General features: G+C 52.3%; 54 protein-coding genes. 17 read left to right on the top strand and 37 right to left on the bottom strand.

The annotated features are described in order from the left end of the window. The first annotated feature begins 21 nt into the window (after nucleotides 1–21). Both epmB and BMY09_RS20765 read left to right on the top strand, forming a co-directional pair. On the top strand, nucleotides 22–1032 hold the full coding sequence (gene epmB, locus BMY09_RS20770) for an EF-P beta-lysylation protein EpmB (protein WP_091362049.1): 1011 nt from the start codon (nucleotides 22–24) through the stop codon (nucleotides 1030–1032). A gap of 7 nt (nucleotides 1033–1039) precedes the next feature. Then, nucleotides 1040–1876, top strand: coding sequence for a glucosaminidase domain-containing protein (locus BMY09_RS20765; RefSeq protein ID WP_091362047.1), 837 nt, complete (start codon nucleotides 1040–1042; stop codon nucleotides 1874–1876). Nucleotides 1877–1878: 2 nt separating this feature from the next. On the opposite strand, the gene BMY09_RS20760 is transcribed toward BMY09_RS20765, so the two are convergent. Beyond that, nucleotides 1879–5211, bottom strand: a complete 3333-nt coding sequence (locus BMY09_RS20760; protein ID WP_091362046.1) for an EAL domain-containing protein — start codon at nucleotides 5209–5211, stop codon at nucleotides 1879–1881. Between the two features lie 343 nt (nucleotides 5212–5554). Here BMY09_RS20760 and BMY09_RS20755 point away from each other — a divergent pair, with 343 nt between their 5' ends. Continuing rightward, on the top strand, nucleotides 5555–5998 hold the full coding sequence (locus BMY09_RS20755) for a DUF805 domain-containing protein (RefSeq protein ID WP_091362044.1): 444 nt from the start codon (nucleotides 5555–5557) through the stop codon (nucleotides 5996–5998). An 81-nt stretch (nucleotides 5999–6079) separates the two neighbouring features. Here the strand turns inward: BMY09_RS20755 and BMY09_RS20750 are convergent, their stop codons facing one another. Continuing rightward, on the bottom strand, nucleotides 6080–6394 hold the full coding sequence (locus tag BMY09_RS20750; protein WP_091362042.1) for a DUF1820 family protein: 315 nt from the start codon (nucleotides 6392–6394) through the stop codon (nucleotides 6080–6082). A 157-nt stretch (nucleotides 6395–6551) separates the two neighbouring features. Here BMY09_RS20750 and miaB point away from each other — a divergent pair, with 157 nt between their 5' ends. The 5 genes from miaB to lnt all read left to right on the top strand — a co-directional run bounded on the left by miaB (nucleotide 6552) and on the right by lnt (nucleotide 11857). Next, nucleotides 6552–7910, top strand: coding sequence for a tRNA (N6-isopentenyl adenosine(37)-C2)-methylthiotransferase MiaB (gene miaB, locus BMY09_RS20745; protein ID WP_091362041.1), 1359 nt, complete (start codon nucleotides 6552–6554; stop codon nucleotides 7908–7910). A 72-nt stretch (nucleotides 7911–7982) separates the two neighbouring features. Beyond that, complete coding sequence (locus BMY09_RS20740) at nucleotides 7983–8996, top strand: PhoH family protein (RefSeq protein ID WP_091362060.1); 1014 nt, start codon at nucleotides 7983–7985, stop codon at nucleotides 8994–8996. Continuing rightward, nucleotides 8993–9451 carry an rRNA maturation RNase YbeY gene (ybeY, locus tag BMY09_RS20735; RefSeq protein ID WP_091362039.1) on the top strand — a complete coding sequence of 153 codons (459 nt, stop codon included), beginning with the start codon at nucleotides 8993–8995 and terminating at the stop codon, nucleotides 9449–9451. Before BMY09_RS20740 ends, ybeY begins: the two co-directional genes overlap by 4 nt. A 28-nt stretch (nucleotides 9452–9479) precedes the next feature. Further along, nucleotides 9480–10337, top strand: a complete 858-nt coding sequence (locus BMY09_RS20730) for a CorC family transporter (protein WP_091362038.1) — start codon at nucleotides 9480–9482, stop codon at nucleotides 10335–10337. Further along, the gene (lnt, locus tag BMY09_RS20725; protein ID WP_091362036.1) at nucleotides 10337–11857 is read left to right on the top strand and encodes an apolipoprotein N-acyltransferase; all 1521 of its coding nucleotides are present in this window, start codon (nucleotides 10337–10339) and stop codon (nucleotides 11855–11857) included. Before BMY09_RS20730 ends, lnt begins: the two co-directional genes overlap by 1 nt. Here the strand turns inward: lnt and BMY09_RS20720 are convergent. Beyond that, nucleotides 11804–12343, bottom strand: coding sequence for a zinc ribbon-containing protein (locus BMY09_RS20720; RefSeq protein WP_091362035.1), 540 nt, complete (start codon nucleotides 12341–12343; stop codon nucleotides 11804–11806). The two genes, lnt and BMY09_RS20720, sit on opposite strands and share 54 nt — an antisense overlap. 124 nt (nucleotides 12344–12467) lie before the next feature. On the opposite strand from BMY09_RS20720, the gene leuS reads away from it, so the two are divergent. The 4 genes from leuS to BMY09_RS22555 all read left to right on the top strand — a co-directional run bounded on the left by leuS (nucleotide 12468) and on the right by BMY09_RS22555 (nucleotide 17084). Further along, the gene (gene leuS / locus BMY09_RS20715; protein ID WP_091362033.1) at nucleotides 12468–15059 is read left to right on the top strand and encodes a leucine--tRNA ligase; all 2592 of its coding nucleotides are present in this window, start codon (nucleotides 12468–12470) and stop codon (nucleotides 15057–15059) included. A gap of 10 nt (nucleotides 15060–15069) precedes the next feature. Beyond that, nucleotides 15070–15579, top strand: coding sequence for an LPS-assembly lipoprotein LptE (locus BMY09_RS20710; RefSeq protein ID WP_175483621.1), 510 nt, complete (start codon nucleotides 15070–15072; stop codon nucleotides 15577–15579). Between the two features lie 6 nt (nucleotides 15580–15585). After that, nucleotides 15586–16605 (top strand): DNA polymerase III subunit delta, encoded by a 1020-nt coding sequence (holA, locus tag BMY09_RS20705; RefSeq protein WP_091362030.1) that lies wholly within the window; start codon nucleotides 15586–15588, stop codon nucleotides 16603–16605. A 155-nt stretch (nucleotides 16606–16760) separates the two neighbouring features. After that, the gene (locus tag BMY09_RS22555; RefSeq protein ID WP_175483620.1) at nucleotides 16761–17084 is read left to right on the top strand and encodes a c-type cytochrome; all 324 of its coding nucleotides are present in this window, start codon (nucleotides 16761–16763) and stop codon (nucleotides 17082–17084) included. Between the two features lie 69 nt (nucleotides 17085–17153). On the opposite strand, the gene BMY09_RS20695 is transcribed toward BMY09_RS22555, so the two are convergent. From BMY09_RS20695 to BMY09_RS20610, 18 genes are all read right to left on the bottom strand, one after another. Next, nucleotides 17154–17591, bottom strand: coding sequence for an OsmC family protein (locus BMY09_RS20695; protein ID WP_091362027.1), 438 nt, complete (start codon nucleotides 17589–17591; stop codon nucleotides 17154–17156). A gap of 118 nt (nucleotides 17592–17709) precedes the next feature. Next, the gene (locus BMY09_RS20690) at nucleotides 17710–18573 is read right to left on the bottom strand and encodes a phosphatase PAP2 family protein (protein WP_175483619.1); all 864 of its coding nucleotides are present in this window, start codon (nucleotides 18571–18573) and stop codon (nucleotides 17710–17712) included. Continuing rightward, the gene (locus tag BMY09_RS20685; RefSeq protein ID WP_091362024.1) at nucleotides 18548–20149 is read right to left on the bottom strand and encodes an ArnT family glycosyltransferase; all 1602 of its coding nucleotides are present in this window, start codon (nucleotides 20147–20149) and stop codon (nucleotides 18548–18550) included. Before BMY09_RS20685 ends, BMY09_RS20690 begins: the two co-directional genes overlap by 26 nt. Beyond that, nucleotides 20109–21143, bottom strand: coding sequence for a glycosyltransferase family 2 protein (locus BMY09_RS20680; protein ID WP_091362022.1), 1035 nt, complete (start codon nucleotides 21141–21143; stop codon nucleotides 20109–20111). Before BMY09_RS20680 ends, BMY09_RS20685 begins: the two co-directional genes overlap by 41 nt. Before the next feature lie 97 nt (nucleotides 21144–21240). Then, entirely contained in the window at nucleotides 21241–22176 is a 936-nt protein-coding gene (locus BMY09_RS20675; protein ID WP_091362020.1) for a lysylphosphatidylglycerol synthase domain-containing protein, read from the bottom strand. Further along, nucleotides 22176–23180 (bottom strand): lipoyl synthase, encoded by a 1005-nt coding sequence (gene lipA, locus BMY09_RS20670; RefSeq protein ID WP_091362018.1) that lies wholly within the window; start codon nucleotides 23178–23180, stop codon nucleotides 22176–22178. The genes BMY09_RS20675 and lipA overlap by 1 nt, the downstream gene beginning before the upstream one ends. Continuing rightward, nucleotides 23173–23835, bottom strand: coding sequence for a lipoyl(octanoyl) transferase LipB (lipB, locus tag BMY09_RS20665; RefSeq protein ID WP_175483618.1), 663 nt, complete (start codon nucleotides 23833–23835; stop codon nucleotides 23173–23175). The genes lipA and lipB overlap by 8 nt, the downstream gene beginning before the upstream one ends. After that, nucleotides 23835–24116 carry a YbeD family protein gene (locus BMY09_RS20660; RefSeq protein ID WP_091362057.1) on the bottom strand — a complete coding sequence of 94 codons (282 nt, stop codon included), beginning with the start codon at nucleotides 24114–24116 and terminating at the stop codon, nucleotides 23835–23837. The genes lipB and BMY09_RS20660 overlap by 1 nt, the downstream gene beginning before the upstream one ends. Before the next feature lie 17 nt (nucleotides 24117–24133). Further along, nucleotides 24134–24985 (bottom strand): aminotransferase class IV, encoded by an 852-nt coding sequence (locus BMY09_RS20655; RefSeq protein ID WP_091362017.1) that lies wholly within the window; start codon nucleotides 24983–24985, stop codon nucleotides 24134–24136. Between the two features lie 72 nt (nucleotides 24986–25057). Continuing rightward, nucleotides 25058–26227 carry a D-alanyl-D-alanine carboxypeptidase family protein gene (locus tag BMY09_RS20650; protein ID WP_091362015.1) on the bottom strand — a complete coding sequence of 390 codons (1170 nt, stop codon included), beginning with the start codon at nucleotides 26225–26227 and terminating at the stop codon, nucleotides 25058–25060. A 121-nt stretch (nucleotides 26228–26348) separates the two neighbouring features. Further along, on the bottom strand, nucleotides 26349–27194 hold the full coding sequence (locus BMY09_RS20645) for a septal ring lytic transglycosylase RlpA family protein (protein WP_091362013.1): 846 nt from the start codon (nucleotides 27192–27194) through the stop codon (nucleotides 26349–26351). A gap of 3 nt (nucleotides 27195–27197) precedes the next feature. After that, nucleotides 27198–28229 carry a lytic murein transglycosylase B gene (mltB, locus tag BMY09_RS20640; protein ID WP_091362012.1) on the bottom strand — a complete coding sequence of 344 codons (1032 nt, stop codon included), beginning with the start codon at nucleotides 28227–28229 and terminating at the stop codon, nucleotides 27198–27200. Nucleotides 28230–28373: 144 nt separating this feature from the next. After that, nucleotides 28374–29510 (bottom strand): rod shape-determining protein RodA, encoded by a 1137-nt coding sequence (gene rodA, locus BMY09_RS20635; RefSeq protein ID WP_091362010.1) that lies wholly within the window; start codon nucleotides 29508–29510, stop codon nucleotides 28374–28376. Beyond that, nucleotides 29503–31437: a penicillin-binding protein 2 gene (gene mrdA / locus BMY09_RS20630; protein ID WP_091362008.1), complete on the bottom strand. Its 1935-nt coding sequence runs from the start codon at nucleotides 31435–31437 to the stop codon at nucleotides 29503–29505. Before mrdA ends, rodA begins: the two co-directional genes overlap by 8 nt. Before the next feature lie 32 nt (nucleotides 31438–31469). Further along, a complete protein-coding gene (gene rlmH / locus BMY09_RS20625; RefSeq protein WP_091362006.1) occupies nucleotides 31470–31937 on the bottom strand; it encodes a 23S rRNA (pseudouridine(1915)-N(3))-methyltransferase RlmH in 468 nt (155 codons plus the stop codon). A gap of 84 nt (nucleotides 31938–32021) precedes the next feature. After that, nucleotides 32022–32372, bottom strand: coding sequence for a ribosome silencing factor (gene rsfS, locus BMY09_RS20620; protein WP_091362004.1), 351 nt, complete (start codon nucleotides 32370–32372; stop codon nucleotides 32022–32024). 6 nt (nucleotides 32373–32378) lie between these two features. Continuing rightward, on the bottom strand, nucleotides 32379–33044 hold the full coding sequence (gene nadD, locus BMY09_RS20615; RefSeq protein ID WP_091362002.1) for a nicotinate-nucleotide adenylyltransferase: 666 nt from the start codon (nucleotides 33042–33044) through the stop codon (nucleotides 32379–32381). A gap of 6 nt (nucleotides 33045–33050) precedes the next feature. Further along, nucleotides 33051–34307 carry a glutamate-5-semialdehyde dehydrogenase gene (locus tag BMY09_RS20610; protein ID WP_091362000.1) on the bottom strand — a complete coding sequence of 419 codons (1257 nt, stop codon included), beginning with the start codon at nucleotides 34305–34307 and terminating at the stop codon, nucleotides 33051–33053. A 156-nt stretch (nucleotides 34308–34463) separates the two neighbouring features. Here BMY09_RS20610 and BMY09_RS20605 point away from each other — a divergent pair, with 156 nt between their 5' ends. The 4 genes from BMY09_RS20605 to BMY09_RS20590 all read left to right on the top strand — a co-directional run bounded on the left by BMY09_RS20605 (nucleotide 34464) and on the right by BMY09_RS20590 (nucleotide 39405). Beyond that, nucleotides 34464–35930 carry a hypothetical protein gene (locus tag BMY09_RS20605; protein WP_091361998.1) on the top strand — a complete coding sequence of 489 codons (1467 nt, stop codon included), beginning with the start codon at nucleotides 34464–34466 and terminating at the stop codon, nucleotides 35928–35930. Nucleotides 35931–36045: 115 nt separating this feature from the next. After that, nucleotides 36046–36816 carry a sulfite exporter TauE/SafE family protein gene (locus tag BMY09_RS20600; protein WP_091361996.1) on the top strand — a complete coding sequence of 257 codons (771 nt, stop codon included), beginning with the start codon at nucleotides 36046–36048 and terminating at the stop codon, nucleotides 36814–36816. A 58-nt stretch (nucleotides 36817–36874) separates the two neighbouring features. Further along, nucleotides 36875–37498: a LysE family translocator gene (locus BMY09_RS20595; protein ID WP_091361994.1), complete on the top strand. Its 624-nt coding sequence runs from the start codon at nucleotides 36875–36877 to the stop codon at nucleotides 37496–37498. 269 nt (nucleotides 37499–37767) lie between these two features. After that, nucleotides 37768–39405: a methyl-accepting chemotaxis protein gene (locus tag BMY09_RS20590; RefSeq protein ID WP_091361991.1), complete on the top strand. Its 1638-nt coding sequence runs from the start codon at nucleotides 37768–37770 to the stop codon at nucleotides 39403–39405. A gap of 66 nt (nucleotides 39406–39471) precedes the next feature. Here the strand turns inward: BMY09_RS20590 and rpsA are convergent, their stop codons facing one another. The 8 genes from rpsA to BMY09_RS20550 all read right to left on the bottom strand — a co-directional run bounded on the left by rpsA (nucleotide 39472) and on the right by BMY09_RS20550 (nucleotide 50288). Beyond that, complete coding sequence (rpsA, locus tag BMY09_RS20585) at nucleotides 39472–41151, bottom strand: 30S ribosomal protein S1 (protein WP_091361989.1); 1680 nt, start codon at nucleotides 41149–41151, stop codon at nucleotides 39472–39474. A gap of 307 nt (nucleotides 41152–41458) precedes the next feature. After that, nucleotides 41459–43744, bottom strand: coding sequence for a DNA topoisomerase IV subunit A (parC, locus tag BMY09_RS20580; RefSeq protein WP_091361987.1), 2286 nt, complete (start codon nucleotides 43742–43744; stop codon nucleotides 41459–41461). Nucleotides 43745–43805: 61 nt separating this feature from the next. Beyond that, the gene (gene parE, locus BMY09_RS20575; protein WP_091361986.1) at nucleotides 43806–45698 is read right to left on the bottom strand and encodes a DNA topoisomerase IV subunit B; all 1893 of its coding nucleotides are present in this window, start codon (nucleotides 45696–45698) and stop codon (nucleotides 43806–43808) included. Beyond that, entirely contained in the window at nucleotides 45691–46335 is a 645-nt protein-coding gene (locus BMY09_RS20570; protein WP_091361984.1) for a YqiA/YcfP family alpha/beta fold hydrolase, read from the bottom strand. Before BMY09_RS20570 ends, parE begins: the two co-directional genes overlap by 8 nt. Before the next feature lie 86 nt (nucleotides 46336–46421). After that, nucleotides 46422–47198: a phosphodiesterase gene (locus BMY09_RS20565; RefSeq protein WP_091361982.1), complete on the bottom strand. Its 777-nt coding sequence runs from the start codon at nucleotides 47196–47198 to the stop codon at nucleotides 46422–46424. Further along, the gene (locus tag BMY09_RS20560) at nucleotides 47195–47635 is read right to left on the bottom strand and encodes a DUF1249 domain-containing protein (RefSeq protein ID WP_091361980.1); all 441 of its coding nucleotides are present in this window, start codon (nucleotides 47633–47635) and stop codon (nucleotides 47195–47197) included. The genes BMY09_RS20565 and BMY09_RS20560 overlap by 4 nt, the downstream gene beginning before the upstream one ends. Nucleotides 47636–47672: 37 nt before the next feature. Beyond that, the gene (locus BMY09_RS20555) at nucleotides 47673–48296 is read right to left on the bottom strand and encodes an NUDIX domain-containing protein (protein ID WP_091361979.1); all 624 of its coding nucleotides are present in this window, start codon (nucleotides 48294–48296) and stop codon (nucleotides 47673–47675) included. Between the two features lie 225 nt (nucleotides 48297–48521). Next, nucleotides 48522–50288, bottom strand: a complete 1767-nt coding sequence (locus tag BMY09_RS20550; RefSeq protein ID WP_091361977.1) for a GGDEF domain-containing protein — start codon at nucleotides 50286–50288, stop codon at nucleotides 48522–48524. Between the two features lie 133 nt (nucleotides 50289–50421). Between BMY09_RS20550 and BMY09_RS20545 the strand changes: the two genes are divergently transcribed. Beyond that, nucleotides 50422–51003 carry a phosphatase domain-containing putative toxin gene (locus BMY09_RS20545; RefSeq protein WP_091361976.1) on the top strand — a complete coding sequence of 194 codons (582 nt, stop codon included), beginning with the start codon at nucleotides 50422–50424 and terminating at the stop codon, nucleotides 51001–51003. A 72-nt stretch (nucleotides 51004–51075) separates the two neighbouring features. On the opposite strand, the gene BMY09_RS20540 is transcribed toward BMY09_RS20545, so the two are convergent. The 8 genes from BMY09_RS20540 to BMY09_RS20505 all read right to left on the bottom strand — a co-directional run. Next, on the bottom strand, nucleotides 51076–51348 hold the full coding sequence (locus BMY09_RS20540; RefSeq protein ID WP_091361974.1) for a hypothetical protein: 273 nt from the start codon (nucleotides 51346–51348) through the stop codon (nucleotides 51076–51078). A gap of 86 nt (nucleotides 51349–51434) precedes the next feature. Continuing rightward, entirely contained in the window at nucleotides 51435–51716 is a 282-nt protein-coding gene (locus BMY09_RS20535; protein ID WP_091361972.1) for a hypothetical protein, read from the bottom strand. Between the two features lie 39 nt (nucleotides 51717–51755). Beyond that, entirely contained in the window at nucleotides 51756–52661 is a 906-nt protein-coding gene (locus BMY09_RS20530) for a tetratricopeptide repeat protein (RefSeq protein ID WP_245756645.1), read from the bottom strand. Between the two features lie 201 nt (nucleotides 52662–52862). Then, the gene (locus tag BMY09_RS20525) at nucleotides 52863–53384 is read right to left on the bottom strand and encodes a tetratricopeptide repeat protein (protein ID WP_091361968.1); all 522 of its coding nucleotides are present in this window, start codon (nucleotides 53382–53384) and stop codon (nucleotides 52863–52865) included. A gap of 6 nt (nucleotides 53385–53390) precedes the next feature. Further along, complete coding sequence (locus BMY09_RS22255; protein WP_175483617.1) at nucleotides 53391–53555, bottom strand: hypothetical protein; 165 nt, start codon at nucleotides 53553–53555, stop codon at nucleotides 53391–53393. Nucleotides 53556–53558: 3 nt separating this feature from the next. Then, nucleotides 53559–54368, bottom strand: coding sequence for a tetratricopeptide repeat protein (locus BMY09_RS20520; protein ID WP_175483616.1), 810 nt, complete (start codon nucleotides 54366–54368; stop codon nucleotides 53559–53561). Between the two features lie 56 nt (nucleotides 54369–54424). After that, nucleotides 54425–56638 carry a phospholipase D-like domain-containing protein gene (locus BMY09_RS22090; RefSeq protein ID WP_175483615.1) on the bottom strand — a complete coding sequence of 738 codons (2214 nt, stop codon included), beginning with the start codon at nucleotides 56636–56638 and terminating at the stop codon, nucleotides 54425–54427. Next, nucleotides 56631–57671, bottom strand: a 1041-nt coding sequence (locus tag BMY09_RS20505; protein ID WP_425424965.1) for a bacteriophage T4 gp5 trimerisation domain-containing protein, incomplete at its 5' end; no start/stop codon positions are given. The genes BMY09_RS22090 and BMY09_RS20505, both read right to left, overlap by 8 nt.

Genomic DNA, 57671 nt, shown 5'->3' with positions numbered 1-57671 from the left:
TTCCAGCGAAATTATTCTACTATGCACTCACCTATTCAGTTGCCGGATACCTGGCAAACCCTACTCAGTCAGACGCTGGAAAGTCCGGAAGCGTTGTTACGCTACCTCCAGTTGCCAGATTCGCTATTGGCAGGAGCCAACCGCGCCAGCCTGGAATTCGCCATGCGGATCCCCCGCCCCTGGCTGGACCGCATTGAGAAGGGCAACCCGGATGACCCGCTGCTGCGCCAGGTTCTGCCGCTGGCTGAGGAGCTGGAAGAAGTACCTGGATTTACCCTCGACCCACTGGAGGAGAGCCACAGCAACCCGGTGGACGGGCTGATTCATAAATACAAAGGGCGGGTGCTGGTGATACTTACCGGCGCCTGTGCGATCAACTGCCGTTACTGTTTCCGGCGTCACTTTCCTTACGCCGAAAACCGTCTGGGACCGCAGCAATGGCAAAATATTCTTGACTATATTACCGCTGACCCCAGCATCACCGAGGTGATCTTCTCCGGTGGCGATCCTCTGGTTTCCAGCGATTCACGGTTAAATCAGCTGATTACTGATCTTGAGCAGATCCCTCATCTGGCCCGGCTGCGTATTCACAGTCGACTGCCAGTAGTGCTGCCACAGCGGATTACCGATTCTTTCGTCAATGTACTGAAGCAGACCCGCCTTAAGGTAGTGACCGTTATCCACAGCAACCACCCCCAGGAACTGGATAGTCATGTTGCCGCAGCGGTGCAACGGCTGACCGGGGCGGGGATTACTGTGTTGAACCAGGCCGTGCTCCTGCGGGGTATTAACGACAGCGTCACGACGCTGAAAACACTCAGTGAGCAGCTGTTCGATATCGGTGTACTACCTTACTATCTGTTTACCTTTGATCCGGTTAAAGGTGCGGCACACTTTGATCTGCCGGATGATGACGCCCGGCAACTGATGCAACAACTTCAGGACCAACTGCCGGGCTATCTGGTTCCCAGACTGGCACGCGAGATTCCGGGCAGAGGCTCTAAAACCCTGCTGTTTACGGATCAGGAGTAACCCCGCGATGAGTACAACACCACAGTCACAGATACAAACGGTATTACTGTTTATCGCCGCACTGATGTTTGGTTTTGGCGCACTGGTACAGATCGCTGATCAACGCGATCAGTCCGCGACCCCGGTAACTTACAAAGCTCTTAAAACACCTGCCGATATAGTCCATCTGACCAATCCCGTTGAAGCCGTTGCCTATACCTCCGTCGTATCGCTGGCACCACTGCCGGTCGCGGAAAAGAAACAACGCTTTATCGCTTTGCTGTTGCCGGCTATTCTGATCAGTAAGCAGCACCTGCAACAGCAAAGAACCCGGCTGGAACAGCTACTCTCCCTATCTGCTCTCAATAGCGAGGAGCAGACCTGGCTGGAGCAGCTTAAATCAACCTACAATACCGACTCTCCGGCAGAGCTGCGTCAACGTATGGTCGACCTGCCAAACAGCCTGATTCTGGCACAAGCCGCCATTGAAACTGGCTGGGGCAGTTCTCGGTTTTTCGTGCAGGCAAATAATGTGTTTGGTGTCTGGTCGTTTGACCCGAATGAAAAGCGCATCATGGCGAGACAGACGAGAGATGGTCGGGCGGTCTTTGTTAAGCGTTACGACTCTTTACTCGGCGCGATTGAGGACTATTTTCTCACCCTGGCGCGGGGCAACGCGTATATCGAGCTGCGCCAGGCAGCCCGACACACGCAGAACAGTCTCGAACTGATAAAACACCTGCACCGCTATAGTGAGCTGGGGGATGACTATGTTAAGCGACTGGAGACGATGATCGTGCAAAATCGTTTACGGCGCTACGACAGCTACCAGTTGTCAACCCGAAGCAATTCTGTAAGCCAGTGAAACTACCGATCATCATCCCCGCTTACCTGCTGTAACAGCGCATCCAGCGGCTCAGGCATCCCCAGTCCGTAACCCTGACCATAATCAACGCCGATCTCTCGCAGCATCTGACATATCTCATCATTTTCGACAAACTCCGCAATAGTGGTTTTGCCCATGACATGACCGATATCGTTGATCGACTTAACCATCGCCTGGTCCAGTTCATCATTGAGAATCCCTTTCACAAACAGACCATCAATCTTGAGATTATCCACCGGCAGGTTTTTCAGGTATGCAAAAGAGGAAAGCCCACTGCCAAAATCATCCAGCGAAAACTGACACCCATAAGCCTTCAAGGCGTTAATAAAACGCTGCGCTTCGACCAGGTTAGCGATTGCCGAGGTTTCGGTAATTTCGAATTTAACCTTGTATGGCAGCAGGGAGGAACGTTCCAGATGTTTGATAATCGCCTCTTTGATGCGCGGGTCTCCCAAACTCCCACCAGACAGGTTAATCGCACAGCAGCCAAAATACTGACTGAACTGGGTGAAGTTCCGATCCAGCCACTGAAAGGCGTTACCCACCACCCATTCATCGATACGACCGGCCAGTTGATAGCGCTCAGCTGCCGGCAAAAAAGCGCCTGGAGGCACAATATTACCCTCCCGGTCCTTCATCCTCAGCAACAGCTCTACATCCGGCTTCAGCTGAGAGTTTTGTAATGGCACAATCACCTGGCCATAGAGCATAAAGCGGTTCTCATCGAGAGCAGCATTAATCTCAGTAACCCAGTGCATCTCCCCTTCACGCCGGGCCAGCATCTCATTCTCCGGTGTATAGAGATGCACCCGGTTTCGCCCGGCATCTTTGGCGGTATAGCAGGCAGAGTCTGCCTGCTTCAGAACTTCCGTTAAACTGGCCGAGTGTTCATTAATCGCTACCACACCGATACTGACGCCGATATTGAATGCCTGCTGTTCCCAGCAAAACTTAAAGTCAGCAATAGCATCCCGGACCGTTTCCGCGACAACCTGCGCCTTTTCCAGAGGACAATTCTGCAACAGAATACCAAACTCATCCCCGCCAAGACGGGCCAGGGTGTCATTGGACCTTACCCGGCTTTGCAGCAGTAGAGAAACCTGCCGCAATAGCTCATCCCCCGCAACATGACCGCAGGTATCATTAACCACTTTAAACTGATCCAGATCGAGGAAGCAGAAAGCATGCTGACAACCCGGCTGGCGTTGAGTATTGAACAGAGCCTGCATACGTATCTCAAACTCACGCCGGTTGATCAGGCCGGTCAACTGGTCATGACTGGCATGGTAGCTGATCTGTTCAGAGATCAGTCGATTTTCGGTAATATCCTGCAGAGTGACCACATAGTTTGTCAGCACCCCATGAAAATCATAGATGGGGGCGATGTTAACCTGCGCCCAGTAGTAACCATTCGATTTTTTACGGTTAACAATCTCTCCACGCCAGTTAGGTCTGTCAACCAGCTGCGGCCAGAGATCCGCATAGGAGGTCTCTCCTGGCTGGGGAAAATGGAGCATATTTATCGGCTTTCCGATCACATCTCCGGGCACAAAGCCGGTCTCTTCGGTAAATTTAGGGCTGGAATATTCAATCTCACCATCCGGCAGGGTAATTAATACCATGTTGGGGCTGAACTCTACCGCTTTAGATACTTTAACCAGCGCCTGTTCGGCCTTGCTGCGCTCCTCCACCTCATGTTGCAACGAGGCGGTTTTTTCTCTTACCACCTGGCCGATACGCAGGGTGCGGCCAGTAAGCGACAGCAACCAGCCGCCGAGCAGGGCCGCGAATAACATCCCTCCCAGTAATACAATCCAGCTGCTCCATTGCGAAAAATGCACGAAGAAATCGGGTTTGGCGCTGTAAGTAAACTGATAAACCCGTCCCCCGACTGAATACTCTTTGCTCAGTCTCAACGGCTCATAAGGGTTATCCATGATCTCATCACCGGTGTATATCGCTTGCCGGTTATCGGTCACATCCATGACGATCACACCAACCTGTGCAGCCAGATCCTGTCGTTCCCTCAGCACGGAGTTGATAAAATCCCCTACCCGGTACACCGCCGCAACCACACCTTCGTCAGACAATCCCCGATCGACTCCGTTATGATTGACCTGCAGATAGGCCACAATGCCCTTCTGCTCTCCCGACTCCTGAATCAACCGGATCGGAGCGGTAAATGCAACACCGCTGTGTTCACGCGCCCGTTGCAGCGCCTCCTTCGCCAGCGGATTACTGATCACATTAAAACCAAAAGCCCGCTCATTTTCGACAAACGGCTCAACGTAGGTGACCGGATAATAGACCTCTCTTTGCGGGGCGCTGACCAGCTTCCCGCTATCACCCAGCTCTACGATAGGCAGGGGGATAACGGCGGAAGTTTCATACTCAGCACGGAGCCCGCCGGGTATGCGGGGAATCCACTCCAATGCCTGTATTTCAGGATAGCGTTGCAGCATATGCAGGGTAAAATTGTGAAAATCAGCCGCGCCTATGCTCGTACTGCTCTGAAACAGACTACGTAATGAGAACAGTACCTCTATACCACCATCCAGGCGCACCTTCATATTGGAGTGTAGCTGTTCCACCTCCTGTTTAAACTTCAGAGCCCGTTCCTGCTCCTCATAGTTTCTGGTGATCAGAAAAAGGATCACAATCACCATCAGCAAGCCGCTCATCGGCAACACGATGGCCCATTTACGGGTAAATAAAGTACTCCGCGGACCTGCAAAAAGTGCCAGCAACATCGGTGCAACCACAATCGCGCCGATAGTGTCGCCAATCCACCAGGTTAACCAACTGATGAAAAAGCTCTCCCAGCCAATAACACCAAATACCAGCAGGGTGATAATAGCCATCAGACTTGCCGCAAGTGACGCCAGGGGCCCGATAATCAGCAGAAACAGGGTGATCTGTTTATCATCAATCAGATCCGGCATCCGGCCAAAAAAGCGATATATCAGCCAGACCGCTCCCGCCGCTTCAAGAATAGCCGCCATACTCAGCAACAGCATCAGGCCCAGAGAGCGAAACAGCCCAGCCGTACTACCCGCATCAAGCCAACTGCCAGCATAGAACACCATAAGGGCGATAAATAAGCCGAAACAGGCACGATACCCACGCAGCAGAATAGCCGTGATCGAGACCCCCGCCGCGGGCCAGACTGCAGACGCATCGCTGGGTGGGATCGATAGCAGCCCCACCGAAACCTGCGCCAGAAAAAGATAAGCCAGACCGGGCAGTACATGCGTACAGAACAGGTCAGAAATACTACGTTGCGGCGATTTAACTCGTGGTAAATTTGACGACATACAGCGACTGCGTTCTCTATATTAATGCTAGCGTGTTTTAAACTCTGTAAACAATGTACCCTAAATCGCTCTTCATAATGAGTTTTAACTACCCAATCTGCCAAATCCGCTATACAGATTGTCTCACTCAGTCACTCATTCCGGGCCGGATGAGATATACAAACAGAACCGTGACTTTCATCAACTCAGATGACTTGATATTTAACTCTATTGCATTAATGTATGGCCGGCTATAAGACGATGTGCATATTTTCGCACCGCATCAGTTATAGCCACTATAGCCAACCGTGGCTGGCTAAGCGTTTTATCAACCGGACCACCGGATCAAAAAAAGGATTTTAAAATGAATACTGATATTTACGCCTCCCCTCAGGCGGCTTTAGACCACCCCTCCGATAGCATTACCCCACTCACGCTGAAGCAGATTCTGTTCTCATTTGAGGGACGGATTGGCCGGAAAACATTCTGGCTGGCGTCACTGGCCTCTGCGCTGGTCACATGGGCTATTACGGCAGGCCTGGTGGCTATGCTGGTCGCCGCCATAAACACTTCAAGCGATCCTGCCTCGGGCATTATCACCTATATAGCCCTTACCTTTTTACTCTGTATACCAACAGGCTGGATCGGACTGGCCCTGCAGGCAAAACGCTGGCATGACCGCAACAAGTCCGCCTGGTGGATTCTGATTATGTTTGTACCGCTTATTGGCCCGTTCTGGGTGCTGATCGAAGCGGGCTTTCTACCCGGCAGCCCAGAAGCTAATGACTATGGGGCCCCCAGCGCCTGACTAAAACAAAAAATGCGCAACGCCTGAGCAGCGTTGCGCATTTTTCAATGCCGGCGATAGTCGTAACCGACTGGTCTGCGATCAGTTTCTCGGCGGCATCACCGGAAACTGTGTCACGGTACCTTTCACTTCGGTAATTTTTGCCGGACCTTCATGTTTGACTTCATCGATGCGAATAATCGCCTGCATCGGAATATAACTGCGTTCCACATCTTCAAACTGTTTTTTAAGCTTCTCTTCAGAGGGATCAACCACCATCGAGCTCTGACTACCAAAAACGATGTTTTCTATTTCCAGAAAACCCCATAAATCACTTTGGTAGACATTATGTGCATAGATCTCATAGATCTCGTTCTGATTAAGAAATTTTATCCGGTAGATTGGATCACTGGCCATGTTTCACTGCACTCAAAAAGGGTTTACTGGCGTTATTATGGGGACGCTTTAGCTGATTACAAGTGATTTCCTGAGCGGTTAAAAACTATGCAGCCGGATTGCCATAAAGTATAATTCCCGCCCTTTTAATTTCTCCACGATGCAGAACAGGTGTGCAATGGCCAAAAAGCTATTCATTAAAACCCACGGTTGCCAGATGAACGAGTACGATTCAGCCCGTATGGCGGATCTGCTGGGCGAAAGCCATGAACTTGAGTTAACCGACAATCAGGCCGAGGCGGATGTACTGCTCCTGAACACCTGTTCCATTCGTGAAAAAGCGCAGGAAAAGGTGTTTCATCAACTGGGTCGCTGGCGCAAGCTGAAAGCGAAGAATCCGGAGCTGAAGATCGGTGTCGGCGGCTGCGTCGCCTCCCAGGAGGGAGACGCTATTCTGAAACGCGCCCCCTATGTCGATATGATCTTCGGGCCGCAAACCCTGCACCGCCTTCCAGAGATGATTGATCTCACCAACACCGGCACGCAGAAGAAAGGGATTGTCGATATCAGTTTTCCTGAAATCGAGAAATTTGATCACCTGCCCGCGCCCCGGGTTGAAGGTGCTGAAGCCTTTGTCTCGGTAATGGAAGGTTGCAGCAAATACTGCACGTTCTGCGTGGTGCCCTACACCCGTGGAGAGGAGGTCAGCCGGCCGCTGGATGATATCATTACTGAAGCGGTGGAACTGTCCGAGCAGGGGGTACGGGAGATCCATCTGCTGGGTCAGAATGTTAATGCTTATCGGGGAGCCACCCACGATGGCGACAGTGCAGATCTGGCTGAACTGATTCGCTGCGTGGCTGCCATCGATGGTATCGATCGTATCCGCTTTACCACCTCCCACCCGGTTGAATTCAGCGACAGCCTGGTAGAGGTTTATCGCGAAGTACCTGAACTGGTGAGTTTCCTGCATCTGCCGGTACAAAGTGGTTCTGACCGGATTCTGATGGCGATGAAACGAGGCCATATGGCGTTGGAATACAAGTCCCTGATTCGTAAAATCAGGGCCGCCCGGCCCGACATCACCCTGTCATCCGACTTTATCGTGGGTTTCCCCGGTGAAACCGATGCCGATTTCGAAGCCACCATGAACCTGATCGCCGAGATCGGCTTTGATAACTCCTATAGTTTTATCTATAGCCGCCGCCCGGGGACCCCGGCCGCTGATCTCCCCGATGATGTCTCCGACGACACCAAGAAAGAGCGCCTCAATATTCTGCAGGCGCGTATCACCCAGCAGGCGATGCAGATCAGCCGCCGGATGGTCGATTCGGTACAACGGATTCTGGTCACCGATTACTCCCGTAAAGACCCGGGTATGCTACAGGGACGCACCGAAAATAACCGGGTGGTTAACTTTCGCTGCGATAATCCCGATCTGATCGGCCACTTCGCCGATGTCCGTATCGTCGAAGCATACAGCAACTCACTGCTGGGGGAGTTAGTCGCCTCAGAACTGGATCAGGGCTGGCAATGATTCAACATGCCGGTCGGCATAACCCGGCATCCTGCTAAACTTAACAGTATCTCTCTATTAAAGGACTCGTTTTTGAACACAGCGCAAACCATTCAGCTCACTCTGGAACCGGATAATCCGCAACACCTGTCCAACCTGTGCGGCCAGCTCGATGAGCATCTGCGTCTGATTGAACAACGACTCGGCATAGAGATCAGCAACCGGGGCAACAGCTTCAAACTGGCGGGCAGATCCAATGTCGTCCGTGCGGGAGCCAAGATGCTGGAGCAACTGTATGAAGATGCCCAGCAGGGCGAGCAGATCACTCCGGATCAGATCCACCTGCTATTACAACAGTCTGGCGTTGAGCAACTGACCGGTGGCACACCAGCAGCACCGGTCTACCAGGCAGATATTACCATCCAGACCCGCAAAACTCTGATCCGCCCCCGTGGCCCCAATCAGCAGGGCTACGTACGCTCTATCCTGACCCATGATATCAATTTCGGTATTGGCCCCGCCGGCACCGGCAAGACCTATCTGGCGGTGGCCTGCGCCTGCGAAGCGTTGGAACGCGAGGAAGTCAGCCGTATCCTGCTGGTCCGCCCGGCGGTTGAAGCGGGTGAAAAGCTGGGCTTCCTCCCCGGCGATCTGAGCCAGAAAGTTGACCCTTACCTGCGCCCACTGTATGACGCCCTTTATGAGATGTTGGGGATTGAGCGGGTCAGCAAACTGATTGAACGCAATGTGATCGAAGTCGCCCCACTGGCCTATATGCGTGGCCGGACCCTTAATGGCTCTTTCGTTATTCTCGATGAAAGCCAGAACACCACCCGGGAACAGATGAAGATGTTTCTCACCCGGATCGGCTTTGGCTCTACCGCAGTGATTACCGGCGATACCACGCAGATCGACCTGCCCAAAGGGGTCCGGTCCGGTTTAATCCATGCCAGTGAAGTACTTCAGGATGTGAAAGGGATCGGCTTTACCCGGTTTACCGCCAAAGATGTGGTGCGTCACCCACTGGTGGGTCACATTGTTGAAGCCTATGACGAGTACGATAAACGCCAGGAACAACGCGCCGATCAGCCACAGGACAAACGATGAGCTATTTTGTTGACCGCCAGTGCCAGATAGAGGATCACAACCTGCCCTCGGAAGAGCAACTGACACAGTGGGTTGCTGCGGCATTGCATGGGCGGCTGGACGAAGCGGAACTCTCGGTGCGTATCGTCTCTCCCGAGGAAAGTCGTGAACTCAATCACCAGTACCGGGGCAAGGACAGTTCCACCAACGTGCTATCCTTTCCCTTCGAGGTACCCGAAGGTATAGAGCTGTCACTGCTGGGCGATCTGGTAGTGTGTGCCGAGGTCGTCGCCAGGGAAGCCGACGAGCAAAACAAGCCATTATTTAACCATTGGTGCCATATGGTAGTACACGGAGTCTTGCATCTGCTTGGATTCGACCATATAAATAGCGATGAAGCGGAAGAGATGGAACAGCTGGAGCGGGAGATTCTCGCCAGTCTGAATATTCCCGACCCCTATCTGTTAACTGAGTAAGCGAGATAGTGAAACTACGGAGCACCACATGAGCGATGAGCGATCGGGAAATGGTCAGCAAAAGTCCTGGCTGGGGAAACTCACCCAGATATTTTCTGATGAACCTAAAACCCGTGAAGACCTGCTGGCAGACCTGAAAGACGCCACCGACGAAAATGTTCTCGACCAGGAAGCATTCAGTATAATCGAAGGGGCGATGCAGGTAGCCGACCAGCAGGTGCGGGACGTGATGATTCCCCGCTCACAGATGGTGGTGGTTGAAGCCGACCAGACCCCTAAAGAGTTTCTGCCGATTATTATCTCCTCAGCACACTCCCGTTTTCCGGTTATCGGTGAAAACCCGGATGATATTCTCGGCGTGCTGCTCGCCAAAGACCTGCTGTCACTGATTCTTGACGACAACAACCTGGAAAACTTTGATATCAGGCAGCACGTCCGCAAGGCTACCTTTATCCCCGAAAGTAAGCGTCTTAACGTGCTGCTCAAAGAGTTCCGTGCCACCCGTAACCATATGGCAATCGTTGTCGATGAATATGCCGGTGTCTCCGGCGTTATCACCATCGAAGATGTACTGGAACAGATCGTCGGCCAGATCGAGGATGAGCACGATGTTGAAGATGATGAGGGCAATATCAAACCCTTTGATGATAACGGTTATATTGTCAAAGCCCTGACGCCGATTGAAGATTTCAACGAGTTTTTCGATATCGGCATGCCAGATGATGAATTTGACACGATCGGCGGACTGGTGACACAGAAATTTGGCCATCTGCCTCGCAAGGACGAAACAGTGGAAATTGATACATTTACCTTTAAAGTTCTCAGCGCAGACAACCGGCGAATCCGTCTGCTTCAGGTTATCCGGACAACCCCGGCAGATTACTGATGGCTAACCGCACAGCGTTTCTTTTCTGGCGGATCATACTCTGTATGATCACCGGCGCCCTCGCCCCCCTGTCGCTGGCCCCCTTTGACTACTGGTATCTGGGCGGCGTTTCTGTTGCCATACTGTTTATTCTGTTACACAACTGCACACCCCGGGCAGGCGCCTGGCTGGGCTGGTGTTATGGACTCGGTTTCTTTGGCGCCGGCGTGTCATGGGTGTTTGTCAGTATCCATGAGCACAGCAATGCCTCGGGGTTGCTGGCCGGTTCAATGACGGCACTGTTTGTCGCCGCCCTGGCGCTTCTGTTTGCCCTGCAGGGTTGGCTCTACAGCCGTTTTTTTCGCAATGTAGCTGGGTTCTGCGCGCTCTGGATAGCCTTCGAGTGGCTGCGCAGCTGGCTGTTCACCGGTTTCCCATGGCTCTATCTGGGCTACGGTCTGATCGATACGCCGCTGGCCATCTTTGCGCCACTGGGGGGAGTCTGGCTGCTCAGCCTCTATGTAGTCCTGAGCAGCACCCTGTTGGTCACCTTTTTTAAGCGCCTGAAACATCCCCTTCAGGCAGCAACCATTCTGATGACTGTAGGGCTGCCCCTGATTGCCGTACAGCAGCATCAGATTCCCCAGAGCTGGACGCTCCCGGTGGGTGAGCCGGTCAGCGTCATGGCGGTTCAGGCCAATATCCCGCAACAACAGAAGTGGCAGCGGGGCGAACTTGAACATATCCTGCAAACCTATGTCGACCTGAGCCTGGACAGCGATAAAGTGGACCTGCTGATCTGGCCTGAAACAGCCATCCCGACCTTCTATCCGAAAGCCAGAGTAATGCTCAGCCCGTTCACGGAGAGGCTGGAGGAGAGCCATACCGCGATGATCAGCGGTATTCCAACGGTCTATATCGATTCGGAACAACCAAAGGGAAAACGCTACACCAATAGCCTCACTCTGTTTGCTGGCGGCAGCGGCAACTACGATAAACAGCGACTGGTCCCTTTCGGCGAATATGTGCCACTGGAACGACAGTTACGCGGCATTATCGACTTCTTTGACCTGCCGATGTCGGAGTTCAGTCTCGGATCACCGGATCAGCCGCTACTGGAAGCAGCAGGCAGCCAGATTGCGCCATTTATCTGCTACGAGATCGCCTATCCGGAGTTAGTGCGACAGCAAAGTCTGAGCAGCGATCTGCTGCTGACTGTCAGCAACGATACCTGGTTTGGCCATTCAAGCGCACCGGCGCAACATCTGCAGATAGCGCGGATGCGGGCGCTGGAGACCGGCCGCTGGCTGATTCGTTCAACCAATAACGGTATCAGTGCACTGATCAGCCCTGACGGAAATATCAGCACCACTGTACCGCAATATCAACAAGCGGTGATGATCGGTGAGGTGCAGCGGATGCAGGGGCTGACGCCTTATCAGGAATGGGGGATCAAACCCCTGCAGGTAGTAACAGGCCTGATGTTGCTATTCGGTCTGTTCACCGCTCCACGGCGCCGACAGTCGCGTAAAGGTTTCTGAACCACACTTGGGGCAGGCGCTCAGGGGCGCGGTATGGGTGTTAGAGATCTGCTCACCACAGTCGACACAGACAAAAGTGCCTGCCGCCGCCGTGTCACCGGCGGCGTAGTAGTCCTCTCCCTCCGCCAGGCGCTGTTCCAGCTCGGTGATGCCGATACGGGTGCGATCAGCCAGATCCATTAACTGTTGTGCCACCGTCTGCTCCAGCGCATTGAGATCAAAATTAAGCCATGCAGCAACCCCTTCACCGGTCTCATGGGCATAATAACCGAGCTGTTTAAGATCTTTTTTCAGATAGGCACTGAGCAGATCCATCTCATCCCGGGTCATCTCTTCGGCAGTCAGTTCCAGCTCGACAGCCTCTTCAATTTTCTCCTGCAGATACTCCCAGGAACGATGCTCAGCGGATTCCAGTTCACGACGTAACCGGCTCAGCACCCGATCATACTGAGCACTACGATCTTTTCCACTGCTATTGTTGCTCATATCCATCTCCAAAGCCGACTAAAAACTATATGTAGCATGGCATATATTGTATCCTATGCGCCACAGACAAAATATTCCATTGACCGGCGTCCAACATCCGCCGGTTTTTATCATCAGAGTCAAAATGAACGAACAATACAAACCGCAGCATATAGAACCTGAAGTCCAGAAACACTGGGTCGACAACCAAAGCTTCAAAGCCACGGAAGACCAGTCCAAAGAAAAGTTCTACTGCCTGTCGATGTTTCCCTACCCAAGCGGTCGGCTACACATGGGGCATGTACGCAACTACACCATTGGCGATGTGGTTTCACGCTACCAGCGGATGCAGGGCAAGAACGTCCTGCAACCGATGGGGTGGGATGCGTTCGGTCTGCCTGCGGAAAACGCGGCTCTGAAAAATAATGTTCCGCCCGCCAACTGGACCTATGAAAACATCGATTACATGCGTAATCAGCTGGACCAGATGGGCTTTGGTTATGACTGGAGCCGCGAGGTAGCCACCTGCCACCCATCATATTATCGCTGGGAGCAATGGTTCTTTACCCGCCTGATGGAAAAAGGTCTGGTATACAAAAAAGACTCTGAGGTGAACTGGGACCCGGTCGATCAGACCGTTCTGGCAAACGAACAGGTAATCGATGGCCGCGGCTGGCGCTCAGGTGCGCTGGTTGAGCGTAAAAAGATTCCTCAGTGGTTTCTGAAAATCACCGATTATGCCGATGAGTTGCTCGATGATCTGGACAAGCTCGAAGAGTGGCCGGAACAGGTCCGCACCATGCAGCGCAACTGGATCGGCCGTTCTGAAGGTGTTGAACTGAGCTTCCACGTGGATGGTTTTGGCGAGCTTGAAGTGTTCACCACACGCCCTGACACCCTGCTGGGTGTAACCTATGTTGCCGTCGCCCCCGGCCACCCTCTGGTGCAACAGGCAGCAACCAATAATGCCGAGCTGGCCGCCTTCGTCAGTGAAAGCAAAAATATGAAAGTGGCTGAAGCGGATATGGCCACCATGGAGAAAAAGGGCTTTGCCCTGGGCATTGAGGCAACCCACCCACTGACCGGACAGAAGGTTCCGGTGTGGACAGCTAACTTCGTGTTGATGGAATACGGTTCTGGTGCCGTCATGTCTGTTCCGGCCCACGACCAGCGCGATTACGAATTTGCCAAAAAGTATGGTCTGCCGATCAAGCAGGTTATCCGTCCTGCCGACAGCAACACCCCGATCAATCTCGATGAGGAAGCGTTCACTGAGAAAGGCGTACTGGTAAACTCTGGCAGCTTTGATGAACTGGATTTCGATGTTGCCTTCAAAGCGATAGCCTCCGAGCTTCATAGCAAGGGTAAAGGCAAAATCACCATCAACTACCGCCTGCGTGACTGGGGTGTCTCCCGGCAGCGTTACTGGGGCACGCCGATTCCTGTTATCAACTGCGACAGCTGTGGTGCTGTGCCAGTGCCTGAAGATCAGTTGCCGGTGGTTTTGCCAGTTGATGTTACCTTTGATGGCGTTGGTTCACCGATCAAAAAAATGGACAGTTTTAAGCAAACCACCTGCCCCAAATGTGGCGGTGCAGCTGAGCGGGAAACCGACACCTTTGATACCTTTATGGAATCTTCCTGGTATTACGCCCGTTACGCCTGCCGTAATGCAGAGTCCATGCTGGAACCTGAAGCCGCTAATTACTGGCTGCCCGTGAACCAGTATATCGGTGGTATCGAACACGCGATTCTGCACCTGCTCTACTCCCGCTTCTTCCACAAGCTGATGCGCGATGAAGGTCTGGTGAACTCTGATGAGCCATTTGAACGCCTGCTGTGTCAGGGAATGGTGCTGGCTGACACCTACTACCGCGAAGATGACAATGGCGGCAAAATCTGGATCTCCCCCACAGAGGTCAAAGTTGAGCGGGATGAAAAAGGCCGGGTAATCAAAGCGGTCCATATTGCCGATGGTGAAGCGGTTGAATCGGCAGGCATGGGCAAGATGTCTAAGTCGAAGAACAACGGTATCGATCCACAGGTGATGATCGACAAATACGGTGCTGACACCGTGCGCCTGTTTATGATGTTTGCCGCTCCGCCCGAGCAATCACTGGAGTGGTCTGACTCCGGCGTGGAAGGCGCTCATCGCTTCCTGCGTCGCCTCTGGAAACTGGTTTATGACCATCTCCAGTATCCCGGTGAGATCGTTGCGCTTGATCCGGACAGCCTTGATGACCGTCAGAAAGAGCTGCGTCGTAAAACACACGAGACCATCAAAAAAGTATCCGATGACATCGAGCGCCGCCAGACCTTCAACACCGCTATCGCGGCGGTGATGGAACTGAGCAACGCAATCAGCCGCTTTGTTGATGCCAGCGATCAGGGGCGCGCCGTCGTTCGCGAAGCACTGAGCGCCGCCGTACAACTGCTGGCGCCGATCGTACCGCACATCACCCATCAGCTGTGGGCCGATCTGGGTAACAGCAGTAACCTGCTGGATGCCCCGTGGCCTGTAGTCGATGAATCTGCGATGACACTCGCTAACGTACAGATGGTGGTGCAGGTGAATGGCAAGGTAAGAGGCAAAATCACCGTACCTGCAGACTCGGATGAGAGCATTGTGCTGCATACAGCCCTGGCTGATGAAGGGGTTCAGCGCCACCTCGATGGCAAGACCATCCGCAAACAGATTGTCGTGCCAAATAAACTCGTCAACATCGTTGTTGGTTAAGGGGTCAGGGATGAAACGCTGTCGGAACCGTTTTTCAGCTGTTATTTTGCTGACGGCTTGTTGCCTGCTACTGTCCGCATGCGGTTTTCACCTGCGCGGTAGTGCAGATATCGCTGAACCGTTACGGCAGCTCACGCTAATCACCCCTGAACGTTCCCGCAGTCAGCTCGAGCCTGTGCTTCGCCGACTGCTGGAAGCCAACGGCATAGCGGTTAACGCAGGCGCCGGTTATCTGCTACAAATCATCTCTGAGAAGCGCAGCCGCCGTGAAGCGACCCTGGGTGCCAATGCGGATATTGATGAGTATGAACTCAGCACCAAAGTCAATTTCATAGTGAAAGATCCGCAGGGCAACCCCGTTCTCCAGCGCACCCTGCTGGCGGAACGCACATATGACTATGATTCTGATAAAGAGACCGCCAGCAGCGCTCAGGAAGCACAGCTTTATATAGAGATGGATCAGCAACTGGCCAACCAGATTCTGCGCCTCTACGCCAACCTGAAACCTGCGACTCCCTAGATCACGATGAAGATAAAACCGGAGCAGCTTGCCAACAAACTCGGCCCGCAACCGGCTCCGGTTTATCTGCTCACCGGCGACGAAACCCTGCTGATTGAGGAGAGTGGCGACCTGCTGCGTCAGCACCTCCACTCGATCGGTTTCAGTGAACGGGAAACCCTGCATGTAGAGGGAGGCTTCAAGTGGGAATACCTGCTCGAATGTGCCAATGCCCTCTCCCTGTTTGCCGAACAGAAGATTATTGAACTCCGACTGGGCAGTCACAAACTCAACAAGCAGGCCAGCGACATACTTCAGGAATACCTGAAACGGCCCGCTGAAGACAATGTATTACTGATCATTGCGAATAAACTCGACGGTACAGCGAAACGAAGTGCCTGGTTTAAAGCGATTGATCAGCAGGGCATAATTGTTGAAGTCTGGCCGGTAGAACTGCAACAGCTTCCCGGCTGGATCAATAATCGCGCTCAGCAGATCGGCCTGACGCTGGAGTCTGATGCAGTTCAACTGCTCTGTGAACGGATCGAAGGTAACCTACTGGCAGCCAAGCAGGAACTGGATAAACTCAATCTGCTGTACGCCGGACAGACCGTTACCGCAGACATGGTAATGGACAGTGTCTCTGACAGTTCCCGTTACGACATCTACGGGCTGACTGAAGCCGCCATCCTGCAACAGATTCCCCGTTGTAATAAGATTATCGAGGTCCTTCGCCAGGAAGGTACCGAAGCCTCAGTTGCGCTGTGGGCGATCGCCCGGGAAGTCCGCTCGCTGATCGCTATCCAGAATGGCCTGCAGAAAGGCACCCCGCTGGATACCATCTGCCAGCGTGAACGGATCTGGGGCAATCGTAAAAACCAGATGCGCAACGCGGCCAGCCGTTTTTCACCTGACACGCTCAACAGCATGCTCAGCCACTGCGCAGAGGCCGATGCACAGATTAAGGGCGCCCTCGGTGATCCCTGGCTGACACTAAGCGGAATCACCCTCCAACTGGCCGGAATCGAATTGAATTTAGAGCGCTAAGAGAATAGCACCGCTACGTGGCTGAAACCCGCAAACGAAAAATTGCCGTTCTATCTGCCAGAATGAGTGCTTTGATATGTACGTAAAACGATGAAATTGACCTCTGCTGAGCAGATAAGCGATACTCATAACAGGTTCTCAGAAGGAAACTGGCTGTGATAGCAACAAGACCCATCATTTTATCCATTATATGCATCCTGTTTCTAAACGGCTGCTCTGATAGCACTCCTCAAACCGACTCAACCGATGGCGAAAAGCTTTATGGTCTCTACTGCGAGACCTGCCATAAAAGCGATGGCAGCGGTAAATTTCTGAAAGGCATCCCTGCGAACAGATATACCTCCCTGCAAAAAGACCAGGTAATCATGCTAATCCGCCAGGGAGACCCCTCACGCCCCGACATGCCAGCCTTCACCAACCTCACAGAAGAGCAGGCCTCCGCAATAGTCGAATACCTTTTCAGTCTGAGGATTTATTAAATTCAAAGCAGACCGCTGAACAAGTTCAGCGGTCTGGCTACCAGCAAGCGGCGCAGCCGCGTCTGACTTCTAAACTAAAGAGTGGGTAACTTTCGTTTCCAGCGCTATATTGTCATCCAGAGGACAACGGTGACAGACCGCTTCAAAGAATGCCTGTTTCTCTTCTTCACTCAGGTCGGCGTCGATCTTTGCACTGACGGTGATGGTCTGGAAGCCAACCCGGTCCTCTGTGGGTTTACCCAACAGGCCGGCAGGATTCATAGTGCCATCGACATCGATGTCGATAGAACGCATCTCAATTTTCTGCTGAGTGGCGGCAATACGGGCAATACTGGCGATGCAGCCTCCCAGTGAAAAGAGAAAGAACTCCAGAGGGGTTGGACCTTCATCGGTGCCGCCCGCCTGCTTGGGCTGATCGATGGTAACTTTGTGGCCACGAATATCGGCATGTACCTGACAGCCCTCTTTCATGGTGGTTGAGACAGAGATAACTTTGTTGGCAGACATAATAAACACCCTAAATTAACAATATATAAGAAAGATCTAATATATGTATTATTGCACAATTGCAGCGGTGATTTAAAGATAAATACAAGCGGGAAAGGTAGTTTACTATCGATAAGAATCAGCGAGGTCTGGAATGCCGTGCTGGCAGAAAGTATTCACAAACAAAGACCAGTAGCGCAGCAAAAGCGATCACTTTGGCAAACAGCTGTGCCTGCGGATAACCACCGTTGTGTCCCGACATAATCATCAGTGCCGCCACCAGCAGCAAGAACAGAATAAACAGGTGCATCGGTCTGCTAAAACCAATATTGGATAACCTGGCAGTCTTGATCGCCGCCACAGTCATCAGTATTCCCAGTGCGCCACCGACCAGCACATCAACTGGCCAGTGCGCTGCAACCATCACCCGACTCAAACCGATCAGCCCACCTGACAGCAGCAGACCAAGACGCAGGTGTCGATGGTTAAAGAAGTAATAAGCCACTGCGACAAACGCAAACGCCGTAAAAGAGTGACCTGAGGGAAAACTGCCATTTCTCAGCGCCTTGCCCACCAGATTATACTCCCCGCTTAATAACGCCACGGGAGGACGCTCAGCGCCGAACAGCGTTTTCAATCCGTGGGTCGCCAGGGTGCCATAGATCGCTGCAATAAACAGCACCCAGAGCAGCTCGGGCTTGCGTCGGGCAACCAGCAGCGCCAGGGTCAGCACAAAGGTGGTATCCCCCATAAAGGTAACGATCTGCCAGAAGGTTGCAGGAAAACAGGGGGTAAACTGATTAAACAGATGAAATGCGCCGTGATATCCGGCTACCAGCCAGAGCAGCAAAGCCCCGCCCAGCATTGCCAGAGCGATCTGTGTTAAGCGTTTTAACGCCAGCGAGTCATCCCGCTCGCTAAAAAGCTCTTTGGAACGGTGCAACTGCGCAGGCAGCTCAGCGACGATAAAGCAGGTTTTAATTTGCGACAGCAGGTTTTGCATCACGCCACTCCACCAGTCTGATACCACCCTTACTGAACAGCAGCTCCAATACTGCATCCGGATTTTTCTGTTGCAGCTTCAACAGGTTATCTGCATCCGTGAAGATCACATCTCCCGCTTCAGGGGAACGGTCCTGCGGCGTTATCGCATCACGGTAGACACTGAAGCTGGGCCGGTGAACGCCATAGGCGATCACATGTTTGTCGCTCAGCTGACGGGCAATCGCCGCCGCTTCCTGAACCGGTTGCTGCTGTAATCCAGCCATCACCTGAATAAAAAAGGTAAATACAAACAGCGTCTGAATAAAACCGATCGCAACAAACTTCGCGGGACGCTCCAGTTTAGCGGTAAAGATGACTGCTAACGTTAACAGCAAAGCAACAATACTGGCGGTAATATAAGCGGTGCCGGCCACATCCCAGACCCGCGCCAACATCTCACGCTCGTACAGTTTTCTACTGCTGCCTGCAGCAGCTTCTAGAATCCATGGCAATGCCAGCATCAGCACGAAGAACAGTAGCGGAAATACCAGCCCCCAACTGCGGAACAGACGTTCGCGATTATGGGCAAACAACATCAGCAAACCGCTGATACCGTACACCACATAATGCGGTAGCTGAGTGCCCGAGAATGAAACCAGTACAAAAACCACGCCCAGCCATATCATGAGATAAAGCGTTAGTGAGTCCTTACACAGCTCACGCAAATTACGCAGCAGGGTAAACAATGCCGCGCTGAACGGTAACAGCACCAGCGGCAGAGCAAACAGGTAATACCAGAGCTTACCGCCATGTCCCTCCCGGGTATCACTGAAACGTTTCAGGTTGTGGTCCAGCAGAAAGCCCTGAAAGAATCCCAGCCCCTGGTCCTGATATACCAGCCATAACCATGGCGTCAGGATAGCCAATAGCAACACCCAGCCCGGCAGATAGAAGATAGCGGCCAGCCAGCGACGCCATGCTCCCTGAATCAGATAGAAGATACCACTGACCAGCAGTGGCACCAGCACCGCTACCGGGCCTTTGGCCAGCAGACCCAGCGCCATCCACAGATAGACCCGCAACAGCAGCGACCGTGTCGGGTTCTCCCAGTGTCGCCACATATCCAGCAGGGTCAGGGTGAGAAACAGGTTGAGCCAGGCATCAGCGATGGCGGCTTTACCAATAATGCCGATCCACAGGGTATTCGCCATAATCAGCACGGTATACAGCGCGGTAGTGCGGTTCCATTGCTGACGAGCGAAGCGATAACAGGCCAGCAACCAGCAACTGGCTGCAATGGCGGAGGGCAGCCGCAGTGAAAACTCGCTCAGATCAAACAGCGTAACGCTGAGTGCCTGAAACCAGTAACTCAGTATGGGCTTATCGTAACGGGGTTCACCATCCAGATAGGTCGCGGCAAAGTTGCTGTTGGCCAGCATCTCCCGGGTGGCTTCAGAAAAGGCTCCCTCATCAAGATCGAAGAGAGAGAAGCCCCAGATATTCCAGAAGAAAGCTATAAACAGTGCGGCAAACAGCAGCCCGTAATGCAACAGATTACTTTGGCGCAGGGTCGGCGTCATGCGCAGTGGTCCCATCCGTTACGTCGGGTTGCGGGGCATACCAGCGCCCTTCATCGTCATTATTCAGTTTTTCCCGCAAGGTATAACCGCGGGTATTAGACGTTTCAAAGAAGATCCGCGACATCATCTCTGCCAATACACCGGTGGTGATGAACTGAAGAGAAACCACCAGCAGGAAGATACCGATCATAAACAGCGGACGGCCACCAATATCTTCTCCAAGGAACAGTTTAACCCCTGTCAGCCAGGTCATAATCAACGAACCCAACACCCCCATGCCCAGACCGAGGTAACCAAAGAAGTGGCCGGGACGGGCTTTAAACTTCAGGAAGAAGAATACCACCAGCAGATCAAGGATGACCCGGAAGGTACGGGACAGACCGTACTTAGACTCGCCAAATTGACGGGCATGGTGATCAACCACGGTCTCACCAATACGTGACGGTTTGGTCACCGAAGCAACCCATACCGGAATAAAGCGGTGCATCTCACCAAACAGGCGCACCTGCTTGATGACACTGGCACGATAAACTTTCAGGCTGCAGCCATAGTCATGCAACCGTACACTGGTCACTTTAGCGATCAGACGGTTGGCCTGACGGGAGAAGAATTTACGGGTCGACTCATCTTCCCGCTGTTTGCGCCAGCCCTGCAACATATCCAGGTCACGCTCTTCCATCTCAACGATCATGCGCTGTATATCGGCAGGATCATTTTGCAGATCGCCATCCATGGTGACAATAATTTCACCCCGGGCGGCATCAATGCCCGCCTGCATCGCAGCGGTCTGACCAAAGTTACGCTGCAGCTCCACTACCCGCAGATGATCTCCCCACTGAGTCTGAGCTTCATAAAGCCGGGAAACCGTGTTATCCGGACTACCATCATCGACACAGATAAGTTCCCACTTACCGGCATAATCGCTGAGGCACTCGTGCACCCGCTCAACCAGCGGAAAAACACAATCCTCTTCTTTATACATCGGTACGACGATCGATAATGATTTCATAAATTATCCGGATTCAGATCATTAAAAAGTGTAAGCGGACTCTATCACAAAGCCCTTTTGATATGAAGGTAAAGCCCGTCATATCAAGCACTGCAGCTCATTCAGCTTCGGCTGGCAGCACCCCTTCACGATAAAAAACTTTCGCCACCAGCCAGCCTAAGCCAAAAGCCACAAAGGACATCAGCAGCAGAAACAGATGCAGCTGTACTGCAACTTTAAGCAGCGCCGTGGTATCGATTGCATAGAACTTTCCAGCCAGCACAAAGGCTGCCTCAAAGGTGCCAGAACCCGCGACGCCGTGGATCGGCAGAATCGAGGAGAGATCCGCCACCGCAACACTGGAAACCGCCTGCACCAGAGTCAGCTGAGACAGCTGTAACACCACCCCCAGAAACGCCAGCAACTTGGTTAACCACACCGCATAGGTAACAATAACAATCGCGCTAAAGTGTCCACCCCGGGTTGGTAATACCGCAAATGTCTGCGCCAGTTGCTGCAGTTTCTGATTACTGAACCGTCCCAGCAGCCAGATAACCACACGCTTACCCCGATCAAACAGCAGCAGGGCGGCGACCGTAACCAACGCCAGACCAACAGCGGCCATAGCGTTCAGCTGCCACAGTGCCAGAACCCCGGCAACCGACAGCAACGCCACCAGATCCAACAGACGATAGAGCAAGAGGTGGGAAGAGGAACTCATCAGCCCAATACCAAAATAGCGTTTGATCAGTACCGGAAACGCCACCTCACCGGTGCGCATCGGTAACAGATTGTTGAGCAGGTTATGGTTGGTGCTGAGGTAAAACATTCGGGGATAACGGGAGGCAGGTAACTCAAAGCTGATTTTTATCCGCCATGCCCGTAGCGCATTACTGCTGAGCGACAGGATCGCCAACATCGCCAGCGTTTCAGCTGAGAATCCCTGCCAGGATGTCAGCAGGCTGTACCAGCCGATTTTATATTCCACCACCGCCAGGGTGATTAGCAGAATCACCACTGACAGCAGCAGTTTAAGCAGTTGAGCGCGCCGCATCAGCTGATTGTTTCACCTTTAGCCTGCAGATCGGCATGATAGGATGAACGCACCAGAGGCCCACTGGCAACCTGTGAGAAGCCCAGTTCTTTTGCTACCTGCGCATATTCATCAAACTCTTCCGGAGTGACATAACGATCCACCGGCAGATGATCGCGGCTGGGCTGCAGATACTGACCAATAGTAAGCATATCCACATCATGAGCCCGCAGATCTTTCAGCACGGCGATAATCTCCTCCTTGGTCTCACCCACGCCAACCATCAGGCCAGATTTAGTCCGCACATCAGGACAACGCTGTTTATATCTCTGCAGCAACTCTAATGACCACTGATAATCAGCCCCCGGACGCACCTTACGGTAGAGTCGCGGTACGGTTTCCATATTATGGTTAAACACATCCGGCGGCGTTTGTTGCAACACATCCAGTGCGATATCCATGCGACCACGGAAATCAGGCACCAGGGTTTCCACCTGAATCGACGGAACCGCTTTGCGGGTTTCGGTGATACAACGGGCAAAATGCTCTGCCCCACCATCGCGCAGATCATCCCGATCCACCGAGGTAATCACGACATAGCGCAGCCCCATATCCGCAATCGCTTCAGCCAGTTCAGCAGGTTCATTTTCTGGCAACGGTTTGGGACGGCCATGGGCAACATCACAGAATGGACAGCGACGGGTACAGATATCCCCCATAATCATAAAAGTGGCGGTACCATGGCTGAAACATTCACCCAGATTCGGACAGCTGGCTTCCTCACACACCGAAGCCAGTTTATGCTTACGCAGCTTGTTTTTGATCCCCTGCACTTTGGGCGAGGTGCCCAGGGATACCCGCAGCCACTCAGGCTTACGCAGAATCTGATCCCGCTCGGTGGGAATCACCTTAACCGGGATACGGGAGACTTTTTCGGCCCCGCGCAGTTTGACACCCGCTTCAGCACGCTGCGGCTTATCAGCTGCAGCAACTGCACTTTGCACATTTTCACTATTCTCAGACATCAGTACCTTCCAACGAGTTAGCATTGGTGCGCTCGTTATAGTCGAGTCTTTTCACCAGTATTTCTGTAAGTAAATCCTTAACGGACTCCCTGTCGAGCGTGTCGACCAGGTTTTTCAATCGGGTAACTGCCATACCGGCATAACCACAAGGGTTGATCCGGTTAAAAGGTTCGAGATCCATATCCAGATTAAAGGCCAGTCCGTGAAACGAACAGCCTTTACGCACCCGCAATCCCAGCGAGCAGATTTTTGCATCATTGACGTAAACACCGGGCGCATCCGCCCGGGCATAGGCGTCGACACCATAGTGCGCCAATAGCTCAACAATACTGGCTTCCATACGCGCAACCAGCTCTTTAACGCCAAACTTTTTCCGCCGCAGGTTGAGCAACAGGTAGACCACCAACTGACCCGGCCCGTGGTACGTAACCTGGCCACCACGATCAACCTGAACCACCGGAATATCGCCGGTGCTGAGGAGATGTCCGGCATCACCGGCATGTCCCTGAGTAAACACCGGGTGATGTTCCAGCAGCCAGATCTCATCAACGGTATTATCATCCCTTGCGGCAGTAAAGTGTTGCATCGCCTGCCAGGCAGGCAGATATTCCACCAGCCCCAGATCACGTACCACTATCTGTTCAGACAGTGCCATCACATCACCATCTGCACACGCCCGGTGCCCAGCAGATCCTCATGCAACGCTTTAAGCTGGTCATGCCCGGTGGCGGTAATCTTCATACGCAGCGAGACAAAAGTTCCCTTACGGCTACCCTGAATCTCAATTTTAGTGATATCCAGATCGGGCACATGGATACGTACCACCTCGATCACAACCTCCTGAAAATCGGGGCCATCCCGGCCAATCACCTTGATCGGGTAATCGGGACAGGGGAACTCAATTTTCGGTGCGTCTTGTTCAGTTTGTTGCGCCATCGCTATCTCTCGCATACTCAGCCGTTCATCAGATCATTCTGATAACGGGTAAACAGTTCAAACATTCTTGCCCACAGAGGGCCTTTATTTCCGTCAGCCACCGGCTGACCATCAATTTCAAGCACCGGCACGACCGCCCGGGTTGAACTACTGATCCAGACCTCATCAGCGGCCATCAGACGGTCATAATCGATATCCACTTCCTGAGTAGGAATCCCGTCTTCCGCTGCCAGCTCCAGAATCAGCTCGCGGGTAGTACCTCCGAGAATTTCAGAGCCCCGTTTAGGGGTGTAGATCACCCCCTTATCCACCAGCATCAGGTTACAGGAAGCGCCTTCGGTCAGCAGACCATCCCGGATCATCAGGGCCTCATCCACCCCTGCCTGCCGTGCCTGCTGCATCACCAGTATATTGGGGAGCAGGCCGGTACTCTTAATATCACAACGTCCCCAGCGCAGATCGGCGGTTACAATCGCCCGCACACCAGCGATAGAATCAGCCCCGGCAGCATATATATTCTTGATCGGGCTGCAGCAGGCAAACACCGTGGGCACCATATCAGCCGCATAAATATGACTGCGGTTACCGGAACAGCCCCGGCTGATCTGAAGGTACACTGACAGATTGCCGCCACCATTCATATCTACCAGTCGGGTTAAGATCGTTTTCCAGTCGTAATCTGCATTGATCTGAATCGCTCGGAGGCTATGCTCGAGTCGCTGCAGATGCTCATCCAGCCGGAACCCCCGGCCCCGGTAAAAGGGGATCACTTCATATACGCTATCGCCAAACAGAAAGCCCCGGTCAAATACCGAGACGGTCGCCTGCTGTTGCGCAATGAACTCGCCATTCAGAAATACTGTATCCATCTTTATTTAACGACAGATGCCCGGACTCAGATTGGATCCTGAGCCCGGGCATCTGTGTCCAGCCCCTCGGGGTCAGTTAATCAGGTTATAAAAGAATAGCGCTATAGCATCCCAGATGCGTTGTAAAAGTCCCGCTTCGGCAATACTTTCCAGTGCGATAACCGGTGCTTCAGCAACCACTTTATCCTCAAGCATCACTTTCAGACTGCCAAAGCTCTGACCTTTCTCGATCGGTGCCTTAATCACTTTATCGAGATCCAGAACCGCTTGTAGTTGCTCACCCTCACCCCGGGGAATGGTGATTGCCATCGCATTTTCCAGTCCAACTTTCAACTGATTCTGCTGTCCGGCCCACACTTTAGCGGTTTCCAGCACCTGACCCGCATCATAGAGTTTATGGGTTCTAAAATAGCGGAACGCGTACGCCAGCAGTTTCTGACTCTCCTGGGCCCGCGCCTCTTCACTGCTGGTGCCCATCACCACGGTGATTAAACGCATACCGTCCCGTTTTGCAGACGCCACCAGGCAGTAACCTGCCGCATCGGTGTGGCCGGTTTTCAGACCATCAACGGAATCATCCCGCCACAACAGTTTATTGCGGTTAGGCTGACGGATCTTGTTGTAGGTAAAATACTTTTCAGAGTAAACCCCATACTGTTCCGGGTATTTCTGAATAATAGCCTGGGCCAGCAGCGCCAGGTCGTACGCTGAAGAGTAGTGATCTTCTGCGGGCAAACCGGTGGCGTTCATAAAGTGAGAGTTTTTCATACCCAACAGGGCGGCATGCTGGTTCATCATATCCGCAAAAGCCGCTTCGCTACCGGCAATATACTCCGCCACCGCCACGCTGGCATCATTACCCGACTGGATGATGATACCCTTCAGCAGATCACTCAGAAGTACCTGCGTTCCCTCCTGAATAAACATCCGTGACCCCGGAGCACGCCAGGCCTTGACCGAAACCGGCACCATATCGTTCTTACTGATATTACCTTTGGTCAGCTCACCTTCAAGAATATAGCTGGTCATCATCTTGGTCAGACTGGCGGGAGGAAAGCGCTCATCCTCCCGGCTGGCCATAATCACTTTACCGGTATCGGCATCCATAACAATATACGCCCGGGCAGCTACCTGAGGCGGAGCCGGGGTAATCTTCGCCGCCTGCACCGGCAGTGACGAGAGACAGATTGAGAGGAGAAACAGGCGAAACATCAGCGAGCGAAAAGCAAATTTTCTAATCATAGTGTTTTATAAATACTTTTATTTCGGTTACAGAGGGTCCAGATACAGCTGAGACCTGAAAACAGCCCAAAGGTTCGACCGCACATCTGCGGTTTACTTCAGCAAATCCAATTAACGCCGCCTAGTCTACCAAATGTGGACGCAGATAGCCTGCCGCTTCTATTTTTGATACCAGTGCCGCCAGATTAGCATTCAGCTGCACCGGCCCGACCTGCACCCGGTATAAGGTTCGATCAGGCAGGTTCAAAGGTACGATGCGGACCTGATAGCCCGGCAGCATCTGCAGCAGTTGCTGCTTCGCCTCCAGCGCAGTCGTTTGCAGCCCAAACGCACCGACCTGCAGATAACGTTTGCCGACAGTCGTGGGACTGGGCTGCGGCGGAGCCGTGGTTTTGACGCTGTCAGCGACTATCGCGGCTGATGAAGTACTCCAGCTAGCGGGATCAATCGCTTCAACCTCAACATGGGCGGTTCCCCCTCCAAGCATATCCAGCTTAGATGCTGCAGCGTAGGACAGATCGATGATGCGACCGCCATGGAATGGCCCGCGGTCATTAACCCGGACAATCACCCGCTTGCCATTACTGAGATTGGTCACCTGAACATAACTGGGCAGCGGCAGCGACTTATGGGCGGCACTCATACCGTACATATTGTAGGTTTCGCCATTCGAAGTCTTGTGACCATGAAATTTTTTGCCATACCATGAGGCCACGCCGCGCTCTTTATAACCGCGGCTTGAAGTCATCACATAATAGGTTTTACCCAGCACTGAATAGGGGCTTTTATTGCCACCACTGCTTTTTGGCTCGACCCGGGGCACCGCATCCGGCACATGGGACACATCCACCCGGTTTGACGGGCCGTAATCCTTCTCGACAGCGTACCGGCCACTGGGGGCAGAGGAACATCCGCCCAGCACCACGAGCAACAATAACGCTGTCAGATAGGGAATTACTCGTTTCATGAATTAACCTGCCACTCCATTCTGTTGTCTGGCCTGCACCTGGTGGCGCTTCTCCGTTATCGCCTGACTCAGTTCATATACTGCCATGGCGTACAAGCGGCTGTGATTGTAACGGGTGATAACATAGAAGTTGTGTAACCCAAACCAGTGCTGGAACTCACCATCAGTTTCCAGACGGATCAGAGTCGCTTTGCTGTCAGCATCCAGTCCTTTACGGGTACGGATACCCCGTTCCGACCACTGTGCCAGGGTCAGCTCAGGCTTCAGATCGCCATTAATCCAGGCTTCATCCGCCAGTTTTTCCATCACTACATTACTGCGCACCGGTTCACCCGCTTTCCAGCCATGAGCCTGGAAATAGTGGGCAACGCTGCCAATAGCATCGACCGGATTATTCCAGATATCTTTCTTGCCATCGCCATCAAAATCAACAGCAAAGCTTCTGAAGCTGCTGGGAATAAACTGTCCGAATCCCATGGCGCCAGCATAGGAGCCTTTTAAACTGAACGGATCAACCCCCTCTTCCCGCAGCAGGTAGAAATACTCTTTTAGCTGCCCCTGGAAGAATTTGCCCCGCGGTGGGTAATCAAAGCCAAGCGTCGACAACGAATCGACCACCCGATAGCTGCCCATATTACGGCCATAGCGGGTCTCCACACCAATAATAGCGACAATAATCTGTGCAGGAACACCGTAAGTCTGTTCCGCCCGTTGTAGCGCTTCAGCATACTGATCCCAGAACTCAAGGCCCTGATCTATGCGGGCATCGCGCAGAAAGATATTACGATACTCGCCCCAGTTAAGGCGTTTTTCTGCCGGCCGGGAGATCGCTTTAAGAATACTTTCCTGACGTTCAGCTGAATCCAGAACCGTCCGGATCTCCTTTTCATCGAACCCTTCTTGCGCCATTTCGGCGATAAACGGCTGGGCTGCAGGGTGATCGCCATATCCATGAGCCGCTGCCTGAGCCCCCCATAGCAGACCCGTACCGAGAACAGCGCTACTGAGCCACTGTGAAAATTTTGTTCTGAACATATCACCCTACCTATATTTGCCAAAACCACCTGGCATTCCCTGAACCATTGAAGCGTTTAACACGGCTCTCAGCTGAATCCTGACTTTATCACAGTGACACCAGAACAAAACCGCTGAGTTATTATGTTTATTGAATCTGTCCTCTTAATGGCTGATCATCTGCCGGTGCGCCTGAACCGACATCAGCAAGCCAAACCCTGCCATCAGAGTCACAATCGAGGTACCCCCGTAGCTGACCAGCGGCAGCGGCACCCCCACAACCGGCAAGATGCCACTCACCATACCGATATTGACAAAGACATAGACAAAAAAGGTCAGCGTAACACTGCCCGCGACCAGACGGCCAAAGCTGTCCTGGGCCTTAGACGCAATAACCAGCCCCCGGGCAATAATCATCAGATAGATACCCAGCAGCATCAGAATACCGATCATCCCCAGCTCTTCACCCATGACCGCAATAATGAAGTCCGTATGACTTTCCGGCAGGAAGTCCAGCTGAGACTGGGTGCCCAGCATCCAGCCTTTACCCTCGATACCGCCGGAACCGATGGCGGCCTTCGACTGAATAATGTTCCAGCCCGCGCCCAGAGGATCACTTTCAGGGTCCAGAAAGGTCAACACCCGCTGCTTCTGATAATCTTTCATCACCATCCACAATCCGGGCAAGCCCGCCGCTGCAACCGCCAACGCGCCAAAGATATAACGCCAGTAGATACCGGAAAGCAGCAATACAAACACCCCGGAGGCGGCGATCAGCAGTGATGTCCCCAAATCCGGCTGTTTCATAATCAACACCACCGGCACGAAGATCAGCACCAGTGAGATCACAATATGACGAAAGCTGGGCGGTAATGGCCGGTTAGCCAGATAACAGGCTACCATCAGCGGCAATACCAGTTTCACAATCTCCGCCGGCTGGAAACGAAACCCGGGCAGGGCGATCCAGCGTTGCGCGCCTTTCGCCCCTACCCCCACGAGCAGCACGGCCAGCAGCAATCCCAACGAGATGACATACATTGCCGGTGCCCAGCGGGCAAACAACTGAGGCCGCAACTGGGCAAACACCGTCATCACCACCAGTCCCGCGCCCATCCGTACCGCCTGACGCACCACATAGCCCATATCACCACCGGAGGCACTGTATAGCACTAACAGCCCATAACCACACAGCACCAGAATAAACAGCAGCAACCAGGCATCCAGGCGGGTGTAGGACCAGAGCCCCCGGCGTCGCGCCAGGTGCGGCTGAGCATCGGGCATCGTACGCTGAAAATCAGCCATCCTTTGCGACTCCTGCCAACTCATCCACTTCCGAATCCTGGCGTTTAAGTTGCATAAAAGCGTCGATCACATCCCGCGCTATCGGTGCCGCTGTACTTGATCCCCCGCCGCCATTTTCAACGATCACCGAAACCGCAATCTCCGGATTGTCGGCTGGCGCAAAAGCGATAAACAGGGCGTGATCGCGATGACGCTCTGCCATGCTGTCAGCATCGTAGACCTCATCCTGCTTAATGCCGACCACCTGAGCCGTACCGGTTTTACCGGCAATCTGAAAGTCCAGCCCATGGCCTATTTTACGGGCAGTCCCCCGGGGGCCGTGAACAACGGCGATCATGGCATCGATGATCCGCTTCCAGTACTGGTTATTTTTCAATTTAATATCCGGTAATACCGCTTTGGTGCCTTCCAGTCCACTGATATCAACCACACTACCTTCGGTCAATTTGTCAGCCTTGTGCTTGTTATGCTTCATCACGCCTTTCAGCATACGCGGCTGTTTCCACTCGCCACGATTGGCCATCACCTCGGCGGCGGTTGCCAGCTGCAGAGGGGTTGCCAGCATCCACCCCTGCCCGATACTCAGGTTAAGGGTATCTCCGGCAAACCAGGAACCCCGGCCGGTTTTTTTCTTCCATGCCTTTGAAGGCAGAATACCTGGCAGGGCCTCCGGCAGATCAAGACTGGTGACCTGGCCAAAACCAAACCGCCCAAGATAATCGGAGATAATATCCACCCCGGCACGGTTGGCAACATCGTAGAACCAGACATCGCAGGACTGATAGATCGCCATATCCAGACCCACTGTGCCATGTCCCCCATGCTTCCAGTCACGGTAACGGCGCCCGCCACTCGTCAGGGTATAAAACCCTGGGTCGAAGATGGTATGCGTGGGGCTGACCACACCGCTATCGATCACGCCCATCGCCACCATCGGTTTAATCGTAGACCCCGGTGGGTACTGTCCCCGCAACGCGCGGTTAAAGAGCGGCAGATCGGGCGATTCCCGCAGTGCTTTATAGTCTTTGGTACTGATGCCGGTGACAAACAGATTGGGGTCATAGCCCGGATTACTCACCAGCGCAAGGATACCGCCGGTTTTAGGATCGATCGCCACAATCGCAGCCCGACGCCCCTCCACCAGCTTTTCAGCTGCCTGCTGCAAACGGATATCCAGATAGAGGACGATATCTTTACCCGGCACCGGATCCGTTTGTTCAAGCACCCTCATCACCCGTCCCCGGGCATTGGTTTCCACTTTGTGATAGCCAACCTCACCGTGCAGCAGCGGCTCGTAAAACCGTTCAATCCCCAGTTTCCCGATATAATGGGTGGCACTGTAGTTTTTCGGATCAACCCGCTTCAGTTCTTTTTCGTTGATACGGCCAACATAGCCCAGCGCATGTACCAGACTCGCCCCGAACGGATAGTAACGAATCAGATCTGCCTCGACCTGCACCCCGGGTAAACGCTGATAGTTAACCGCGATACGGGCAATCTCATCGTCGGTCAGACGAAACCGCAAAGGCACCGTTTCATAGGGGCGACGACGCTGTTTGAGACGTCTATGAAATGATTCCAGCTCCCGCTCACTGATGGGAATCAGCTTTTGCAACTCTGTCAGGGTAGCTTCGAGGTCCCCGACCTTCTCTTTCAGCAGGGTGACACTGTAGCTGGGGCGGTTATCCGCCAACAGGGTTCCGTTGCGGTCATAGATCAGACCACGGGTGGGGGCAACCGGTTGTAACTGGATACGGTTATCATCAGACACGGCAGCAAGCTGATCATGCTGAATCACCTGCAGGTAGTAGAGACGGCCGATCAGAACCCCCATCAGCAGCACCACAATCACAAAAGCGATCAGCGCACGTGACAGAAATACCCGTCCCTCTTTTGTGTGATCCTTCAGGCTATCAAACGCGGACATCTAAGCAATTCTTCACAGATATGTGTATCAGATTATTTATGATAGGGATGGCCCTGCATGATACTCCAGGCCCGATATAACTGTTCAGCCAGCAAAATGCGCACCAGCGGATGCGGCAGGGTAAGACCCGAGAGTGACCATTTCTGATCAGCGATAGCAACACACTCCGGTGCCAGTCCATCAGGCCCTCCAACCAGCAGGCAGAGGTTCTGCCCGGACATCTGCCACTGTTCTGCCTGCTCCGCCAACTGTTCAGTACTCCAGTTTTTACCGCCCACTTCAAGTGCAATCACCCGATCCCCCCTGGGAATCGCCGCCAGCATCTGTTCTCCTTCCTGACGTTTGGCCCGGGCCAGATCCGCCCCTTTTCCCCGATGACCGAGAGGGATCTCCACCAACTCCAGAGAGAACTCATTGGGCAACCGTTTGAGGTATTCATTAAAACCTTCAGTTACCCAACCAGGCATTTTAGTGCCTACGGCGATAAGGCGTATTTTCATGTTAAAGCGGATCCCTTTTGTCGCCGCTCCCCCAAAACAGAGGTGAGCGCACGACAGACAACGATGACTTAGTCGCAGAAGCGTTTAATGTGCTGTGTCCTGCCCCACTTCCTCATCAAAACCCCAGAGTTTTTCAAGATCATAGAAGCTTCGGGCATCCGGCATCATCACATGCACCACCAGATCACCCAGATCTACCAACACCCACTCGCCGGTATCCTGTCCCTCGATCCCCAATGGCATCAGGCCTTTATGCTTCATCTCTTCCTGCACATGCTGTCCTATGGACATCACATGTCGCTTAGAGGTTCCGCTGGCAATCACCATCCGGTCAGTCACTGTTGATTTATTGGTGACATCAATCTCGACGATATCCCGTGCTTTCATATCATCAAGGGCTTCACGTACAGCGCTGATCATCTGATCCATTTCCATTAGTAATTATTTACCTTCATTATGTTGCTCAACATTATAGAGCCGGTTTTGTTTTATATAGTTCCACACCGCATCCGGTATCAGATAACGGGGAGAGCGCCCCCCACTGATCAGTTCCCGGATCTGGGTGGCAGAGATTCCCAATGGCGTCAATTCACGAAAAATCACATGACCCGCAGGTTTTTGCAGCATGGCGTCGACATCATCGATCTCATGCTCGAGGCTAATCTGCTGCATCTGAGCGCAGGGTTCATAGATCCAGCCGGGCCGTTTAACCACCACAATATGGCAGAGATTCAGCAGTTCAAACCAACGGTCCCATTGCGGCAGTGACAGATAAGCATCCATTCCAAGAATCATGCAGACCGGCACTTGCCGCCCCAGTTCCCGGCGAAAAGATTCCAGTGTCAGTACAGTATAGGAAGCATTGGCTGAGATAACCTCCCGCTCATCAGCCACCAATGCTGGTTCATCGGCAACCGCCAGACGAACCATATCCAGACGCTGCTGACCACTGCGTTCCGGCTGTTGCCGATGCACCGGAGCTTTGGAGGGCATAAGGGTTACCTGCCTGACGCCCAGCCATTGTTGAATTTCCAGCGCGGTGCGCAGGTGGCCATTATGAATAGGATCAAAAGTCCCACCCATAAAGACTTTGACGGATTCGCTCATCAGGCGTTACTGACGTATATGGCCATCACCCAGCACCACATACTTTTGTGAGGTCAGCCCCTCAAGACCTACCGGCCCGCGGGCATGAATCTTATCCGTTGAGATACCAATCTCAGCCCCCAGCCCATACTCGAAACCATCAGCAAAACGGGTCGATGCGTTAACCATTACCGAACTGGAGTCCACTTCACGCAAAAAACTGCGGGAGCGGGTGTAATTTTCCGTGATAATGGCATCGGTATGATGAGAACCGTACTGGTTGATATGTTCAATCGCCTCAGCCATATCATGGACTACCCGGATCGACAGGATCGGTGCCAGATACTCGGTTTGCCAGTCCTCTTCGGTTGCCGCGATAATATTCGGCAACACTTCACGGGTTTTGTCGCAACCGCGCAGCTCAACCCCAATCGCCTGATAACACTCAGCTAACTCAGGCAGAATCTCTGCCGCACGGGATTCGTGCACCAGCAGTGTTTCCATAGTATTACAGGTGCCGTAGCGATGGGTTTTGGCATTAATCGCCACATTGACCGCCTTGGTTTTATCGGCATCTTCATCAATGTAGACGTGACAGATACCATCCAGATGCTTGATGACCGCTACTTTGGCATCACGACTCACCCGTTCAATCAGGCTTTTCCCCCCCCGCGGCACAATCACATCGACATATTCAGGCATCGTAATCAGTTCACCCACTGCTTCACGATCCGTAGTTTTAACCACCTGCACCGTGTGCTCTGGCAGCCCCGCGACCCTGAGCCCTGTCTGAATACACTCAGCAACCGCCGCATTACTGTGAATCGCTTCCGACCCGCCCCGCAAAATAGTTGCATTGCCGGACTTCAGACAGAGACTGGCCGCTTCCACCGTCACATTGGGACGGGACTCATAAATAATGCCGACCACCCCGAGAGGCACACGCATCTTACCCACCTGGATACCGCTCGGCAGGTAGTTCATATCGGTGATCGCGCCGATCGGATCCGGCAGAGCAGCAACCTGGCGTAAACCTTCAATCATGGTATCGATCTGAGACTGCTTCAGTTCCAGACGATCCAGCATTGCATCATCCAGGCCATTGGCACGGCACTGCTGCAGGTCTTCAGCATTTGCCGCAACCAGCTTTTCACGGGACGCATCAATCGCATCCGCCATCGCCAGTAACGCGCGGTTCTTTATTCCGGTATCAGCTTTCGCAATGTCGCGGGAGGCAACGCGTGCCTGCTGACCCAGTTCTGCCATGTACTCTTTAACGTTCATAACCTTCCTTCTCCGTCGAGACCGGCCATTATAACCTGCCCGGCAGCGGGGGTCATCGACAGAGAAAGCAAAACAGCAAAAAAGCCGTTTTTGCGAAGTGACTTAACTGCTATTATCTGCAGGCTTTACTGCCCCGGAATATGTAGCCGTCGGAATATGGATAAACCGCTTCGTTTTACAACCATGATCAATCAGCGTACCCGGCTGATGATGACGCTTGGCTGCATCTTGCTCACCGGCCTGCTGCTATCCGGCATCTACCTCACCGTTGTAGCAGGGAAAATTGCCCAGCTGCAGACTCGCCAGCAGGGAGAGCTGCTGGGGCAACAAACAGTTACCATGATCAAACCCGCGCTGCTGGCGGGAGACTCTGTCAGCCTCAACTACGTTCTCAATCAACTGGTGAAGCAGCCTGACATCGACGCCATTATCCTCACCGATCCGAGAGAACGGCTACTCGGCCGGGCAGGAGATATCCGCCAGGACAATCTTATCCAGCAGGATGTGCTGATCCGGCAGCAGGATGAGACCCTGGCCATCCTTGAGCTATACCTGAATCCGCAAGCGAGCAGATCAAACTTTAACGCGCTGCTGGTACAGGCTGCCATTCTGGCCCTGATAACCGTTATTGCAGCCCTCACCGGTTGCTGGTTCAGCCTGAGCCGCAACACGCCCTCCCCGGCAGCTAACACTGAGCCTGCGTTAAACACAGACGATGCCGTCGTCCCACCAGTAGCAGAGGATGACGAACACTCACCAGAGTTGCTCTCTGACAGATCCGCGCAGCACAACGAAAGCCATCCGGATGAGCTGGTGGAGCTGTTAAGACCGGATGAAGCGGCACCACATATGCCTGGCTTTGCCCCCTTCTGCGATCACAAAGAGCGGGCTGAAACCAAAGCCCCAACCGAAACAATGACCGATGAGGTCAGCGTAGAAGAGATCAGTCTGGAGGCACAACCCCGCCAGCGGACGCCCAATCCGCTGTTTGGCAACAGTCAGCATGAAATTCAGTTGGATCTGTACGCGTTTGAACAGGAACTGGAACTGATCGTCGCCGCAGAAGAAGCGGGCTATCTGCTCTATCTTGATCTGTCATCAGGGCACTCAGACAACCTGGCCAGCGAAGAGCAACTGGAACTGCAGGAATACTATTACCGCATGCTCGACATGGTGATCGCCATCTATCAGGGTGAAGCCACCCGAATCGGTAACGGCGATCTGCAACTGGCATTTCTGAAGCCCCACAAGGATGACTCCCACGGCATCAATGCGATCTGCGCCAGCCAGCTGTTTAATCGCCTCTACAAACTCTTCAACCAGCAACGTATCCGCAGCTTCAAACCCGTCCTGAATCTGCATATGGCGCTGGTGCGCGGCCATTATAAGAAACTCCCGCGAATGCAGGAGGAAGCCCGTTATCTTACCCATAGCACCGACAGCAACGAACTGGTGACCCATACCGCCCTCAGCGAAGCACCTGATCTCAAAGTCAGTCTGCTGGCCGGTGCTGATATCCTGCGCGCCGAAGAAGATAAAGTACTGATCAGATCCGTTAATGATAACTATCAGAAGTTACTGGATAAGCAGGCCCGCCATCTGCTCAGCAAACTTTTTCCCTGAGCCTGCACAGGGTAAAGGCGATACAGATCCGCTATAGATTGCACAACACCTGTATCTGTAATGCCGGGCGGTATTCACCTATGCTCAGCTCACTGATGACAACCCGGGTATTCCCATGCTAACTGAACTGCTGATCCTGTTTACTGCCGGCTTCTTTGGCGGAGTGCTCAACTCCATTGCCGGAGGTGGCAGCTTTATCACCTTTCCAGCACTGCTGCTGGCAGGGGTTCCCCCTATCAGTGCCAACGCCACCAATACATTCGCATCCTGTTCAGGTTATATGAGTGGCACCTGGGCTTTCAGAAAAGACCTTATGGAGATAAAGGACCAGTTGCCTCGCTTTATCCTGATCAGTCTGATTGGCGGTATCTGCGGTGCATGGCTGCTACTGCAGACCCCGGAAGCCTCTTTTGAGACTGCGGTCCCCTGGCTACTGCTATTTGCCACCCTGCTGTTTATCTTCGGAGGACAACTAAACCGGACTCTCAGGCAACTGGGGACAAGGCATCGTCATGCCTCAACGGCGGCAGCAACACTGCTCACCCTCCTGCTGTTTGGCGTGTGCCTCTATGGCGGGTTCTTTAATGCCGGACTCGGCATTATATCCCTTAGCTATCTGGCGCTGGCCGGATATACCGATATCAACCGGATGAACGGTCTGAAACTACTGATATCAACCTTTGTATCGCTGATTGCGATTGCGATGTTTATCTATGATGGCGTGATCGCCTGGTATGAAGGCTCAGTCGTACTGACAGGCACAGTGGTTGGGGGCTATGTCGCCGCCCATCTATCACGAAAACTGCCTCAACAACAGGTGCGCAACTTTGTAAGTGTTGCCAGCATTGGCATCACCCTGTATTTTTTCTATGACGTATATCTGTAACCAGCAGATATCATCGCAACAAGCGGACACTGATTGCCCACAATAACCGGTCAGACTCATGGATATAATGACACTGCTGCTGTTTATACCAGCATGTTTCGCACTGAACATGTCCCCAGGCCCCAACAATCTGATGGCGATGAACAATGCCACGCGTTATGGCTTTCATAGCGCCCTATTTGCCGGTGCAGGACGACTGATCGCCTTCGCGGGGATGATCTTCCTCGCAGCAGCCGGACTTGCCGTTGTCCTGCACACATCCGAAGTTATCTTCACGGTGATAAAAGTTGTCGGTGCCGGCTATCTGTTCTGGCTGGCATTCAAGCTCTGGACAGCCGATACCAGCCGCGGGGAGACAGCGCAGACACAGGAGAATAAGAAACAGCTTGAACTGATGCAGCAGGAGTTCTTTCTCGCTGCAGGTAACCCTAAAGCGATCCTGATATTCACCGCCTTTTTACCGCAGTTTGTCACAACTGAGGCACCAGCAGGCCTGCAGTTTTTTACACTGGGGGTCACCTTCCTGCTGCTTGAGTGGCTGGCGGTTGCGATTTACGCACTGTTTGGCCTCTATCTGCGCCAGTGGTTTGCTGAACCGCTTAAACGGCAGCTATTTAATCGCAGCTGCGGCACCCTGCTGGCAAGTGCTGGCATCGGGCTGCTGTTTACCCACCGCAACTGAATGACACCGCACCGCTGGCTGACACGTCATCCGGATGCACGGCTATTCTACCCAATCCGAGCATTAGCCTTCGTTAAAGTTGATGAAGATCAACTCCCGCCGTAACACTACGCTATAACTTTATTATAAGGCAGAGAGCTAATCTCCCTGATACAACATTTCTCTCAGACTAATTGTTATCAGAAATGACCCAAAGCCTGTGCTACAACGTATAGCCACGGTTGGGATTATCCTCAGCATACATCTCTGTATATGGAAGGAGTATATACATGAATCAACTACTTCGGAGCGTCAGCGTCCGGTCAAAGCTCTTGCTATTGGTTGCAATCGCCATTATCAGCCTGATCATGATTGTTACGCTCTCCCTGTTAAAACTTCAAGGGGACCTTCTCGATCAGAGAAAAATGGAGATGGAAAACCTTACCGGCGCCGCCTACTCATTAATTGACCATCAACAGAAAATGGTTGAGTCGGGGAAAAAGTCTGAGGAAGCGGCCAAACAAAGCGCTCTGGAGTCAATCCGAAGCCTGCGTTATGGCGAAGATGAGTATTTCTTTGTTCTCAATACTCAGTCCAAAATGCTAATGCACCCAACTAATAAGAAGCTTGAAGGTAGCAGCGTCGCGGATATGAAAGATAACAACGGCACGCTGTTTATGCAGGAGTTAGTTAAAGCCGCAACACAGAACAGCACAGGGGGCTTTGTCGAATATCTGTGGCCTCACCCTGGCCTCTCGGAACCACAAAGGAAAATTTCCTTTGCTCGCCTTCACCCTCAATGGAACTGGATAATATGCACCGGCGTATTTACCCACGATATTGATGAAGAGTTCTGGCATGTGTTCTGGCAGGAAGTAGAGATCCTGGCGATAGTTCTGATCATTATGGGAGTCGTATCAGCACTGATTGCCAAATCAATCATTGACCCGGTTAAAGCACTAACCACTGTCATCTCCAGAGCCGCTGAGACTAAAGATCTGACACTTCGCTCAGAGATCCGGAATAAAGATGAATTTGGCGCCATGGGACTGGCATTTAATGAGATGATGACCAGCTTTCACGACCTTATTATGGAACTCACCGCTGCAACATCACAGGTTGCCAGCTCAGCCACAGAGCTATCCGCCACCACGGCTCAAACAAGTCGCGGAATGGAGCAACAGCAGGATGAAACCTCACTGGTTGCATCCGCCATGACCGAGATGACCGCGACGGTTCACGAAGTTGCCAAGAACACTCAGGACGCCGCTTCGGCATCCACGCTGGCAGCTGAAGCCGCAGAGTCCGGAAAACAGATCGTTGATGCAACCATTACTGCAGTACAAACCCTCTCAGAACGATTAGCCAAGTCTGCTGAACTGACTCATACTCTGGAGGCTGAAAGCACGAACATCGCCAACATACTGGAAGTGATCAACAACATTGCTGAACAGACCAATCTGCTGGCTCTTAATGCTGCAATCGAAGCGGCGCGCGCAGGCGAGCAGGGACGGGGATTTGCAGTGGTTGCCGATGAGGTCAGATCGCTGTCCAGCCGAACAGCTGAATCAACACAGCAGATCGCCCAGGTGATCGAGCGCTTACAGTCAGGAACCAAAGCCGCCGTTAATGCGATGCAGGCCAGCAGCACCGAAGCTGACACAGTGGTTCAGCAAACCCTGACAGCCGGAAAGTCTTTAAATGAGATCACTGTAGCGGTTGAACAAATCAACGCGATGACCATTCAGATTGCCAGTGCCTCGGAAGAGCAGAGCCTGGTTTCTGAAGAGATCAACCAGAGTGTGGTTAAGATAAACGGTGTATCAACTGACAGCGCAGAAGGCTCCAACCAGATCGCTCAGACCTGCGAAGAGCTGGCACGGCTGGCTGAACATCTGAAAGAGATTTCGGAACGTTTCACCGTCTGACAAGCCAACGGCAGGGTAAAAAAAAGGAGCGCATCAGCGCTCCTTTTTTTATCGCTTAAAGAAGTATTACTTCTTCGCTTCCATCTGTGCCTTGATCAGGTCACCGATAGTGGTAGGACCAGCAGTCTCAACCGGAGCATCAGCCACAGCTTTGATAGCCGCTTTCTCATCTGCCTGGTCTTTAGCCTTGATAGACAGAGTGATAGAACGGTTACGACGATCCAGGTTAACGATCTTCGCTTCAACTTCGTCGCCTACTTTCAGGACAGTCGAAGCATCTTCGATGCGATCGATGCTGATATCAGACACTTTCAGGTAACCTTCAATGCCTTCAGCCAGCTCAATGTTCGCGCCTTTAGCGTCTACAGACTTAACGATACCTTTAACGATAGCGTTTTTGTCGTTTGCAGCAGCATACTCAGAGAACGGATCGCTTTCCAGCTGCTTGATACCCAGAGAGATACGCTCTTTCTCAGCATCGATAGACAGGATAACGGCTTCAACCTCTTCGCCCTTCTTGTATTCACGCAGCGCAGTTTCGCTATCCGCATCCCAGGAGATGTCAGACATGTGAACCAGACCGTCCAGATCGTTATCCAGACCCACGAAGATACCGAAGTCAGTGATAGTCTTGATAGTACCAGTCACTTTGTCGCCCGCAGCAAACTGCTCAGCGAAAGTAGACCATGGATTAGCGATGCACTGTTTCATACCCAGAGAGATACGACGACGCTTCTCATCAACATCAAGAACCATAACCTCAACTTCGTCGTTCACCTGAACAACTTTAGATGGGTGGATGTTCTTGTTAGTCCAGGACATTTCAGACACGTGGATCAGACCTTCAACGCCATCTTCGATAGACGCGAAGCAGCCGTAGTCAGTCAGGTTAGTTACACGAGCAGGAACCTTAGTGCCAGCAGGGAAACGCGCCAGGATAGAAGACCATGGATCTTCGTTCAGCTGCTTCAGACCCAGAGACAGACGGTTAGTCTCTTTATCGAACTTGATGATCTGTACAGTGATCTCATCACCCGGTGTCAGCATATCGCTAGGATGAGAGATACGCTTCCAGGCCATATCAGTGATATGCAGCAGGCCGTCAACACCGCCCAGATCTACGAATGCACCGTAGTTGGTCAGGTTCTTAACGTAACCTTTAACCTGCTGACCCTCTTCCAGGGTACTCAGCAGCTCATCACGCTGCGCACTGTTAGCTTCTTGCAGAACAGCACGACGAGAAACAACGATATTGTCGCGCTTCTGGTCCAGCTTGATCAGTTTGAATTCCAGTTCCTGACCCATCAGGTGGTCAACGTTCTTAACCGGACGTACATCTACCAGTGAACCTGGCAGGAAGCCATTGATCTTGTTAACGGTAACGGTGAAGCCACCCTTAACAGTACCGCTGATGTAACCTTTAACAGTTTCTTCAGCTTCGAATGCAGTTTCCAGAACACCCCAGGATTCAGCGCGCTTCGCTTTCTCACGGGACAGGCGTGTTTCACCGGAACCATCTTCAACGCTTTCCAGAGTAACCTTAACCATGTCACCCACCTGAACTTCAAGTTCCTGGGCATCATTAAGGAACTGGCTGCGGGCAATAACTGCCTCAGACTTCAGTCCAGCGTTTACGGTAACCCAGTCACTATCGATGTCGATAACTTCACCCATAACCAGGGTACCAGGTACCATTGCAACGAGTTCAAGGGATTCTTCAAATAAGTCAGCAAAGCTTTCGGTCATGCTTTTTCCTATACAGCGAACACGATTCAGGCGCATGTTCGCGGGGGGTAATACCTGTATTGTCAGTTGATACAGGGCAGTTTAATTATCCTGAGCGGTTGCAAATACTGACTAAAAAACAACCATTCGGGAGAGTGTCAGGCGCGGTATTTTACAGATAACTTGATCAAGAAGGAAGCAATTGCGTACTCTGAGTGGCTATTTTTCAGCCACCCGGGACTAAAATAGTCACCTGACGCCCGATGCAGAGCGTAAAATATAAAAAAAAGAGTGACCGAAGATCACTCTTTTATCCATATCAGTGGCGCTATTCAGCGTCGGAGACAGGCTCTTCAGCCGAGGCTTTAACAATCACATCGAGGGAATCGACCCGCTGATAGCCGCGGGGCAGTTTGTTACCCCGACGCCCCCGTTCACCGCGATAGTGTTCCAGATCGGAAGGCTTCATCTTCAGATGCTGACGACCGGAGTTGACCTGCAGTGTATCCTCGGCAGACAGCGTCACCATCGCCACCAGCAGCTCATCTCTTGAAGCCGCCCGGGCGGAGGGGATATTAATAATTTTATTACCTTTACCCCGGCCCAGCTCCGGCAGATCTTTAACCGGAAATACCAGCATCCGCCCCTCGTTAGTCACGGCCACCAGGAGATCTGTTGCCTTATTTTTCAAACGCATCGGCGGCATTATTTTAGCGCCTTTTGGCAGCGTCAGGGCTGCTTTACCGGTGCGGGTCTTACTGGTCATATCGGCAATTTTTGTCACGAAGCCATAACCGGCATCCGACGCCAGCAACACCGCATCGTCATCCTTACCCGCGATAGCACCATCGATGGTGGCGCCTTTTGGCAGTGTCAGCTTGCCGGTAACCGGCTCACCCTGCCCCCGCGCTGATGGCAGAGTATGCGCTTCAAGTGAGTAGGCCCGTCCGGTTGTGTCCATCAGAATGACCGGTTGATTCATACGTCCCAGACACGCCAGTTTAAAGCCGTCACCGGATTTATAGCTAAGCCCCTCCGGATCAATATCATGACCTTTGGCAGAACGGATCCAGCCCTGCTTGGAGATCACCGCAGTAATCGGTTCAGCGGTCAGCAACGCTTTCTCATCCATCACTTTTGCCTCTTCCCGGGCAACGATGGGTGAACGGCGATCATCGCCATACTCTTTGGCATCGGCTTTCAGCTCATCACGGATCAGTTTGCGCATCAGCTTTTCAGAGCCCAGAATCTCTTCAAGATAGTTCCGCTCTTCGGTCAGCTCATCGATCTCGCCACGGATCTTAATCTCTTCCAGTTTGGCCAGTTGACGCAACCTGATCTCAAGAATCGCTTCCGCCTGAATCTCAGTGATACCAAAACGCTCAACCATCACCAGCTTCGGCTTCTCTTCAGTACGGATGATCTCAATCACTTCATCAATATTGAGATAGGCGACCATCAGACCTTCAAGAATATGCAGCCGGGCCAGCACCTTATCCAGGCGGAATTGCAGCCGGCGACGCACCGTTTCAGTACGATAAACCAGCCACTCGGTGAGGATCTCTCTAAGGTTTTTCACCTTAGGGCGGCCATCAATACCGATCATATTCATGTTAACGCGGTAGGTGCGCTCCAGATCGGTACTGGCAAACAGGTGCGCCATCAGCTGCTCAACATCGATGCGGTTGGAGCGCGGCACAATCACCAGACGGGTCGGATTTTCATGGTCAGACTCGTCCCGCAGATCCGACACCATCGGTAGTTTTTTCTGCTGCATCTGCTGCGCAATCTGTTCCAGCACTTTCGCCCCGGACACCTGATAGGGCAGAGCAGTAATCACAATATCGCCCTGTTCGCGACTGTAAACGGCACGGGCACGCAGGCTGCCCTTACCGGTTTCATACATTTTCTGCAGTTCGTGGCGCGGGGTGATCAGCTCAGCATCGGTGGGCATATCCGGCCCCGGCACTATCTCGCACAGCTCTTCGATGCTCATCCCTGGTCTGGACAGCAGTTTGATACAGGCCTCGGTGACCTCCCGCAGGTTATGGGGCGGGATATCGGTCGCCATACCCACCGCAATCCCGGTGGTGCCGTTCAACAGAATATTGGGCAGCCGGGCAGGCAGGGTCATCGGTTCCTCAAGGGTACCATCAAAGTTTGGCCCCCACTCGACCGTCCCCTGTCCCACCTCTTTGAGTAGCACCTCGGCGTATCTTGCCAGTTTGGACTCGGTGTAACGCATCGCGGCAAAAGACTTAGGGTCATCGGGTGAACCCCAGTTACCCTGACCGTCGATCAGTGGGTAGCGATAGGAGAATGGCTGCGCCATCAGTACCATCGCTTCATAGCAGGCACTATCGCCGTGAGGATGGAATTTACCCAGCACGTCACCCACAGTACGGGCCGATTTCTTATACTTCGCCGTCGATTTCAGCCCCAGTTCCGACATCGCATACACGATACGACGCTGAACCGGCTTCAGGCCATCGCCGATATTCGGCAGCGCCCGGTCAAGAATGACGTACATGGAGTAATCCAGATACGCCTTCTCGGTATATTCTTTCAGTGACAGGCGTTCAATGCCTTCATCGATATGTACTGTTCCGCTCATTTTTTGTCCCGGAGCTTATAAACTCATTGTTCGCGCGATCTTTAACCTGACAGGAAAAGGCTTAAATATCCGCCAGATTACCCTTGCTTTCCAGCCACTCTTTCCGGTCCGGCGAACGCTTCTTCGCCAACAACATATCCATCACATCGTTGGTGCCATCGCCCGGCTCAATGGTTAGCTGAACCAGCCGGCGGGTATCCCGTGACATGGTGGTTTCACGCAGCTGCAGTGGGTTCATCTCACCCAGACCCTTGAAGCGCTGTACGCCGATCTTGGCGTTCTTACGCTCCGCCCTGATGCGCTCAACAATACTGTCTTTCTCATTATCATCCAGGGCATAAAAAACATCTTTAGCGACATCAATACGATACAGTGGCGGCATCGCCACATAGACGTGCCCGGCGGACACCAGCGGTTTGAAGTGGCGTACAAACAACGCACACAGCAGGGTGGCGATATGCAGACCATCCGAGTCCGCATCCGCGAGGATACAGATCTTGCCATAACGCAAACCATCAAAGTTATCCGATCCCGGTTCGACGCCTATCGCAATGGAAATATGATGCACCTCCTGAGAGGCCAGCACATCGCCGGGTTCCACTTCCCAGGTATTCAGGATTTTACCACGCAGCGGCATCACCGCCTGATACTCCCGGTCTCGCGCCTGCTTGGCTGAACCACCCGCCGAGTCACCCTCGACCAGAAACAGTTCGCCCTGCATCGCGTCATTACCGGTACAGTCCGCCAGCTTACCCGGCAGCGCAGGTCCCGAGGTCACCTTCTTACGGATCACCTTTTTATTCGACCGCAGTCGCTTCTGAGCATTGCTGATCACCAGTTCTGCCAGCTTCTCGCCATCTTCTACATGACGGTTAAGCCAGAGACTGAAAGCATCTTTGGTTGCCCCGGACACAAAGCCCGCAATCTGGCGGGACGACAACCGTTCTTTGGTCTGTCCCGAGAACTGTGGGTCCTGCATCTTCGCAGAGAGCACATAGCAGCAACGCTCCCAGATATCTTCGGCGGAGATTTTAACCCCCCGGGGTAGCAGATTACGAAACTCGCAGAACTCCCGCATCGCTTCCAGCAGACCGGTTCGCAGACCATTAACATGGGTGCCACCCTGAGCGGTAGGAATCAGGTTAACGTAGCTTTCACAGGTCAGATCGCCACCTTCAGGCAACCACTGCAACGCCACATCCATCGCGTCGATCTCTCCCTGAAAGGAGACCGTAAAAGGCTCTTCCGGCAGGGTTTCATAGACCTGAGTGGTGCCTTTGAGGTAGTCCACCAGACCATCCTCGTAGTACCACTCATCTTTCTCTTTCGTGGCACCGGTCGCATCCGTAAAGGTGACCCGCAAACCGGAACAGAGCACCGCCTTGGCGCGCAACATATGGCGCAGTTTGGTCAGATGATATTTGGGGGTATCAAAATACTGCGGATCGGCTAAAAAGCGCACCTCAGTACCGGTGTTGCGCTGACCACAGCTGTCCACGATCTCCAGATCGGACACCTTCTCGCCATCCGCATAGGTCATCCGGTAAACATTCCCCCCGCGACGGATGGTCACTTCCAGCAACTTAGAGAGTGCATTTACCACCGACACACCAACACCGTGCAGACCACCGGAGTAGTTGTAGTTCTCGTTGGAAAACTTACCTCCGGCATGCAGCCGGGTGAGGATCAGCTCGACGCCACTGACCCCTTCTTCCGGGTGGATATCCACCGGCATCCCCCGGCCGTTATCCCTGACGCTGATCGCGCCATCTTTATGCAGGGTGACATCCAGTTGCGTCGCATGGCCCGCCAACGCTTCATCGACACTGTTATCGATCACTTCCTGAGCCAGGTGGTTTGGCCGGTCGGTCTCGGTGTACATACCGGGACGGCGCCGCACCGGGTCCAGCCCGCTCAGTACCTCAATTGCATCAGAGTTATAGGTGTTACTCATCGGAAGTTTCAGTCCTTATCCGCCCGATTGTCAGGTCAGTGACAGCAGGCAACTCAACCCGGCCTTCGGCAAATGCCAGTATCGCCGGTATAACAGATTCAAATTGGTCAAAACCGTGGGAACCACCCCGCTGTACCAGCATCGGTGAGTCCCTGAACTTTTCTACCGCCTCCCGGTAATCCAGGGTTTCATCCCCGGTCTGGGTCAGCAACAGATAACGTGAAGGCTCTTTTACACTGTGACAGTTAATCTGTAACAACTGCTGCAGATGCTCAGGGGTCAGTTCATATCGTTCATCGCTGTAGTAGTTTCCCTGCTCCCCCAGCATCGCTTCCAGCAGTTCAAACGGCCGCACAGCGGGATTGATCAGTACCGCACGCAAATCATACTTCTCACCCAGCCAGGTGCTGTAATAACCGCCCAGGGAACTGCCGATCAGCGTGATGGAGCGATCCCGGTGGGTTTCGATCAGTTGCTCAAGCAGACGGATAGCCTGAGCAGGCCAGTGGGGCAGCGCAGGGACAATCACCTGGTCGGCCTTCCCCTTAGCAGTCATCCAGTCAACAAAAAACCGCGCCTTAAACGACTCGGGAGAGCTGTTGAAACCGTGAATATAGAGAAACAGAGGCTGTGCCATCAATAACCTTTTTAACTACTGCTATTTTATCTGTATATATATACATGTTTTCGGTAAAGTACCGGAGAGCGCCGGGCGATGCAACCTTAACCCTCGACTCTTTTGATCGAGGTCTCTATCTGGCCATCCCGGTGAAGCGTCAGCAAGCGGTATGCAGGTTGCCGCAGCACCGGATCATCCTCCAGAACCATCTGCTGACAGCCCGCTTTAAACTGCACCGAAGTTGCAGGGGTCATGATTACCCGAACCTCACCACGTAGTTGATCAGATGCCTGATGGACATGACCATTAATCACTGCTCTGACACTATGATGTTGCCCCAGAACGGCCCAGAACTGATCAGCATTGGCCAGCATAATCTGGTCCTGCCAGTTACTCCCGACCGGCAGCGGATTATGGTGCAGGACCACCAGGCAGTGATGGGTAGAATACTGTTGCAACTGCTGTTCAAGAAAAGCCAGCTCAGTCGATGACAAACTGCCACCGCCCTGACCATCGGGGCTTGCGGTGCTGTCCAGCAGGATGATCGCCCACCCCTGCGCGACAACGGAGCGCTGGTTCAGCTGTCCACCCTGCTGATCACCAGACTTAAGCATTAGCTGAGCATCATCGTGATTACCCGGAATCCAGTAACTCGGCACCGGCAGTCTGGCGAGTCGCCGACTCAGGCGCTGATAGCCTTCGGGCCCGCCATGGTGCACCAGATCACCGCTGCAGATAATCATATCCACCGCGGGCGTCTGTAACAGCAGATCGTCAACCACCCGGTCCAGATGCTGTTCAACATTGAAACCACGATAATCCTGATCAGGATTATTCTGCAGGTGAAAATCGGTAATCTGCGCAACAACCAGCGGGATCATGAGAAACTATAAACCGGTTCGGCGGCCTGACCGTGGGTCAGACAGTGGCTGAGCCACTCTCCCAGATATTGATTCAGCTGTGCCTTTTCATCTTTCTGATGCATCCGCTCATTCGGGTAGTTGTAAACCCCGCGAAAATGACGCCGGCTTTTCAGACAGATCACCTCAGCAGCCCGGGCATCATGATAGATCCGCACCACCAGACTGGGGGCCTCCAGCCAGCTGCTATCAAAACTTTGTGACACCAGAACGGTGGTGGTGTAGGTAAAACGCTCCTCAACCCGCAGACGAACGACGCTCTGCTGCTGATGCCAGTGAACCTCAAACTCGCGCTCATCGCACTGTTCAAGATCCGGCATCAGCCGCATCAGTCGCAGATAGTTGGCCTCACAATCGGCCATCTGCTTTACCAGGTCAGGGATATAACGTTTTTTCATCTTCTCCAACACTCAGATCGCATACTCAGAGGCCGCCTTACACACAACCCCAGCGCTGTAACAATCGCTGCCGATTCAGCTGTAACCATTGTACCGCAATTATGGTGGCAGCATTATCAATAGTACCGTTTGCAACCAATTCACATACCTCAGCAAAGGGTAGCACATGAACCAGAATATCCTCACCCTCATCAGCCAGACCGTGAACACCACCCACGTCGGCGCTATCGACCCGGGCACACAGCAAGTCAACGTATTCATCACTACCACCGGCACTGGGCAGATAACGGGTAATCGGGACAATATCGTAAATTGCCGCACCCGCTTCCTCCTGAGCTTCCCTCATGGCGACATCGTCAGGTGTCTCGCCCGGCTCAACAATCCCCGCCACCAACTCCAGCAACCAGGGACTATCAGCTTTACCCAGAGCACCGACACGAAACTGCTCCACCAGCACTACGCTCTCTTTATCCGGATCAAAAAGCAGTACACACACCGCATCACCGCGTTGAAACTGCTCACGCACAATCTCAATCGCCCCCCCTTCAAACAGTGAGTGGCGGATCGTTAAGCGATTAATTTTAAAAAAACCATCGCAGGTGCGCTGCTGCTGAATAATCGCCGCATCCGCCGCGGTAAATCTTGGTTGCCAGTGGGCCATATCAGAACTCCGGATTCAGACTCTCGATGTGAGTAACAGATGCAGATCTGTTGACAGGGCGACAATATAGCATGTCTGAAGCGTATTTCAGGAAGGTTCAGGAGCTGGGCCAACTCAGAACTCAGGAGACGACTCTGGGGACGCAGGGTGAATAAAGCGCAAGCGGTATCTGAAGCCAACAGTCAGGCGGTCTCCCAATCAGAGGAAACCGGCGAGAGGGTCGGATCAGCTGAGGCGTAATTTACGACGGCGGGAGACAAACAGATAACTGCCCTCCCGCTTTTTCGCCTCTTTTTTGGCCTGGGCGGCGAGTTCCGCGACCTCATGATAACTGACACAACGATAGGGGTCGGGGTAGACAACACCACAAGAGAGGCTGAGAACTGGATAGAACACCGAATCTCCGGTACGGCTGGACGCCCAGATTCCTCCCTGTTCAAGATCTTTTGGACTATAAAATTCCCTTATAGCCTGGTCAAACTGCAGCAGAATCCTTTCGCAGCGCTCCTTCCAGTCATCGGTACGAAACACCACAACAAAATCATCCCCCCCAATATGGCCGGTAAAGTTTTCACCATTGGCATTATTGGTGAGTAGCTCACCCAGCAACTGTATCAACCGGTCGCCTTTAACATAGCCGTAGCTATCGTTAAAGGGCTTAAAATAGTTGATATCAAAATAAGCCACCCGAAAGCTCTCGGTCTGTTTCAGCAACCCATCGATCTCCCGATTGATCGGTACATTGCCCGGCAGCAGTGTCAGTGGGTTGGCATACCGGGCATTGCGTATTTTCAGCTCGGTGATCCTTTTCAACAGATCCCGAACGTTACCGATGCCCTGATAATGGCCATCCTTGGTAATCACCAGCCCCTGATGCAGATAGACCGCATCCTGCTCGGTTATCAGACGGGATACCTGTTCCAGACTGGTGTCCGATTCAATAATGATCGCCCTGGTATCAAGAATACGGGTGACCGGACGCGTTTCATACAAAGCCCTGCCATATTGGGTCGAGAACAGCTCCAGCAGATCAGACCGGTGTACAGTACCGATCGGCCGGCCCTCCTCAAGCACCGCCAGAATATCGTACAGCGGGTTTTCCCGGAACAGTTTAGCGGTATACCCCATCTGATCATCGAAACTCAGTGCAGGCGCCGGATGAATCAGCACAGCGGCCGTTTCCGCCATATCCTTTTCACTGCCAGCCCGCCGTTTACGGGGCAACCACTCTTCACTATTACAGAGCATTCTCGGTGTCTGGGTTGGCCGCCCCAGATAAAACCCCTGGCCAATATTCGCCCCCAGCTCCTTCAGAGTGACCAGCTCTGAACGGGTTTCCACCCCTTCAACAATCACCTTGGAACCGACACCATTAGCAATACTGCAGATCGACTTTACAAACTGACGTTTAACCGGCTCCCGGTCGACATTATGAATAAAATGACGGTCAATCTTCACGTAATCCGGCTGTAACTCTGACCAGAGTTTGAGGCCTGAATAGCCGGTTCCCAGATCATCAACAGCCACCTTAAACCCCATGCGTTTGTAATAATTGATCGCTTCAAGGGTAAGTCCATAATTATCAAACGGGTGCTGCTCTGAAATCTCGATAACAATGGAATCCAGAGGAATTTCAAGGGACTCCAACCATTGCGCAGTCAACCCTTGCTTATGTTCCGGGGTGCCCAGCAGGGACGCGCTGATATTGAGAAACAGTTTTCCTTCCAGTGATAACCGGGCAAAAGCCTCCAGCGACAGTCGGCGACACAACAGCTCCAGCCGATGTTCCTGTCCCGCTTCGATGGCAGTGTTAAAAAGCATCTCTGGCGTATGCAACTCACTGCCTTCCGGCCCGCGAATCAGCGCCTCATGACCCAATACTTCACCCCGCCGAAGATCGACAATCGGCTGAAAATGGGGATACAGCTGTTCAGTTTCAATCAGTTCATTAAGCTGGGCATAACGATCAGGTATAATCTGCGAAACGGTCATCTTGGGTCTGTAGGCGATTAAGGTTAATACCCACAGCTTATTAAGTTGGCATGACAGCAAGATGACAGCGCCGAGGGTTTTATAACCTTTCCGGTTACGATACAGTCAGCTTTCACAAGAAAAGGATTTCACCATGACTCGCTTCACTACTCCCGCACTTTATACCGTTCTGCTGCTCGCACTCAGCGCGATAAGCCATGCAGAAACCCGACTGCGTCCCGACGTCTGGGCCACCCCGGTTATCGGCTCAGAACTGGACAATTTCTACCGTGTTGATAATTACCTTTACCGCTCCGAACAACCCGGCGACGAAGCCTTCCCCCAAATAGCGGCGTTCGGCATCAAAGAGGTGCTCAACCTGAGAGAGTTTCATAACGATGACGATGAAGCCGGCGAAACCTCGCTAACACTCCATCAGCTGAAACTACGCACCGGCAAAGTCACCGAAGATCAGTTAATTGAAGCCCTGAGAATTATCAGAAACAGCAAGGGACCATTGCTGGTGCACTGCTGGCACGGTTCTGACCGCACCGGCACCGTGGTAGCAACCTACCGGATTGTCGAACAGGGCTGGAGCAAACAGCAGGCACTGGATGAAATGATCAACGGCGGCTACGGCTATCACGCCGCCATCTTTCCCAATCTGGTGGAGCTGATTAAGGGGCTGGATGTCGAGCGGATAAAGACAGCATTAAGCGATGATAAAAGTCTGTGACGCTGGCAATTGTCATAAACTCCGAGCTCTCACGATAATATCGAAGCAACAGCCGGGCAAGCCCTCCCAGGCTTACCGGCTATCCGTTTCATCAGAGCCAGACTGGTCATTCAGCGCCGACCGATTGGCTCGTTGCTTAAGATGAAGGACTACGGCCATCAGTAACACACCCCAAGAGCCCCAGAAAACATAGACCGACAGCACCAGCATGTCTTCGGTACTCTGGCTGGCACCTGATCCGGAAACACCGGCAGCGATGCCGCCGAGAGAAACCATTATCATCATGACTGAGCCCACCAACAACGCGAGCCCCAGCCAATAAAACTTTCGGTAATGTTCAGGCATAATCCAGACTCCTGTTACACACGACAGTTCGGGATAACCCGGTTATCTGAAACATTTTTGTAAGATCCCGGTTTATCAACTTTCTGCTATTCCGTTTCCGAATCCAGATCCAGCTCAAACTCTTCGGGTTTATCTGTCACGGATTTATCAACGCTATATTGAATATGCGAAACAATGGCTATGGCAAAAGTAGCCATCGACAACCAGAATAATCCGACAACAAAGCTCCACAGGGTTTCCGCACCAGCACTATTCCCCGACCCCGACACGGCAGCAGCTATGCCCGCCAGGAAAACTAACAGTGCAAAGCCCGAGGCAACCAACAGAAAAAAGGCAATAACATAAAGAGAGACATACTTTTTTTTCATAGCATTAACATCCTTGTCGTTTAATTTTCAGAGTATCTTTTATTTCTCCGGCATCTCGTTCTGGTCGGTTTCGGGGTTATACAGACCTTGTTCCGGATGCGGAGGAAGAGGACAAAGCTCGTTCAGGTTTGGAAATTTAAGATCAGGATTTTTTCGCAAACGGTAGTACTTCTTATCATAACATTCAGCGAGAACTTCATTTATCTCATAACCAAAATCACCATTTCGAAACACACCTTCGAGAGTTTGCATACTTTGTCTTCGACCTAACGCCGCCGCCACCTGATAATAATAGAGAGCTTTAGGATAGTTTTTTTCGACAATTTTCGCGAATGCAGCCAGCGCATTGGCTGACTCACGGTAATTTTGTTTCGCCGCACACTGATGATAGGCCACACCTTCAGCATCCTCATGACGCTGATACAGATAAATCTCACCCAAGCGATATTGCGCCTGAGGACTTCCCAACTGCGCTGCTCGATGATAGTACTGCCATGCACCTTCTTTATCTTCCTTGAGTGCCAGACCTTTCTCCGCCATAGCCGCCAGGTTGTAATACCCCAGAGGGATATCCCGGTCAGCCATCCACTGAAACCACTCCAGTGCTTTAAAATAACTTTGCTCTACACCGCGTCCATGAAGGTAACGCATGGCTAACTGACTAGCCGCTTTCCAGTGGCCCTGATCCGCTAATAGCTGATACTGGTTGGTGATATTGACTTCATCTTTATTGGGGATCTGTTTTTTCTCATAAGCCCGGATCTCCTGATATTGTTTTTCCAACTCTGGATCAATATCAGGTAGGTGGTCTTTTTCAAAAGCGCAAGCAAAGGGTTCTCTGTTGGCGGTACTCTTGTCTGTCATCGAGCTTTTCCCTTGTGATTCACTGTTGCAGGCACACAGGGTCATCGTTAAAACAGCCAAGTAAAACCATTTAGCTAACATTTGAATCTGACACTCCTTGTCATCATTAAGCCGGTTACGGCATCTCGTTCTGGTCGGTTTCGGGGTTATAACGGCCCAGCGTTGGGTGGTAAGGCAGCGGGTAGCGCTCGGCTATATTAGGGAGTTTATAGAGGGGGTCTTTATCTAACTTTTTCGTAAAACCTTTCAACCTTAAGCCATAGGCTTCATCTTTTTCATAGCCTAGTTCACCATAAAGAAAGACTCCTCGTATAAATATGGCGGCACGATAGTCCCCCCCCCAGCAGCCAGCAGATAATAGTAGGCGGCTTTAGGGTAGTTTTCATCCACTACATGCAGCCCCAATGTACTGTTCTGTTGTGCTGCACAGGCATAATAGGCTGCAGCCTTATCATCTTCCTGATCTTCTCTTGGCAGATCATATCCGTAATGCTTTCCAAGTCGTACCAGAGCATTGGGCTCGCCCATTGACGCTGCCTTATGCAGATATTGCCAGGCAGCTTTCCTGTCTTGGTATACACCCCGTCCCCTTTCTAACAGCACCGCCATATTGTAATAACCGATAGGGACATTCATCTCGATCAGCTTTTCAGTCAGATCCAATGCCTTGCCGCTGTCGGTTGGCACTCCTATCCCATCCAGATAACGACGGCTAAGATTATGCATCGCCTTCCAGTGGCCTTTATCTGCGGCCAGTTGATAGAGGCCACTGATATTCTCCTCATCTGTGTTACCTGGTGTCACCTCTGCTCAACGGGCCTGCATAAACAGTTCATCGGCATCTTTATCCAGTTCTGGCAGATAATCCACCTGACGGACGCATTCAAACTCAAAGGCCATGGCGGGAGCTCCGGTTAGTAGTAAAATAACCAACCAACCGGCTTTCAGCATCCTTGCTGTTAATCTTACATCCATCGTTTATTCAGGCATCTCGTTCTGGTCGGTTTCGGGGTTATAGCGGCCCTGCGTTGGGTGGTAAGGCAGCGGGTAGCGCTCAGCTATATTAGGGAGTTTATAGAGGGGGTCTTTATCTAACTTTTTCGTAAAACCTTTTAACCTTAAGCCATAGGCTTCATCTTTTTCATAGCCTAGTTCACCATAAAGAAAGACTCCTCGTATAAATATGGCGGCACGATAGTCCCCCCCCCCAGCAGCCAGCAGATAATAGTAGGCGGCTTTGGGGTAATTCTTATCAACTATTTCAAGCCAATCTGCATACTCATGTTGACCCAACGCGCTATTTTGCTGTGCCGCACAAGCATAGTATGCAGCGGCCTTTTCATTCTCCTGATCCTCTTTTGGCAGATCAAAACCATAATGCTGCCCAATTCGCACCAAGGCATTGGGCTCGCCCATTGACGCCGCCTTATGCAGATATTGCCAGGCGGCTTTCCGGTCTTGGTATACACCCCGCCCTCGTTCAAGCAGCACCGCCATATTGTAATACCCGATGGGGACATTCATCTTGATCAGTTTTTCGGTGAGATCCAATGCCTTACCGCTATCGGTTGGCACTCCTATCCCATCCAGATAACGACGGCTGAGATTGTGCATCGCTTTCCAGTGACCTTTATCAGCCGCCAGTTGATAGAGGCCACTGATATTCTCCTCATCTGTGTTACCTGGTGTCACTTCTGCACGACGAGCCTGCATAAACAGCTCATCGGCGTCTTTATCCAGTGGTGGTAGATAATCCGCCTGACGGGCACATTCAAACTCAAAAGCCATGGCGGGAGCTCCGGTTAAAAGTAGTATCAGAAAAAGCGGTAATAGTAACCATCGGTTTAGTCCAGCGCCTTGCTGTAGGGTGTCTGGGTATCCCAGAATCGGGTTAAAGAACATGTAAGCGGCTCCTTTTGCATACGACGTTTCCAGTTTTTTGTTGCAGTTTCTTCCCAATGAGAAAAATCATCTTTTGAGGTGCCTTCCCTCCGCCCTGCATGCAGATTCCAAAGATGATCGGTAAACTGTTTTGCAATATCAGGCCTGGGGGCATGAACCCCCAACTCACTATCAGTTTCTAAGCTACGCTTATTAATGTTGGCTGAACTGAGCAGGAAGTAGTGGTCATCCACAACCTGAAGTTTGCTGTGAATATAGATATCTTTGTATTTACATTTCCCTTCTGGAAGCTTTTTAAAGCTAACCAGGGTCGCAACAACCACATTTAGCCCCGGCTGTGTAATCAGGTGAGGTTCGATCAGTTTGTAGCCATGTTTTTTCCGAAGATCTTCCAATTCCTTCTGCTCGGCAACGGTCATGCCTTGCCCCTCTTCATCCATCTCCTCTAGTTTTTCCATCCGGTTGATCTCTGCTTCGCTCTGCTCCAACCGTTGCTGTTCATCTGCATCCAACCGGATCTCCTGCTCCAGATCCTGAATCTCTTTTCTCAACCCTGTGTCCTGGTACCGCTGCCTCGGATTAGCCATTAAGCTCTTCAATCTGAGACGTTTCTCTTTTAACAAAAAAACCCGGTCACGCTGAACCTGTGGCATCAGCTGTTCCTGACCTACCTCATGCATCATCTCGTAGGTGCTACTGGAATAAAAACTATTCTTAACAGTATTCGTCACTACGAACCAATAAAGCTCACGCTTAGCCCCTTGTTTCTTCAGTAGTATGGCCTGTTCCTTCATCCACTTTGCAAGCTGAGGATAACGGAAGTACTGATTTTCGGTATAGACAAAGTCAGTCGCGTTACTGATCGCGTTTTTGTAGCTTTCCAGTATTGAGGTTTCCTGTCCTTTACCAGAGCGACCATCATACGGATGTGTACGAATAATCTGAGCCATTCCACTATAATTTACATCATAAAAATCTTTATAGGTGATCTTCGAACGAACGTCAGCCAGCGTAGTCCCCCACCAACGGGTCCAGAAATGAGATTCCCTATCCCAGGCGGTACAAAAGTTTTCGTTCAGATCACACAGAATAGGACCCTTAACCTCGGTGGATATATCCTGCCAGGGACCAAACCCCCAGTCCCGCCGGGGTTCATCGAAGTTATGGGCATCTGTGTCCCAATAATTGCGGTGGAGGTTATGCCCCATCACAAAGCCCCGGGCGATTTCTGGCTGCATATAATCGGTCAGCACCATTTTCTGATGATGGCTGGGGAAGAATCCAAGCGCGCCAACCATTTTCCATGTTAACGAGACATCCCTACCCGACAGTTTATCCGACAGTAAGCGCAGCATCAGCTTTTCCCGATGGCCGAAAAACATGCCTAAATATGGGTGCCTCGCCTGGTGAAATTCAAGCTCTTCGAGTTTCTTATCGAAGTCACGGGTTTTAAATTCGACGCCAGGAAAGCCTCCGCTATGAACCTGCTTGAACCAATCGCGGGTATAAATTTCAGCATCCGCATCCATGAATGTGCCACCACTGCCGCGTACTGTGCCACCATAGTCATGATCTTTATTCAACTGCTCTTCAATGTGCGCTAAACTAAATTCAATCCGTTCCAGATTTTTCTGGCTATTAGTACCACCACGTTGATGTTTATACCGATCACGCAGCACAATCAGCTCTAACCGTTCATCCAGTAAATTCTGATACGCATCGTGTGGGGAAGAGGTCGACATGATACCTGAGCCGGCCATGGTGCCTCCTCTACTGAATAGCCCATCACCCACCACTGTATTTTCCAAAAAATTAGCCAGCGCGTTCTTCCAAATCAGTACCCGAACCTCAACCCCCTGTTTAGCTTTCTCCGCTAACAGTGTGCCAATCTCCTTACCTTTTAACCCTTTACTTTCAGGCCTGCTAAGCCGCATGGCGGGATCAAACCCCCAGCTAATAATATCGATGCTGCTTTTAGCATGTATTATTGCGTCTTCAACCGCGCCAAAGGCTCTTTCACCATTTATTAACGGCTTAATATCACTGTGCGGCCGGGGATCGTATTTATTCTCTTTTTGTGCCCACCAGTTTAGTGTTGCTGTTCCGCGCAGAGTCCGTTCTTCAATTGCCGCCTGTTGAATATCCATATTAGTCATCGGCATCTCCTGTCGCTATTTTTCCTTTTGCATCCTGATATTGCTGGCGCAGGTACTTATCCGGATCATTCAGGCCGTCTGGATGCTCCGCCCCATCAAATCGCCTGAAACCTCTGTTGGAGGCCTTCTGTAATTCGCCTTCAGCACCCTCACTGAATTTTTCCAGCACATCAAACTGAATTCGGGCACCGTTATACAGCTCAACCTCATATTGAGAAGCCCCTTCCTGATGGTGTGCAGAGACCATCCCGCCAGGCCCGGTTAAACCTTCACTAATTAACGCTCCATCCCGATAAAGTTTATAAGGTACGCCGTCATACCCCTTCGCGCCCGGTACCGGGGCGATTTTAAAACGCACTTCATCTTTTTTCTCAAGGAAGTCGAGGGGCAGAGGGGCCTGGATGATTTCAGCTTGCTTTGGATCGGAGACAAAGCCCGCTACGCTGTTATCCGCTTCCAGCGGGCGGTTGGGCTGTATGGGACCGGCTTTGGCGGCGCTGCCACCACTGCCGCCTTCATTGAGTTTGAGGCCTGCACCCACAATGGTGACACCGCCGGGATCAAGTTTAATCAGGCCACTACCCGCTTTCAGAGTGAGCTCGGTACCTACCTCGATAATGATCTGGTTGCCTGCCTTATAGTGCATCTCGCTGCCAGCATACTGCATCAGTTTTTCAGCGATAGCGCTGAACTGAGACTCACCAATGGTGATGTGCTGGTTTTTGTTGACCTGCTGAAACTGATCGCCCTGGGTCAGGTGGTGCTCATCGCTGCGATATTCACTGTAAACTTTGCCTTCGACAATTTTATGCCGGTCATTACCCAGCCAGCTGCGGTGATCGTTTTTGGTTCGCTGATCAACATCTTTTTCAGCGTGATAGAAGACCTGCTCTTCACCCTTTTTATCTTCAAAGCGGATCTCATTAAAACCATCGCCGCCTTTGCTGGAGTTGGTCTTAATGGTGCTGCGGGTTTTATGTTCCGGCAGTTTGTACGGCGGACGGTTAAGGCCGTGATACACCCGACCAATCAC

This window comes from Amphritea atlantica (genome assembly GCF_900111095.1).
GTDB classification, from domain to species: domain Bacteria; phylum Pseudomonadota; class Gammaproteobacteria; order Pseudomonadales; family Balneatricaceae; genus Amphritea; species Amphritea atlantica.
This window is presented reverse-complemented; position numbering and strand designations above follow the sequence as displayed.

Bases quoted from the DNA above. Each gene is read 5' to 3' on its own strand.
- BMY09_RS20765 (WP_091362047.1), top strand. From the start codon at position 1,040: ATGAGTACAACACCACAGTCACAGATACAAACGGTATTACTGTTTATC.
- rpsA (WP_091361989.1), bottom strand. From the start codon at position 41,151: ATGACCGAAAGCTTTGCTGACTTATTTGAAGAATCCCTTGAACTCGTT.
- rlmH (WP_091362006.1), bottom strand. From the start codon at position 31,937: ATGAAAATACGCCTTATCGCCGTAGGCACTAAAATGCCTGGTTGGGTA.
- lipB (WP_175483618.1), bottom strand. From the start codon at position 23,835: ATGGCACTGTCTGAACAGATAGTGGTACGTGATCTGGGGCTGGTGGAA.
- ybeY (WP_091362039.1), top strand. From the start codon at position 8,993: ATGAGCTATTTTGTTGACCGCCAGTGCCAGATAGAGGATCACAACCTG.
- BMY09_RS20645 (WP_091362013.1), bottom strand. From the start codon at position 27,194: ATGAAACGAGTAATTCCCTATCTGACAGCGTTATTGTTGCTCGTGGTG.
- BMY09_RS20555 (WP_091361979.1), bottom strand. From the start codon at position 48,296: ATGGCCCACTGGCAACCAAGATTTACCGCGGCGGATGCGGCGATTATT.
- BMY09_RS20675 (WP_091362020.1), bottom strand. From the start codon at position 22,176: ATGCGGCGCGCTCAACTGCTTAAACTGCTGCTGTCAGTGGTGATTCTG.
- holA (WP_091362030.1), top strand. From the start codon at position 15,586: ATGAAGATAAAACCGGAGCAGCTTGCCAACAAACTCGGCCCGCAACCG.
- mltB (WP_091362012.1), bottom strand. From the start codon at position 28,229: ATGTTCAGAACAAAATTTTCACAGTGGCTCAGTAGCGCTGTTCTCGGT.
- BMY09_RS20565 (WP_091361982.1), bottom strand. From the start codon at position 47,198: ATGATCCCGCTGGTTGTTGCGCAGATTACCGATTTTCACCTGCAGAAT.
- BMY09_RS22255 (WP_175483617.1), bottom strand. From the start codon at position 53,555: ATGGATGTAAGATTAACAGCAAGGATGCTGAAAGCCGGTTGGTTGGTT.
- BMY09_RS20695 (WP_091362027.1), bottom strand. From the start codon at position 17,591: ATGTCTGCCAACAAAGTTATCTCTGTCTCAACCACCATGAAAGAGGGC.
- leuS (WP_091362033.1), top strand. From the start codon at position 12,468: ATGAACGAACAATACAAACCGCAGCATATAGAACCTGAAGTCCAGAAA.
- BMY09_RS20690 (WP_175483619.1), bottom strand. From the start codon at position 18,573: ATGCAAAACCTGCTGTCGCAAATTAAAACCTGCTTTATCGTCGCTGAG.
- BMY09_RS20730 (WP_091362038.1), top strand. From the start codon at position 9,480: ATGAGCGATGAGCGATCGGGAAATGGTCAGCAAAAGTCCTGGCTGGGG.
- BMY09_RS20760 (WP_091362046.1), bottom strand. From the start codon at position 5,211: ATGTCGTCAAATTTACCACGAGTTAAATCGCCGCAACGTAGTATTTCT.
- BMY09_RS20755 (WP_091362044.1), top strand. From the start codon at position 5,555: ATGAATACTGATATTTACGCCTCCCCTCAGGCGGCTTTAGACCACCCC.
- parC (WP_091361987.1), bottom strand. From the start codon at position 43,744: ATGAGCGGAACAGTACATATCGATGAAGGCATTGAACGCCTGTCACTG.
- BMY09_RS20535 (WP_091361972.1), bottom strand. From the start codon at position 51,716: ATGAAAAAAAAGTATGTCTCTCTTTATGTTATTGCCTTTTTTCTGTTG.
- epmB (WP_091362049.1), top strand. From the start codon at position 22: ATGCACTCACCTATTCAGTTGCCGGATACCTGGCAAACCCTACTCAGT.
- miaB (WP_091362041.1), top strand. From the start codon at position 6,552: ATGGCCAAAAAGCTATTCATTAAAACCCACGGTTGCCAGATGAACGAG.
- BMY09_RS20540 (WP_091361974.1), bottom strand. From the start codon at position 51,348: ATGCCTGAACATTACCGAAAGTTTTATTGGCTGGGGCTCGCGTTGTTG.
- BMY09_RS20590 (WP_091361991.1), top strand. From the start codon at position 37,768: ATGAATCAACTACTTCGGAGCGTCAGCGTCCGGTCAAAGCTCTTGCTA.
- BMY09_RS20660 (WP_091362057.1), bottom strand. From the start codon at position 24,116: ATGGCGCAACAAACTGAACAAGACGCACCGAAAATTGAGTTCCCCTGT.
- BMY09_RS20655 (WP_091362017.1), bottom strand. From the start codon at position 24,985: ATGGATACAGTATTTCTGAATGGCGAGTTCATTGCGCAACAGCAGGCG.
- BMY09_RS20595 (WP_091361994.1), top strand. From the start codon at position 36,875: ATGGATATAATGACACTGCTGCTGTTTATACCAGCATGTTTCGCACTG.
- rodA (WP_091362010.1), bottom strand. From the start codon at position 29,510: ATGGCTGATTTTCAGCGTACGATGCCCGATGCTCAGCCGCACCTGGCG.
- BMY09_RS20650 (WP_091362015.1), bottom strand. From the start codon at position 26,227: ATGATTAGAAAATTTGCTTTTCGCTCGCTGATGTTTCGCCTGTTTCTC.
- BMY09_RS20610 (WP_091362000.1), bottom strand. From the start codon at position 34,307: ATGAACGTTAAAGAGTACATGGCAGAACTGGGTCAGCAGGCACGCGTT.
- BMY09_RS20680 (WP_091362022.1), bottom strand. From the start codon at position 21,143: ATGAAATCATTATCGATCGTCGTACCGATGTATAAAGAAGAGGATTGT.
- BMY09_RS20710 (WP_175483621.1), top strand. From the start codon at position 15,070: ATGAAACGCTGTCGGAACCGTTTTTCAGCTGTTATTTTGCTGACGGCT.
- BMY09_RS20600 (WP_091361996.1), top strand. From the start codon at position 36,046: ATGCTAACTGAACTGCTGATCCTGTTTACTGCCGGCTTCTTTGGCGGA.
- BMY09_RS20560 (WP_091361980.1), bottom strand. From the start codon at position 47,635: ATGAAAAAACGTTATATCCCTGACCTGGTAAAGCAGATGGCCGATTGT.
- BMY09_RS20685 (WP_091362024.1), bottom strand. From the start codon at position 20,149: ATGGGACCACTGCGCATGACGCCGACCCTGCGCCAAAGTAATCTGTTG.
- lnt (WP_091362036.1), top strand. From the start codon at position 10,337: ATGGCTAACCGCACAGCGTTTCTTTTCTGGCGGATCATACTCTGTATG.
- BMY09_RS20520 (WP_175483616.1), bottom strand. From the start codon at position 54,368: ATGGCTTTTGAGTTTGAATGTGCCCGTCAGGCGGATTATCTACCACCA.
- BMY09_RS20550 (WP_091361977.1), bottom strand. From the start codon at position 50,288: ATGACCGTTTCGCAGATTATACCTGATCGTTATGCCCAGCTTAATGAA.
- BMY09_RS22090 (WP_175483615.1), bottom strand. From the start codon at position 56,638: ATGACTAATATGGATATTCAACAGGCGGCAATTGAAGAACGGACTCTG.
- BMY09_RS20750 (WP_091362042.1), bottom strand. From the start codon at position 6,394: ATGGCCAGTGATCCAATCTACCGGATAAAATTTCTTAATCAGAACGAG.
- rsfS (WP_091362004.1), bottom strand. From the start codon at position 32,372: ATGGAAATGGATCAGATGATCAGCGCTGTACGTGAAGCCCTTGATGAT.
- BMY09_RS20570 (WP_091361984.1), bottom strand. From the start codon at position 46,335: ATGGCACAGCCTCTGTTTCTCTATATTCACGGTTTCAACAGCTCTCCC.
- BMY09_RS20720 (WP_091362035.1), bottom strand. From the start codon at position 12,343: ATGAGCAACAATAGCAGTGGAAAAGATCGTAGTGCTCAGTATGATCGG.
- BMY09_RS20530 (WP_245756645.1), bottom strand. From the start codon at position 52,661: ATGTTAGCTAAATGGTTTTACTTGGCTGTTTTAACGATGACCCTGTGT.
- nadD (WP_091362002.1), bottom strand. From the start codon at position 33,044: ATGAGCGAATCCGTCAAAGTCTTTATGGGTGGGACTTTTGATCCTATT.
- BMY09_RS20605 (WP_091361998.1), top strand. From the start codon at position 34,464: ATGGATAAACCGCTTCGTTTTACAACCATGATCAATCAGCGTACCCGG.
- parE (WP_091361986.1), bottom strand. From the start codon at position 45,698: ATGAGTAACACCTATAACTCTGATGCAATTGAGGTACTGAGCGGGCTG.
- lipA (WP_091362018.1), bottom strand. From the start codon at position 23,180: ATGTCTGAGAATAGTGAAAATGTGCAAAGTGCAGTTGCTGCAGCTGAT.
- mrdA (WP_091362008.1), bottom strand. From the start codon at position 31,437: ATGTCCGCGTTTGATAGCCTGAAGGATCACACAAAAGAGGGACGGGTA.
- BMY09_RS20545 (WP_091361976.1), top strand. From the start codon at position 50,422: ATGACTCGCTTCACTACTCCCGCACTTTATACCGTTCTGCTGCTCGCA.